51 protein-coding genes, 1 tRNA gene and 1 pseudogene (1 of these 53 running past the window's edge) are annotated in these 57,413 nt (G+C 70.6%); 17 read left to right on the forward strand and 36 right to left on the reverse strand.

Features of this window, described 5'->3' with window-relative positions; all coding sequences use genetic code 11:
• Positions 1-160 precede the first annotated feature (160 nt).
• Positions 161-1,369 (forward strand): MFS transporter, encoded by a 1,209-nt coding sequence (locus AB0P41_RS14215; RefSeq protein WP_365932142.1) that lies wholly within the window; start codon positions 161-163, stop codon positions 1,367-1,369.
• A gap of 30 nt (positions 1,370-1,399) precedes the next feature.
• Here AB0P41_RS14215 and AB0P41_RS14220 read toward each other — a convergent pair whose 3' ends face one another.
• Positions 1,400-1,690, reverse strand: a complete 291-nt coding sequence (locus tag AB0P41_RS14220) for a hypothetical protein (protein ID WP_365932144.1) — start codon at positions 1,688-1,690, stop codon at positions 1,400-1,402.
• 141 nt (positions 1,691-1,831) lie between these two features.
• Positions 1,832-1,913: transfer RNA gene (locus AB0P41_RS14225), tRNA-Tyr, on the reverse strand.
• 162 nt (positions 1,914-2,075) lie between these two features.
• On the opposite strand from AB0P41_RS14225, the gene AB0P41_RS14230 reads away from it, so the two are divergent.
• The gene (locus tag AB0P41_RS14230; RefSeq protein WP_356707734.1) at positions 2,076-2,564 is read left to right on the forward strand and encodes a YajQ family cyclic di-GMP-binding protein; all 489 of its coding nucleotides are present in this window, start codon (positions 2,076-2,078) and stop codon (positions 2,562-2,564) included.
• A 101-nt stretch (positions 2,565-2,665) separates the two neighbouring features.
• On the opposite strand, the gene AB0P41_RS14235 is transcribed toward AB0P41_RS14230, so the two are convergent.
• The 14 genes from AB0P41_RS14235 to AB0P41_RS14300 all read right to left on the reverse strand — a co-directional run bounded on the left by AB0P41_RS14235 (position 2,666) and on the right by AB0P41_RS14300 (position 15,181).
• Positions 2,666-2,938: a GlsB/YeaQ/YmgE family stress response membrane protein gene (locus AB0P41_RS14235; protein ID WP_053930260.1), complete on the reverse strand. Its 273-nt coding sequence runs from the start codon at positions 2,936-2,938 to the stop codon at positions 2,666-2,668.
• 78 nt (positions 2,939-3,016) lie between these two features.
• Entirely contained in the window at positions 3,017-3,409 is a 393-nt protein-coding gene (locus AB0P41_RS14240) for a YccF domain-containing protein (RefSeq protein ID WP_365932146.1), read from the reverse strand.
• Positions 3,406-4,275, reverse strand: a complete 870-nt coding sequence (htpX, locus tag AB0P41_RS14245) for a zinc metalloprotease HtpX (RefSeq protein ID WP_365932147.1) — start codon at positions 4,273-4,275, stop codon at positions 3,406-3,408. Before htpX ends, AB0P41_RS14240 begins: the two co-directional genes overlap by 4 nt.
• A gap of 219 nt (positions 4,276-4,494) precedes the next feature.
• Positions 4,495-4,959, reverse strand: a complete 465-nt coding sequence (mscL, locus tag AB0P41_RS14250) for a large conductance mechanosensitive channel protein MscL (RefSeq protein WP_356707737.1) — start codon at positions 4,957-4,959, stop codon at positions 4,495-4,497.
• 117 nt (positions 4,960-5,076) lie between these two features.
• Entirely contained in the window at positions 5,077-6,612 is a 1,536-nt protein-coding gene (locus tag AB0P41_RS14255) for an NADH-quinone oxidoreductase subunit N (protein ID WP_365932149.1), read from the reverse strand.
• Positions 6,609-8,156: an NADH-quinone oxidoreductase subunit M gene (locus tag AB0P41_RS14260; protein ID WP_365932534.1), complete on the reverse strand. Its 1,548-nt coding sequence runs from the start codon at positions 8,154-8,156 to the stop codon at positions 6,609-6,611. The genes AB0P41_RS14255 and AB0P41_RS14260 overlap by 4 nt, the downstream gene beginning before the upstream one ends.
• Before the next feature lie 27 nt (positions 8,157-8,183).
• Positions 8,184-10,184: an NADH-quinone oxidoreductase subunit L gene (locus tag AB0P41_RS14265; protein ID WP_365932150.1), complete on the reverse strand. Its 2,001-nt coding sequence runs from the start codon at positions 10,182-10,184 to the stop codon at positions 8,184-8,186.
• A complete protein-coding gene (nuoK, locus tag AB0P41_RS14270) occupies positions 10,181-10,615 on the reverse strand; it encodes an NADH-quinone oxidoreductase subunit NuoK (protein WP_365932152.1) in 435 nt (144 codons plus the stop codon). Before nuoK (AB0P41_RS14270) ends, AB0P41_RS14265 begins: the two co-directional genes overlap by 4 nt.
• The gene (locus AB0P41_RS14275; protein ID WP_365932153.1) at positions 10,615-11,310 is read right to left on the reverse strand and encodes an NADH-quinone oxidoreductase subunit J; all 696 of its coding nucleotides are present in this window, start codon (positions 11,308-11,310) and stop codon (positions 10,615-10,617) included. Before AB0P41_RS14275 ends, nuoK (AB0P41_RS14270) begins: the two co-directional genes overlap by 1 nt.
• The gene (locus AB0P41_RS14280; RefSeq protein ID WP_365932154.1) at positions 11,307-11,918 is read right to left on the reverse strand and encodes an NADH-quinone oxidoreductase subunit I; all 612 of its coding nucleotides are present in this window, start codon (positions 11,916-11,918) and stop codon (positions 11,307-11,309) included. Before AB0P41_RS14280 ends, AB0P41_RS14275 begins: the two co-directional genes overlap by 4 nt.
• Positions 11,918-12,886: a complex I subunit 1 family protein gene (locus AB0P41_RS14285; protein WP_356707743.1), complete on the reverse strand. Its 969-nt coding sequence runs from the start codon at positions 12,884-12,886 to the stop codon at positions 11,918-11,920. The genes AB0P41_RS14280 and AB0P41_RS14285 overlap by 1 nt, the downstream gene beginning before the upstream one ends.
• Complete coding sequence (locus AB0P41_RS14290) at positions 12,883-14,157, reverse strand: NADH-quinone oxidoreductase subunit C (protein ID WP_365932157.1); 1,275 nt, start codon at positions 14,155-14,157, stop codon at positions 12,883-12,885. The genes AB0P41_RS14285 and AB0P41_RS14290 overlap by 4 nt, the downstream gene beginning before the upstream one ends.
• A complete protein-coding gene (locus AB0P41_RS14295; protein ID WP_356707745.1) occupies positions 14,154-14,789 on the reverse strand; it encodes an NADH-quinone oxidoreductase subunit B family protein in 636 nt (211 codons plus the stop codon). Before AB0P41_RS14295 ends, AB0P41_RS14290 begins: the two co-directional genes overlap by 4 nt.
• The gene (locus AB0P41_RS14300; protein WP_099173887.1) at positions 14,780-15,181 is read right to left on the reverse strand and encodes an NADH-quinone oxidoreductase subunit A; all 402 of its coding nucleotides are present in this window, start codon (positions 15,179-15,181) and stop codon (positions 14,780-14,782) included. The genes AB0P41_RS14295 and AB0P41_RS14300 overlap by 10 nt, the downstream gene beginning before the upstream one ends.
• A 192-nt stretch (positions 15,182-15,373) precedes the next feature.
• On the opposite strand from AB0P41_RS14300, the gene AB0P41_RS14305 reads away from it, so the two are divergent.
• From AB0P41_RS14305 to AB0P41_RS14325, 5 genes are all read left to right on the forward strand, one after another.
• The gene (locus tag AB0P41_RS14305) at positions 15,374-16,573 is read left to right on the forward strand and encodes a sensor domain-containing protein (RefSeq protein WP_356707746.1); all 1,200 of its coding nucleotides are present in this window, start codon (positions 15,374-15,376) and stop codon (positions 16,571-16,573) included.
• A gap of 214 nt (positions 16,574-16,787) precedes the next feature.
• Complete coding sequence (locus tag AB0P41_RS14310; protein ID WP_365932160.1) at positions 16,788-18,140, forward strand: sensor domain-containing protein; 1,353 nt, start codon at positions 16,788-16,790, stop codon at positions 18,138-18,140.
• A 213-nt stretch (positions 18,141-18,353) separates the two neighbouring features.
• Positions 18,354-19,013 carry a response regulator transcription factor gene (locus tag AB0P41_RS14315; protein ID WP_356708098.1) on the forward strand — a complete coding sequence of 220 codons (660 nt, stop codon included), beginning with the start codon at positions 18,354-18,356 and terminating at the stop codon, positions 19,011-19,013.
• 270 nt (positions 19,014-19,283) lie between these two features.
• On the forward strand, positions 19,284-21,239 hold the full coding sequence (locus AB0P41_RS14320) for a 2-oxoacid:acceptor oxidoreductase subunit alpha (RefSeq protein ID WP_356707748.1): 1,956 nt from the start codon (positions 19,284-19,286) through the stop codon (positions 21,237-21,239).
• The gene (locus AB0P41_RS14325) at positions 21,232-22,290 is read left to right on the forward strand and encodes a 2-oxoacid:ferredoxin oxidoreductase subunit beta (RefSeq protein WP_356707749.1); all 1,059 of its coding nucleotides are present in this window, start codon (positions 21,232-21,234) and stop codon (positions 22,288-22,290) included. Before AB0P41_RS14320 ends, AB0P41_RS14325 begins: the two co-directional genes overlap by 8 nt.
• A 7-nt stretch (positions 22,291-22,297) precedes the next feature.
• On the opposite strand, the gene AB0P41_RS14330 is transcribed toward AB0P41_RS14325, so the two are convergent.
• Positions 22,298-22,720: a helix-turn-helix domain-containing protein gene (locus tag AB0P41_RS14330; protein WP_356707750.1), complete on the reverse strand. Its 423-nt coding sequence runs from the start codon at positions 22,718-22,720 to the stop codon at positions 22,298-22,300.
• 105 nt (positions 22,721-22,825) lie between these two features.
• On the opposite strand from AB0P41_RS14330, the gene AB0P41_RS14335 reads away from it, so the two are divergent.
• The 6 genes and pseudogenes from AB0P41_RS14335 to AB0P41_RS14360 all read left to right on the forward strand — a co-directional run bounded on the left by AB0P41_RS14335 (position 22,826) and on the right by AB0P41_RS14360 (position 28,540).
• Positions 22,826-23,686: an SDR family oxidoreductase gene (locus tag AB0P41_RS14335; RefSeq protein ID WP_365932164.1), complete on the forward strand. Its 861-nt coding sequence runs from the start codon at positions 22,826-22,828 to the stop codon at positions 23,684-23,686.
• Positions 23,687-23,803: 117 nt separating this feature from the next.
• Positions 23,804-24,793 (forward strand): EamA family transporter RarD, encoded by a 990-nt coding sequence (rarD, locus tag AB0P41_RS14340; RefSeq protein ID WP_365932166.1) that lies wholly within the window; start codon positions 23,804-23,806, stop codon positions 24,791-24,793.
• Positions 24,794-24,862: 69 nt separating this feature from the next.
• Complete coding sequence (locus AB0P41_RS14345) at positions 24,863-26,497, forward strand: FAD-dependent monooxygenase (RefSeq protein ID WP_365932168.1); 1,635 nt, start codon at positions 24,863-24,865, stop codon at positions 26,495-26,497.
• A gap of 12 nt (positions 26,498-26,509) precedes the next feature.
• Positions 26,510-27,057: pseudogene (locus AB0P41_RS14350) on the forward strand (hypothetical protein).
• A 4-nt stretch (positions 27,058-27,061) separates the two neighbouring features.
• Complete coding sequence (locus tag AB0P41_RS14355) at positions 27,062-27,871, forward strand: HAD family hydrolase (RefSeq protein WP_356707754.1); 810 nt, start codon at positions 27,062-27,064, stop codon at positions 27,869-27,871.
• A gap of 123 nt (positions 27,872-27,994) precedes the next feature.
• Positions 27,995-28,540 (forward strand): NAD(P)H-dependent oxidoreductase, encoded by a 546-nt coding sequence (locus tag AB0P41_RS14360; protein ID WP_356707755.1) that lies wholly within the window; start codon positions 27,995-27,997, stop codon positions 28,538-28,540.
• Here AB0P41_RS14360 and AB0P41_RS14365 read toward each other — a convergent pair.
• The 5 genes from AB0P41_RS14365 to AB0P41_RS14385 all read right to left on the reverse strand — a co-directional run bounded on the left by AB0P41_RS14365 (position 28,533) and on the right by AB0P41_RS14385 (position 33,832).
• Positions 28,533-29,177: a TetR/AcrR family transcriptional regulator gene (locus AB0P41_RS14365; RefSeq protein ID WP_365932171.1), complete on the reverse strand. Its 645-nt coding sequence runs from the start codon at positions 29,175-29,177 to the stop codon at positions 28,533-28,535. The two genes, AB0P41_RS14360 and AB0P41_RS14365, sit on opposite strands and share 8 nt — an antisense overlap.
• A 196-nt stretch (positions 29,178-29,373) precedes the next feature.
• Positions 29,374-30,261 (reverse strand): ABC transporter permease, encoded by an 888-nt coding sequence (locus AB0P41_RS14370; RefSeq protein WP_356707757.1) that lies wholly within the window; start codon positions 30,259-30,261, stop codon positions 29,374-29,376.
• Complete coding sequence (locus AB0P41_RS14375) at positions 30,248-31,237, reverse strand: ABC transporter ATP-binding protein (RefSeq protein ID WP_365932173.1); 990 nt, start codon at positions 31,235-31,237, stop codon at positions 30,248-30,250. Before AB0P41_RS14375 ends, AB0P41_RS14370 begins: the two co-directional genes overlap by 14 nt.
• A gap of 145 nt (positions 31,238-31,382) precedes the next feature.
• Positions 31,383-32,624 carry a DUF2092 domain-containing protein gene (locus tag AB0P41_RS14380; RefSeq protein ID WP_356707759.1) on the reverse strand — a complete coding sequence of 414 codons (1,242 nt, stop codon included), beginning with the start codon at positions 32,622-32,624 and terminating at the stop codon, positions 31,383-31,385.
• A 197-nt stretch (positions 32,625-32,821) separates the two neighbouring features.
• Complete coding sequence (locus AB0P41_RS14385) at positions 32,822-33,832, reverse strand: polyprenyl synthetase family protein (RefSeq protein ID WP_356707760.1); 1,011 nt, start codon at positions 33,830-33,832, stop codon at positions 32,822-32,824.
• 156 nt (positions 33,833-33,988) lie between these two features.
• On the opposite strand from AB0P41_RS14385, the gene AB0P41_RS14390 reads away from it, so the two are divergent.
• The 3 genes from AB0P41_RS14390 (at position 33,989) to fahA (ending at position 38,832) form a co-directional block, all read left to right on the forward strand.
• Positions 33,989-35,488 carry a peptide MFS transporter gene (locus AB0P41_RS14390; protein WP_365932176.1) on the forward strand — a complete coding sequence of 500 codons (1,500 nt, stop codon included), beginning with the start codon at positions 33,989-33,991 and terminating at the stop codon, positions 35,486-35,488.
• Positions 35,489-35,497: 9 nt separating this feature from the next.
• Positions 35,498-37,492, forward strand: coding sequence for a CocE/NonD family hydrolase (locus AB0P41_RS14395; protein WP_365932178.1), 1,995 nt, complete (start codon positions 35,498-35,500; stop codon positions 37,490-37,492).
• Positions 37,493-37,602: 110 nt separating this feature from the next.
• A complete protein-coding gene (gene fahA, locus AB0P41_RS14400; protein ID WP_356707763.1) occupies positions 37,603-38,832 on the forward strand; it encodes a fumarylacetoacetase in 1,230 nt (409 codons plus the stop codon).
• A 147-nt stretch (positions 38,833-38,979) separates the two neighbouring features.
• On the opposite strand, the gene AB0P41_RS14405 is transcribed toward fahA, so the two are convergent.
• A complete protein-coding gene (locus AB0P41_RS14405) occupies positions 38,980-39,579 on the reverse strand; it encodes a TetR/AcrR family transcriptional regulator (protein ID WP_365932180.1) in 600 nt (199 codons plus the stop codon).
• Positions 39,580-39,619: 40 nt separating this feature from the next.
• On the reverse strand, positions 39,620-40,414 hold the full coding sequence (locus AB0P41_RS14410) for an SDR family NAD(P)-dependent oxidoreductase (protein WP_356707765.1): 795 nt from the start codon (positions 40,412-40,414) through the stop codon (positions 39,620-39,622).
• 504 nt (positions 40,415-40,918) lie between these two features.
• Here AB0P41_RS14410 and AB0P41_RS14415 point away from each other — a divergent pair.
• On the forward strand, positions 40,919-41,527 hold the full coding sequence (locus AB0P41_RS14415) for a Uma2 family endonuclease (protein ID WP_365932182.1): 609 nt from the start codon (positions 40,919-40,921) through the stop codon (positions 41,525-41,527).
• Positions 41,528-41,543: 16 nt separating this feature from the next.
• Here the strand turns inward: AB0P41_RS14415 and recQ are convergent, their stop codons facing one another.
• From recQ to AB0P41_RS14475, 12 genes are all read right to left on the reverse strand, one after another.
• Positions 41,544-43,514: a DNA helicase RecQ gene (recQ, locus tag AB0P41_RS14420; RefSeq protein ID WP_365932183.1), complete on the reverse strand. Its 1,971-nt coding sequence runs from the start codon at positions 43,512-43,514 to the stop codon at positions 41,544-41,546.
• Positions 43,515-43,632: 118 nt separating this feature from the next.
• Entirely contained in the window at positions 43,633-45,297 is a 1,665-nt protein-coding gene (gene nuoN, locus AB0P41_RS14425) for an NADH-quinone oxidoreductase subunit NuoN (RefSeq protein ID WP_365932184.1), read from the reverse strand.
• Positions 45,294-46,904 (reverse strand): NADH-quinone oxidoreductase subunit M, encoded by a 1,611-nt coding sequence (locus AB0P41_RS14430; protein ID WP_365932185.1) that lies wholly within the window; start codon positions 46,902-46,904, stop codon positions 45,294-45,296. Before AB0P41_RS14430 ends, nuoN begins: the two co-directional genes overlap by 4 nt.
• A gap of 4 nt (positions 46,905-46,908) precedes the next feature.
• Positions 46,909-48,855, reverse strand: coding sequence for an NADH-quinone oxidoreductase subunit L (nuoL, locus tag AB0P41_RS14435; protein ID WP_356707770.1), 1,947 nt, complete (start codon positions 48,853-48,855; stop codon positions 46,909-46,911).
• Positions 48,856-48,867: 12 nt separating this feature from the next.
• Positions 48,868-49,167 carry an NADH-quinone oxidoreductase subunit NuoK gene (gene nuoK, locus AB0P41_RS14440; protein ID WP_014154680.1) on the reverse strand — a complete coding sequence of 100 codons (300 nt, stop codon included), beginning with the start codon at positions 49,165-49,167 and terminating at the stop codon, positions 48,868-48,870.
• Positions 49,164-50,036 carry an NADH-quinone oxidoreductase subunit J gene (locus AB0P41_RS14445; RefSeq protein WP_356707771.1) on the reverse strand — a complete coding sequence of 291 codons (873 nt, stop codon included), beginning with the start codon at positions 50,034-50,036 and terminating at the stop codon, positions 49,164-49,166. Before AB0P41_RS14445 ends, nuoK (AB0P41_RS14440) begins: the two co-directional genes overlap by 4 nt.
• Positions 50,033-50,629 (reverse strand): NADH-quinone oxidoreductase subunit NuoI, encoded by a 597-nt coding sequence (gene nuoI, locus AB0P41_RS14450; protein ID WP_104788155.1) that lies wholly within the window; start codon positions 50,627-50,629, stop codon positions 50,033-50,035. Before nuoI ends, AB0P41_RS14445 begins: the two co-directional genes overlap by 4 nt.
• Positions 50,622-52,025, reverse strand: a complete 1,404-nt coding sequence (gene nuoH, locus AB0P41_RS14455) for an NADH-quinone oxidoreductase subunit NuoH (RefSeq protein WP_356707772.1) — start codon at positions 52,023-52,025, stop codon at positions 50,622-50,624. The genes nuoI and nuoH overlap by 8 nt, the downstream gene beginning before the upstream one ends.
• Positions 52,022-54,529 carry an NADH-quinone oxidoreductase subunit G gene (locus AB0P41_RS14460; RefSeq protein ID WP_365932188.1) on the reverse strand — a complete coding sequence of 836 codons (2,508 nt, stop codon included), beginning with the start codon at positions 54,527-54,529 and terminating at the stop codon, positions 52,022-52,024. Before AB0P41_RS14460 ends, nuoH begins: the two co-directional genes overlap by 4 nt.
• The gene (gene nuoF, locus AB0P41_RS14465; protein ID WP_356707774.1) at positions 54,526-55,899 is read right to left on the reverse strand and encodes an NADH-quinone oxidoreductase subunit NuoF; all 1,374 of its coding nucleotides are present in this window, start codon (positions 55,897-55,899) and stop codon (positions 54,526-54,528) included. Before nuoF ends, AB0P41_RS14460 begins: the two co-directional genes overlap by 4 nt.
• Complete coding sequence (gene nuoE, locus AB0P41_RS14470; protein WP_356707775.1) at positions 55,899-56,714, reverse strand: NADH-quinone oxidoreductase subunit NuoE; 816 nt, start codon at positions 56,712-56,714, stop codon at positions 55,899-55,901. The genes nuoF and nuoE overlap by 1 nt, the downstream gene beginning before the upstream one ends.
• A gap of 29 nt (positions 56,715-56,743) precedes the next feature.
• On the reverse strand, positions 56,744-57,413 hold the 3' portion of the coding sequence (locus tag AB0P41_RS14475) for an NADH-quinone oxidoreductase subunit D (protein ID WP_365932191.1). Its footprint extends 665 nt past the window's final position; 670 of the gene's 1,335 nt are visible here — the last part of the coding sequence; its start codon lies beyond the right edge, outside the window; it ends in the stop codon at positions 56,744-56,746.

The raw sequence follows: 57,413 nt of genomic DNA on the forward strand, positions 1-57,413 counted from the left end.
AGCGGCCCAAGCCCGCCCTCACACGACGGGGCCAGCGCACATCAGATACATCAGCGCCCTGTCCCTCAAGCAGTACTTGTCAGACACGACCTAGGGCTTTCCTGGCGGGCTCGCGAGGCGTTGCGGCTCACCGGAGCGTCCGCGGGCTACCGTCGGGCGAATGAACGGTGGCCCGGACAGCCGAGGCTGGCTCCCCTGTTACGTCAGCGGGGCGGTGTTCGCCGTCTGCATGGCGGGAACGACACTGCCGACCCCGCTCTACAGCCTCTATCAGGACAGACTCGGGTTCTCCGAGCTGACGGTGACGGTCGTCTACGCCGTGTACGCCTTCGGTGTCATCGGGGTGCTGCTGCTCGCCGGAAACGCCTCCGACGCGGTGGGCAGACGGCCTGTGCTGCTGTGGGGCCTGGGCTGCGCGGCGGTGAGCGCCGTCAGCTTCCTCTGCGCCACCACCCTGGGCTGGCTCTTCGCGGGACGGCTCCTGTCGGGCCTGTCGGCGGGGCTGTTCACCGGGGCGGCCACCGCGTACGTCATGGAGCTGGCCCCCGGCAAGGGCTCCCCCAGAGCCTCGTTCGTGGCCACGGCCGCCAACATGGGCGGTCTGGGCTGCGGGCCGCTGCTGGCCGGACTCCTCGCGCAGTACGCCCCCTGGCCGCTGCACCTGCCGTTCATCGTGCACCTGGTGCTGGTGGCGGCTTCGGCGGCTCTGTTGCTCGGCCTGAAGGAGACCGTCGGCGAGCGGCGCCCACTGAGTACCGTCCGCCCGCAGCGCCCCGGACTGCCGCCCGAGGTCCGGAAGGTGTTCGGGCCCGCGGCTCTCGCCTCCTTCGTGGGGTTCGCCCTGTTCGGGGTGTTCACCTCGGTCAGCCCCGCGTTCCTCTCCGAGTTCCTGGACGTGGACAACCACGCCGTGAGCGGTCTGATCGTCGCGCTGGCCTTCTTCGCCTCGGTGGGAGGCCAGTCGGCGGTCGGCAGGATCGGGGAGCGGCGGTCACTGTCGCTGGGCTGCGCCGGCCTCCTGGGCGGCCTGGTGCTGCTCGCGGCAGCACTCCGGTGGCAGCTGCTGCCCCTGATCGTGCTGAGCGCGCTCCTCGGCGGCGCAGGCCAGGGGCTGGCATTCCGGGCGGCGCTGTCCCGGGTGGCGGCGGCATCGCCCGCGGGCAGCCGGGCGGCGGTGATCTCGACGCTGTTCGTCGTGGCGTACGCGGGCATCTCGCTGCCGGTGATCGGCGTGGGCATCCTCTCGGACCACATCGGGCTCCAGGACGCGGGGCTGGTCTTCATCGCGTGCATGGCCGTCCTGGTCACCTGCGCCGGTCTCTACCTCCTGCGGCGCCCCTCCCGCCCCGCCGCAGGGCAGAGCCCGTGAGCCCTGCTCCTGCCTGACGTTCCGGCGTCCTCAGCGGCTCTCGGCCCTGTCCGCCATCTCCTCGGGAGCGGCGCCCCGGGCACGGCGCCGGCCCACCAGGGTGCTTCCCCCGAGCACGAGCCCGATGGCGACGACCTTGGCGGCCTGGTAGTAACCGGCCCCCAGCTCCTCGGACGTACCGGGCAGCCGGAAGAAGACCCACACCGCGCCGAGACCGCCCACGGCGATCAGCCCGACGGCACCCCACGTCCCGAGGTCCGCCCACCAGGGCCCCGGGCCGTGAGCCCGCTCGTCCGTCTGCTGGACGTCCTTGTCGGTCAAGGTGAGTGCTCCCTCGGGCTGGCGTGGCAGTCAGCAGGGAGGACGCAGGCCCGGCACGGGCGGTTCACCGGCCCTACGGCACACACGAAAAAACCCCGCCCGACCTGGGTTCAATCAGGTCGGACGGGGTTTCCCGTCCTGTGGCGGCGCCAGGGTTCGAACCTGGGTAGGCTGAGCCGGCAGATTTACAGTCTGCTCCCTTTGGCCACTCGGGCACACCGCCTGGAACGACGCGTCGGATCCCGGATGGGGGTCCTTGGCGACGTCGTAAACGATACCTGATGCCCGGGGGTGCTCCGCCACCTGATTGATCAGCACCGGACGCGCGCGGGTGGCTAGGCTTTGTGCCGTACCCCAACGCATACGACGCAAGGAGCCACACGTCATGGCCGACTCCAGTTTCGACATCGTCTCGAAGGTCGAGCGGCAGGAGGTCGACAACGCCCTCAACCAAACCACCAAGGAGATCTCCCAGCGCTACGACTTCAAGGGGACGGGCGCGTCGATCTCCTGGTCCGGCGAGAAGATCCTGATGGAGGCGAACGGCGAGGAGCGGGTCAAGGCGATCCTCGACATCTTCCAGTCCAAGCTGATCAAGCGCGGGATCTCGCTGAAGTCGCTGGACGCGGGTGAGCCGCAGCTTTCCGGCAAGGAGTACAAGATCTTCGCCACGATCGAGGAGGGCATCTCCCAGGAGAACGCCAAGAAGGTGGCGAAGATCATTCGTGATGAGGGCCCGAAGGGCGTCAAGGCGCAGGTCCAGGGCGAGGAGCTGCGGGTCAGCTCCAAGAGCCGGGACGACCTGCAGGCGGTGCAGGCGCTGATCAAGGGCAAGGACCTCGACTTCGCGGTGCAGTTCGCCAACTACCGGTAGACGGTCCGCTTGCGCGTGCAGCGGGTCGTGGGCGGGGCGGGGCGTGCCGGTCGGCATGGCCCGCCCCGTAGCCGTGTCCGGAGGGGCCGGCGGGCGCCGGGTCAGCGGCGGTCGCGGGAGTTGCCGAAGAGCAGCCGGTAGGCGATCAGCAGGACAAGTGATCCGGCGATGGCAGCCACCCAGGTGGCCGTGTCGTAGAAGTCCGTGCTGATGGGGCGGTCGAGGAAGCGGGAAGACAGCCAGCCCCCGAGGAAGGCGCCCACGATGCCGATGAGGGTCGTGCCGATGATGCCGCCGGGGTCGCGGCCCGGCAGGAGAAACTTGGCTATTGCTCCGGCCAGCAGCCCGAGGATGATCCAGCTGATGATGCTCATGTTCGCGTACCTACCCGTCACTCGTTCCTGCAAGCCAGGACGCTTGCGGGGACGGGTGCGGTTGCCCGGGCCGTCCGGCTAGCGGGCGGCGAACGGCTGGTCCGTGGGGACGATCTCCTTGCCGAAGGGCATCAGCGAGACCGGGATGAGCTTGAAGTTCGCGATGCCCAGGGGGATGCCGATGATCGTGACGCACAGGGCGATGCCGGTGAAGATGTGGCCGAGGGCGAGCCACCAGCCGGCCAGGATCACCCAGAGGACGTTGCCGATGAGGGATCCGCCGCCCGCGTCGCGACGGTCGACCACGGTGCGGCCGAAGGGCCAGAGGGCGTAGACGCCGATACGGAACGCGGCCACGCCGAAGGGGATACCGATGATCGTGATGCAGAGCAGGAGCCCCGCGGCGAGGTAGCCGAGGAACATCCACAGTCCGCACAGGATCAGCCAAATGACGTTCAGGATTGCGTTCACGGTCGATACCCTGCCATCTGCTCGAGTCGGGCGATGCGTTCGGCCATGGGCGGGTGGGTGGAGAACATCTTGGACATGCCCTGGCCGGGACGGAACGGGTTCGCGATCATCATGTGACTCGCGGTCTCGATCCGTGGTTCGGGTGGGAGCGGAAGCTGCTTGGTCCCGGCGTCGAGCTTGCGCAGGGCGGACGCCAGGGCGAGCGGGTCCCCGGTGAGCTGGGCCCCGGACGCGTCGGCCTGGTACTCACGGGAGCGGCTCACGGCGAGCTGGATCACGGAGGCGGCGAGCGGGCCGAGGATCATGATCAGAAGCATCCCGAGGAAGCCGGGGCCGTCGTCGTCGTCGTCGTCGGACCTGCCGACGGGGATGAGCCATGCGAAGTTGACCAGGAACATGACCACAGAGGCGAGGGCGCCCGCGACCGACGAGATGAGGATGTCGCGGTTGTAGACGTGGCTGAGCTCGTGGCCGAGGACACCGCGCAGCTCGCGCTCGTCGAGGATCTGCAGGATCCCTTCGGTGCAGCACACGGCGGCGTTGCGCGGGTTGCGCCCGGTGGCGAAGGCGTTGGGTGCCTGCGTCGGGGAGATGTAGAGCCGGGGCATGGGCTGGCGGGCCGCCGTAGAGAGCTCGCGGACCGTGCGGTAGAGCCGCGGCGCCTCGAATTCGCTGACCGGGCGTGCCCGCATGGCGCGCAGGGCGAGCTTGTCGCTGTTCCAGTACGCGTAGGCGTTCGTGGCGAGCGCGACGAGGAGGGCCACGATCAGGCCGGTCCGTCCGAAGAAACTGCCGATGACGATGATGAGGGCCGAGAGGCCCCCGAGGAGTACAGCGGTTTTCAGCCCGTTGTGCCGGCGGTGCACGGTACGCCCTCCAAGTGGTGCAGCAGGGGAACCCTTGCTCGGTGGTGCTCCACTCCCCAGTGGAGCCTCCCGTACAGGTCAACGCGAGGCGACGGAAGCTAGTTCCCTTGTGCGAGGTGGCCGGGGGCACAGGCAGCAGGGGCGGATCCGGTCGGATCCGCCCCTGGGCCGTACGGGTGGGCGCGCCTGCGCGGGCCGGGGAGGGCCGGCGGCGGCAGGTCAGCGCTGGGCGGGGAGCCCTGCGAGCGCGCGGGCTTCAGCGTCCGGCTCGACCTCGCTGGTGCAGTGGGCGCAGCGGCTGGCGATGGAGGGGATCTCGCTGTAGCAGTGCGGGCAGTCGCGCAGCGCGGCCTTGATGTCGGCCTTCTTCTCCTCCTCCTTGGTCGTGAAGCGGTTCTGGACCTTGGCCATGGGCAGGACGACCAGGAAGTAGAGGACCGCGGCGGTGATGAGGAAGGCGATGGCGGCGCTGACGAAGAGGCCGTAGGGGAACGTCACTCCGTCGACGCTGTACGAGGCCTTGCTGAAGTCGCCGGTGCCGCGGGTGAACAGGCCGATGAGCGGCACGATGAACGCGTTGCTGAAGCCGGTGACCACCGCGGTGAAGGCCGCTCCCACGGCGAGGCCGATGGCCATGGAGATGACGTTCCCGCGAAGGATGAAGTCCTTGAACCCGTTCAGCACCGCTCTGACTCCTCTGTGCTCTTCCGTGTGTGCTCGTCCCGCGCGCTCCGGTACGTGACGCGTGCACGCATGACCATGCCCTGTGCGTGGCCGCACGGGCAAGCTGGTCGGATCCGGTCAGAAGAGGCTGAGGGTGGCGAAACGGAGGATGAGCTGGGGGGCGCCGGACAGTGTGATTCCGGCTACGGCGGTGAGGACGATCGCCAGGGTGAGCGGGGCGGGGACCTGGAGTCCGAGGGCCCTGGACGAGTCCTCGGATGCAGGGGCCGGCTCCGGGGTGCTGAACAGCGCGGCAGTCCACCGGAGGTAGTAGTACAGCGCGATCACCACGTTGACGGCCATGACGACGGCCAGCCAGCCGAGCCCGGCGTCGACGGCCGAGGAGAAGACGGTGACCTTGGCGAAGAGGCCGATGATGCCGGGCGGCAGGCCTGCCAGGCAGAGCAGGAAGAAGCCCATGGCGAGCGCGGCCAGGGGCCGGGTGGCGTACAGGCCCCGGTAGTCGCTCAGGCGGTTGCCGGGGCGGCTCCGGGCGACCAGGGCGGCCACCGCGAAGGCTCCGAGGTTCACCACGGCGTACATGAGGGCGTAGGCGACGGTCGAGCCGATCTGGGTGTCGCTGGAGTACGCGGCGGCGGCGATGGGGACGAGGAGGTAACCCGCCTGTCCGACGGACGACCAGGCGAGGAGGCGTACGGCGCTACGGGCGCGGGTGGCGGTCTGCCGGAGTGCGGCGACGTTGCCGACGGTCATGGTGAGCGCGGCGAGGACGGCCAGGGCGGGGCCCCAGACGTCGGCGTACGACGGGAAGGCGATCACCGTGACGAGGACGAGGCCGGAGAAGCCGACGGCCTTGCCGACGACGGAGAGGTAGGCGGCGATGGGGAGCGGTGCTCCCACATAGGTGTCGGGGACCCAGAAGTGGAACGGCGCCGCCGCCGTCTTGAAGGCGAATCCGACGAGTGTGAGGATGACGCCTGCCTCGGCGAGGGTGGAGAACCGGCCCGGTACGTCGTCGAGGCGGGCGGCGATCTCCGTGAGGTGCATCGTGCCGGTGGTCGCGTAGACGAAGCTGACGCCCAGGAGCATCACGGCGGTGGCGACGACGGAGGACAGGAAGAACTTCAGGGCCGCCTCGGAGGAACGGCGGTCGCCGCGCTTGATCCCGACGAGGGCGAACGCGGGCAGCGACGCGACTTCGAGGGCGACGACGAGGGTGGCGAGGTCCCGGGCGGCGGGGAGGAGCGCGGCTCCGGCCGCGGAGGACAGCAGCAGGAACCAGAACTCGCCCGCGGGGAGCTTACGGGTTTCGCCGATCGACAGCAGCGCGGTGAGCAGGGCTCCGCCGAGCACGAGTGCCTGGATGACGACCGCGAAGTGGTCGGCGGTGTAGCTGCACGCCTGGGTGCCGTCGGTGAGGCAGAAGGTGGAGCGGTCCCCGGCACGCAGCGGGACGAGCATGGCGAACGCGGCGACGAGCCCGGCCACGGCTCCGTAGCCGAGCAGCGGCTTGCGCCGTTCGCTGACGAAGAGATCGGCGACGAGGACGAGCAGGGCCACGGACGCCGCGATGACGGGAGGCGCGATCGCGAGCCAGTCGACGGACTGGACGAGGCTCGCCGCCCCGGTTGCGCTGCCGGCTGCCACGGTCACGACTTGCCTCCTGCGAGGAGCTTCTGCACGGCCGGGTCGGTGAGGCCGAGGAGGACGGCGGGCCAGAGGCCGGCGAGGACGGTCAGGGCGGCGAGCGGGGTCCAGGCGGCGACTTCGTAGCGCTGGATGTCGGCGACGGGCTGCTGCTCACGGTGCTCGCCCATGCAGACGCGGCGTACGACGATCAGCATGTACGCGGCCGTGAGCAGGGTGCCGAGGGCGCCGATGGACATGAAGGTGAGGAAGGCCGGGCGGCTGAGCCCTTCGGCGGGGTCGAAGGCGCCGAACAGGGTGAGCATCTCGCCCCAGAAGCCGGCGAGGCCCGGGAGTCCGAGCGAGGCGACGGCGGCGAAGGCGAGGAGGCCGCCGAGCCGGGGCGCGCGGCCGTAGAGAGCGGCTCCGGTGGCACCGGACAGAGTGTCGAGGTCCGCCGTGCCGTAGCGGTCCTTGACGGCGCCGACCAGGAAGAACAGCAGGCCGGTGATGAGGCCGTGGGCGATGTTCGCGAAGAGCGCGCCGTTCACGCCGGTGGGGGTCATGGTCGCGATGCCGAGGAGCACGAAGCCCATGTGGCCCACGGAGGAGTAGGCGATCAGGCGCTTGAGGTCGCCCTTGGCGCCGGGGCGCGCGAGGGCCAGGCAGGCGAGGGAACCGTAGATGATCCCGACGACGGCGAACGCCGCGAGGTACGGCGCGAAGGTCTGCATGCCGTCGGGGGTGGCGGGGAGCAGGATGCGGACGAAGCCGTATGTACCCATCTTCAGCAGTACGCCGGCGAGGAGCACGGAGCCGATGGTCGGGGCTGCGGTGTGGGCGTCGGGGAGCCAGCTGTGCAGGGGCCACATCGGGGTCTTCACGGCGAGCCCGACCCCGACGGCCAGTACGGCGATGACCTGCACGGGTGTGGTGAGGCCCCGGCCGTTGTCAGTGGCGAGTGCCACCATGTCGAAGGTGCCGCTCTTCAGTCCGATGAGGAGCAGCCCGAGCAGCATGATCACGGAACCGAGCAGCGTGTAGAGGATGAACTTCCAGGCGGCGGGCTGCTTCCGGTCGCCGCCCCAGCGGGCGATGAGGAAGTACATCGGGATGAGGACCATCTCGAAGGCCAGGAAGAACAGCAGCAGGTCGAGGACGGCGAAGGTCGCGAGGGTGCCGGACTCGAGGACGAGGACCAGGGCGACGAAGGCCTTCGGGGAGGGGCCTGCGGGGAGCTTGAAGTAGCTGTGGAGCGCGCAGAGGAAGGTCAGCAGCGCGGTCAGTACGAGTAGGGGGAGCGAGATGCCGTCGGTGCCGAGGTGGATCCGGACGTCCAGTGCCGGGATCCAGCTGATGTCCGTGGTGGCCTGCATCTTCGACGGGTGGTCGTGGTCGAAGCCGGCGGCCAGGACGAGCGTGGCGAGGAGTACGGCCCCGGTGACGGTCACGCCGTGGCGGAGGACGGCCTGGTCGGGGTTCCTGCCCTTGAGGCCGGGCGGTGCGGGCAGGAGTGCGGCGGCCGCGCCGAGGAGCGGGCCGGCGACGATGAACGCCAGAAGGAACTGCATCACGGATGCGCTGATATCGAACACGGCTCACGCCCCGGCGTAGACGTTGGCAAAGACGACGGCGGCGATCGCCAGGACAAGGGTTCCGGCGAGCAGCGCGCCGAGGTAGGTCTGCACGTTGCCGGTCTGGGCGCGGCGGACCGGGGTGCCGAGTGCGCGGGCGATGCTGCCCGAGCCGTGTACGTAGGTGTCCACGACCTCACGGTCCAGGAAGCGGACGAGCCGCGCGGCGCCGGCCACGGGGCGGACGAACAGCGCCGTGTACAGGGCGTCGAGATGGAATCCGGTGACCGCGTGGCGGTGCAGCGGGCCCAGCAGGAGCCGGCCGGGGTCCGACGGGTCCGGGGCGTCCGCGATCGTGCCGTACGCCGCGGTGTGCGAGGTGATCGCCTCGGCCTCCACGAGGGCGGGTTCGGCGTCGGGATGGGCGGCCACCGCGCCGACCGGGGGACGGTCGGCGAGCGCCGTGGTGTGGCGCCATGCCCCGTAGGTGACGAGTCCGCCGACGAGTCCGACGCCGGTGGAGAGGACGGCGGTCGTGAGGGACGGGGTGAGGCTGTGTCCGTCGAACCAGTCGGTGAGGACGCCGGCAGTGAGACCGAAGGCCATGGTGGGGACGGCGAGGACCCAGAGGACGGAGGTCATCGCGACGGGCTGCCTGCCGTGGTCGGGGGCCTCGGGGCCTCGGCCGCGGAAGGCGAGGAGCCACAGCCGGGTGGCGTAGGCGGCGGTGAGGACCGCGGCGGCGAGTCCGGCGACGAGGATCGTCCAGCCGGCCGCCGCGGGGGCGACGTCACGGTCGCCGAAGGCGGTGTGCTCGGCGGCGACGAGGACGGCTTCCTTGGAGAAGAAGCCGGCGAACGGCGGGATGGCGGCGAGCGCGAGGAGAGCGACGGTCATCGTCCAGTAGGCGTCGGGGATGCGCTTCGCCAGCCCGCCCATGCGGGACATGGCGGCGAGTGAGTTGGTACCGGCCGCGTGGATGACGACGCCCGCCGCGAGGAAGAGGACGGCTTTGAACGCACCGTGCGACAGGAGGTGGAAGACGGCGGCCCCGCGGTCGCCCACGGCGAGGGCGCCGGACATGTAGCCCAGCTGGCCGATGGTCGAGTAGGCGAGGACGCGCTTGATGTCGTCCTGTGCGAGTGCGGCGAGTCCGGAGCCGATCATCGTGACGGCCGCCATGACGGCCAGGACGACCAGGGCGGCGCCGGAGGCCGCGAAGACGGGGAGGAGCCGGGCCACGAAGTAGATGCCGGCGGCGACCATCGTCGCGGCGTGGATGAGTGCGGAGACGGGGGTGGGGCCGGCCATCGCGTCGGGCAGCCAGGTGTGCAGGGGAAACTGCGCGGACTTGCCCGCGACACCGGCGAGGAGCAGCAGGGCGATGAGGGTGGGGTGGTCGATTCCGCCGTTGGTGACGGCGGCCAGGATCCCCGTGATCCGGAAGGTGCCGGTGTCGGCGGCGAGTGCGAACAGGCCGATGAGGAAGGGCACGTCGCCGAGCTTGGTGACGAGGAAGGCCTTGAGGGAGGCGGCGCGCGCCTCGGGGGTCTCCCAGTAGTGGCCGACGAGGAAGTACGAGCAGATGCCCATGATCTCCCAGCCGACCAGGAGCACCATCAGGTCGCCGGAGTAGACGACGAGCAGCATCGCGGAGGTGAAGAGGGAGACGAGGGCCGCGTACGACGGGTAGCGGACGTCGTCCTTGAGATAGGCCGTCGAGTAGATCTGTACGCAGGTGGCCACGAGGCCGACGAGCACGGCTACGAGGACGGCGAAGCCGTCCAGGTGCAGGGCCAGGTCGATGGGGACCGAGCCGGTGGGGGTCAGCTGGGTCGCCGCGTCGATGGGCCGGCCGCCTCCCTGGCGGGCGGCGACGAGGACGGCGAGGACGGCGGCGGCGAGGGTCGGCAGCACGGCGAGGGGACGGACGAAGCCGGGTGCGGTCCGGCCCAGGAGCAGTCCCGCGGCGGCGCCCAGGAAGGGGAGGAGGGGGACGAGGACGGCGAGGGTCGTGGTGGTCACGCGGTGGCCTCTGCCTTCTTTGCCTTCCCTGCCGGAGCAGTGGCCTGGTCTGCGGTGGTGTCCCGGACGTCGCCGTCCGCGGCGTCCGCGTCATCCGCGTCGTCGGGGAGCGTCTCGGCGTCGTCGGTCTCCGCGGTGTCGCGGAGGCGGTCGACGTCCGAGCTGCCGCGGTTGCGGTGGACGGCCAGGACGATGGCGAGGCCGATGCCGATCTCGGCGGCGGCGATGGCGATCGTGAAGAGCGTGAGGGCCTGGCCGGCGTGGAGTGCGTCGCGGAGCCAGACGTCGAAGGCGACCAGGTTGAGGTTGACGGCGTTGAGCATGAGCTCGACGGACATCAGGACGAGGATCGCGTTGCGGCGGGCGAGGACGCCGTAGAGGCCGGTGCAGAAGAGGAGGACGGCGAGGACCGCGGGATAGGCGAGGTGCATCAGCTCTGGTCCTCCCGGTCGGTGGCGGGGCGGACCTGCTGGAGCGGACGGCTCTGCTGGTCCCGGCGGGCCTGCTTGTCCTGACGGGCCTGCTTGTCCCGGCGGGCCTGCTTGTCCCGGCGGGCCTGCTTGTCCCGGCGGGCCTGCTTGTCCTGGCGGGCCTTGCGGGACAGGACGATCGCGCCGACGAGGGCGGCGAGCAGCAGGACGGAGAGTGCTTCGAAGGGGAGCACCCAGTGCCGGAAGAGGAACTCTCCCGAGGCCTTGGTGGAGCCCTGGGCGGGACCGTCCAGATCGATCCAGGTCGTCCGGAAGGCGTCCACGACGACCCAGACGAGGGCGCCCGCAGCGGCGACGGAAGCGCCGAGGGCGACCCACCGGTTGCCCGAGTCGGCGTCCGGGGAGCGGCCGATGGGGGCCCTGGTGAGCATCAGTCCGAAGAGGAGGAGGACCACGATGGAACCGACGTAGATCAGCACCTGGACCCATGCGATGAACTCGGCGGTGAGGAGGAGGTACTCCACCGCTATGCCGCCGAGGGCGACGACGAGCCAGAGGGCCGCGTGCACGAGTTGCTTGGTCGTGACCGTGATGAGAGCCGCGCCGAGGGTGGTGAGTCCGACCAGGAGGAAGGCGATCTCGACGCCGGTGGGTGAGAGGAAACCGGGGTGGGCGGCCGTAGTGGCGAGGGTCATTCCTGGCCCTCCCCTTCCGGTGTCCGACCCGGCCGGGCCCGCTCGGCTTCCCGCGCCGCTCGGGCCTCCTCCGCCGCCTGGGTCTCCTGGGCCTGGAGCTTGTCGGCCGTCTTGCGGGCGGCGGCGATCTCCTTGGGCTCCTCGGCTCCTGGGTCGAGCGCGGGCGGCTCGGGGACGGTCCACATCCACTCGCGGAGCTTGTCCCGCTCGTGGGTGAGTTCGTGGATGTCCGTCTCCGCGTACTCGAACTCGGGTGACCAGAACAGCGCGTCGAAAGGACAGACCTCGATGCAGATACCGCAGTACATGCACAGGGCGAAGTCGATCGCGAAGCGGTCCAGGACGTTGCGGCTGCGCTCACGGCCGCCGGGGGCGGCCGGGGGCACCGTCTCCTTGTGTGAGTCGATGTAGATGCACCAGTCGGGGCATTCACGGGCGCAGAGCATGCAGACCGTGCAGTTCTCCTCGAACAGTCCGATGACGCCCCGGGTACGGGGCGGCAGTTCGGGCTGGACGTCCGGGTACTGCGCGGTGACCGTGCGCTTCGTCATGGTCCGCAGGGTGACGGCGAGACCCTTGGCCAGGCCTGAGCCGGGGATCGGGGGCACTAGTTGATCGCCACCTTCACGATGCCGGTGAGCGCGATCTGCGCGAGAGCGAGGGGGATGAGCGTGGTCCAGGCGAGCTTCTGCAACTGGTCCTCGCGCAGACGGGGGTAGGTGACCCGGAGCCAGATGACGACGAACGCGAGAACGCCGGTCTTGAGCAGGGTCCAGACCCAGCCGAGCCCGTCCGCGCCGAGCGGTCCGTGCCAGCCGCCGAGGAACAGGACGGTCGTCAGGCCGCAAAGGACGACGATCCCGGCGTACTCGGCGAGCAGGAACAGTGCGAAGCGGAGTCCCGTGTACTCGGTGTACGCCCCGAAGATGATCTCCGAGTCGGCGACCGGCATGTCGAAGGGCGGACGCTGGAGTTCGGCGAGCCCTGCCACGAAGAAGACGAGCGCCCCGACGATCTGCCAGGGCAGCCACCACCACTCGAAGGCGTTGAGGATGCCGGGGAGCGATACGGTGCCGGCGGCCATGGCCACGGAGGCGGCGGCGAGCAGCATGGGCAGTTCGTACGCGAGGAGCTGTGCGGCGGTGCGGAGACCGCCGAGGAGGGAGAACTTGTTGGCCGAGGCCCAGCCCGCCATCAGCGAGCCGAGCACACCGACACCCATGACGGCGAGCACGAAGAAGATGCCCGCGTCCACGACCTGGCCGACCGCGCCCTCGCTGGGTCCGATCGGGATGGCTACGAGAACCAGGAGGTAGGGGAGCAGGGCGACGGCGGGCGCCAGCTGGAAGATGCGGCGGTCCGCTGCGGCCGGTACGACGTCTTCCTTCTGCGCGAACTTCACCCCGTCCGCGACGAGCTGCGCCCAGCCGTGGAACCCGCCGGCGTACATCGGGCCGAGGCGGCCCTGCATGTGGGCCATCACCTTGTGTTCGGCCTGTCCGACGACCAGCGGGACGACCATGAACACGGCGAAGACGATGACGAGGCGGAGGGCGACGTCGAGTACGTCGTTCACGCGGTATCGCCTCCGGCGGGGGTGTCGGGGGGTTGGGGGGTCTCGGGGGTGTCCGGTGCCTCAGGAGTGTCCGGTGCATCGGGGGTCTGCTCGGCCGGAGGTTCGGGGGCGGCGGTGTCGGGGGCAGGGGTGTCGGGGGTGCCGCTGCGCGGGGCTTCTCCCCTACCCGCCCCTTCCCGAACCGGGGGCTCCGCCCCCGGGCCCCCGCTCCTCAAACGCCGGAGGGGCTGGGATTCACCGGGTTCGCCGGAGTCACGAGCCTCGCCGGACGGTTCATGACCCCGGAGCGCCTGGGATTCACCCGGTTCGCCGGACTCACGAGCCTCAGCGGAGTCACGAGCCTCGCCGGACGGTTCATGACCCCGGAGCGCCTGGGATTCACCCGGTTCGCCGGAGTCACGAGCCTCAGCGGAGTCACGAGCATCGCCGGACGGTTCGGCGAATGCCGGGCGGGCGTCGTGCCACGGTGCGTCCTTGGCTGTGCCCGGCGTCGGGGTCGCCGGTGGCTGCTGACTCGCCGAGCCCTGGGAGGCGCTGCGGCTACGGCGCGGGGGCGCCGCCGGCTGCGGGGGCTCGGCCGCGTCCGGCCGCTGGGCCGCCGAGCCCTCGCTCGCGCTGCGGGCCCGGCGCGCCGGGCGGTCCCCCGCCGCGCGGGCCCCTCGGGCGGGACGGGCCGGTGCGGGCGGGAGCTGTCCCTTGAGCGGGCCCCATTCGTTGGGGTCGGGCACCCCCGGGGGCAGCATGGTCCGCCGCTTGGGTCCGCCGTGTTCGGACTCTCCCGGCTCCTTCGCCCCCGGCCAGGCCTTGGCGACCCGGGCCGCCAGGACGAAGTCCTTCCGCAACGGGTGGCCCTCGAAGCTCTCGGGCAGCAGCAGCGGGACCAGATGGGGATGGTCCTCGAAGCCGATACCGAACATCTCGTGCGTCTCACGCTCGTGCCACGCGGCGCCCGCGTAGACGCCGACGGCGGTGGGCAGGGTGGCAGCGTCGTGCGGGACGGTCGTACGGACCAGCAGGCGCCGGACCGTGCCCCCGCCGAGGGCCGCGACATGGGCGCAGACACGGAAGCCGGTGCCCGGTTCGTCGACGGCGCTCAGCCAGTCGAAGTAGGTGCAGCCCAGCTCGTCGCGGGCCGTTTCGAGGGCGGCCGTCCAGGAGGCGGCCGGGACGTCGACGGTCAGCAGGTCGTACGCGTGCGCGGCGGTGGCGTCCGCGCCGAAGACTTCGGTGACGGCGTCGGGCAGCGTGCTGTAGAGGTCCGGGGCGCTCACTTCCCCTCCTCCCCCGGCGTCTTCGGGGCCTCGACGAGACCGCTGCGCAGGGCGGCGGCCGACGGGCGGGCCGTGTCCTCGGTGCTGTACCGCTCGGCCAGCGATTCGCGGGCGATCTTCTCCTGGAGCTTGAGGATGCCCTGCAGGAGCGCCTCGGGCCGGGGCGGGCAGCCGGGGACGTAGACGTCGACGGGGATGATCTGGTCGACGCCCTTCGTCACGGAGTACGAATCCCAGTACGGCCCGCCGCAGTTGGAGCAGGCGCCGAAGGAGATGACGTACTTCGGCTCGGGCATCTGCTCGTAGAGCCGCTTCACGGCTGGGGCCATCTTGTCCGTCACCGTGCCGGAGACGACCATCAGGTCGGCCTGCCGTGGGCCGGGCGCGAAGGGGATGACGCCGAGCCGGATGAAGTCGTGCCGCGCCATGGAGGCGGCGATGAATTCGATGGCGCAGCAGGCGAGTCCGAAGTTGAAGACCCACAGGCTGTAACGGCGGCCCCAGTTGAGGACCACCTTCATCGGTTCGGGCGCGAGCCGGGACAGCACCCCGAGCCTCTTCGGCTCGGGCAGCGGCGTCGGGTCGGGCAGCGACACGGGGGGTTCGGGGTTCGGCCGGCTCGTCACGCCCATTCGAGGACGCCCTTCTTCCATGCGTAGAGCAGTCCCACGGCCAGGAAACCGAGGAAGATGAACATCTCCACCAGCGTCGTCGCCCCGTATCCGGGGGCCGCGAAGACCGTCGCCCACGGGAACAGGAAGATCGAGTCGACGGCGAAGATCACGTACAGGAAGGCGTACACGTAATAGCGAACCTGGGTGTGGGCCCAGCCCTCTCCCACGGGGTCCACGCCGCACTCGTACGTGAGGAGTTTCTCCGGCGTCGGGACCACGGGCCTGAGCAGCCGGCCGGCCCCGAAGGCGACGGCGACGAACACCACGCCCACCAGGGCGAGCAGTCCGACCACTGAGTAGCTCTGGAAGTAGTCCGACGCGAGAACGGTCGGTCCCGGCACGTCCGCCACGTCCGCCCCTCGCTCCCTCAACCTGTTCGACGGTCTGTACGCACGGGAGTCTAGGCCCTGTTAAAGGGACGGTAAGCAGCCGCGTCGCGGAACAGGTGGGGCGGCGGACGCCACGCGAGGTGGGGTTATCCCTACTCGGCCTCACCCACGAACCCCATGGCGTGGGCGCGCCCGGCCCGGCACGCTGGTCGTATGACCATGAGCCCCTCCCTGCCGGACAACGACCGGCCGCCGCCCGCGCGCTTCGCCTTCGACCGGTGGACGTGGAAGGAGATCGCGCATCTCCTGGCCAATCTGCCGATGGCGATCATCGGGTTCGTCTACACCGTGTTCCTGGTCGCCGTGGGCGTGGGGCTCTCCGTCACCGTGATCGGGCTGCCGCTGCTCGCGCTGGGGCTGCGGGGCGCGCGCGGTCTCGGCCGGGCCGAGCGCGGCCGGGCGCGGAGGATGCTCGGGGTGCGGATCGAGGAGCCGAGCCCGTGGCTGCGTGGCCGTGACGGTCAGGGCTTCTTCAGCCGGCTCTGGTCGGGGCTGAAGGACCCGGTCGGCTGGCGGGCGTTGCTGTATTCGTTCATCCGGCTGCCGTGGGGCGTGGCGACGTTCGCCGTGACGCTGGTGAGCCTCTTCGTCCTCTGGCCGGTGCTCCCGTTCCTCGCGCGCGGGCTGGCGAACGCGGACCGGGCGATGGTGCGGGGGCTGCTCTCCCCCTCCGACGAGCTGGAACGCAGGATCGCCGAGCTGGAGTCGGACCGGGGTGTGGTCGTGGACACGGCCGCCGCCGACCTGCGCCGCATCGAACGCGACCTCCACGACGGCGCACAGGCCCGCCTCGTCGCCCTCGCCATGGGCCTGGGGCTGGCGAAGGAGAAGCTCACCGACGATCCCGAGGCCGCGGCCCGCATGGTCGACGAGGCCCACGGCGAGGTCAAGGTCGCCCTCCAGGAACTCCGCGACCTCGCCCGCGGCATCCACCCCGCCGTCCTCACCGACCGCGGACTCGACGCCGCGCTCTCCGCCATCGCCTCCCGCTGCACCGTCCCCGTGACCGTGTCGGTGGGGCTGACGGCCCGGCCGGCCGAGGCCATCGAGGGCATCGCCTACTTCACGGTCTCCGAACTCCTCCAGAACGTCAGCAAGCACAGCCGCGCCGGTCAGGCGTGGGTCGACGTGTGGCGGTCCGGTGACCGGCTGATGCTCCAGGTCCGGGACGACGGGACGGGCGGCGCCCGGCTCGACGGCGGTACGGGCATGTCGGGGCTGGCGGAGCGGCTGGGAGCGGTCGACGGGGTGTTCGTCCTGGACTCCCCCGAGGGCGGCCCGACCACGGTCACCGCTGAGCTGCCCTGGCGCGACCGCGTCGCCACCGGGGCCGAGCGGGCCGGTGCGACGTGAGACGGCGACAGCGGGCGCTCCCGTCCCGGGCACGGAACGGGGACGCCCCGTTTCAGGCACGGAACGGGGCGTCCCCGTGGTGGGGAAAACCCCCGGCCGGATACGGAGACGGCCCTCATGGTGAGGCGGCCCCCGGCACAGCATTCTTGAGATATCAGCCGTTGTATCGGTCTGCGGGGAGCTCCCGCTCAGAAGAAACGGACGGACGCCACTGATGGCCACGGCATACGGACCGGACACCCGGGACCAGTACAGGCCCGGCACCGGGTCGGGGGGATACCCGCCGGCGAAGCACTCCCTCCCCGCGGCGCTCCGCGCGCCCTTCGAGGCGCGTACGTGGCGCGAGCTGGCCTATCTGCTCCTGAGCCTGCCGATCAGCGTGGTGCTGTTCTCCTTCGCGGTGACGATGGTGTCGCTCGGACTCGGCATGCTGATCACCTTCCTCGGCATTCCGATACTCGCCGCCGGCCTCGTCATGTGCCGCGGCTTCGGTGTCATGGAGCGAGGCCGGGCGCGCGGGCTGCTGCGGCTGGACGTCGCGGACCCCGCACCGGTGCGCGGCAAGGGCGGTCTGATGTCCTGGGTCGGCGCGACGCTGAAGAGCGGGGTGTCATGGCGGCATCTGCTCTACGCGGTGCTGCACATGCCGTGGGCGGTGTTCGCGTTCACCGTGGCGGTGACCTTCTGGTTCTACGGCTGGGCGGCGTTCACCTATCCGCTGTGGCACTGGGTCTTCCCCACGTACGTGGGTGTCGACGGCATCCAGCTGTACGGGGACGGAACGCACCAGTTCTACCTCGACTCCTCCTTCGAGCTGGGGACCACCGCCGCGTTCGGCCTGGCTCTCGTCCTGGTCACGCCCTGGATCATCCGGGGTCTGGCGACCGTGGACCGGTTCATGGTCGCGGGTCTGCTCGGCCCTTCCCGGCTGGCCACCAGGGTCTCGGAGCTGGAGTCGGACCGGGGTGTGGTCGTGGACACGGCCGCCGCCGACCTGCGCCGCATCGAACGCGACCTCCACGACGGCGCACAGGCCCGCCTCGTCGCCCTCGCCATGGATCTGGGGCTCGCGAAGGAGAAGCTCACCGACGATCCCGAGGCCGCGGCCCGCATGGTCGACGAGGCCCACGGCGAGGTCAAGGTCGCCCTCCAGGAACTCCGCGACCTCGCCCGCGGCATCCACCCCGCCGTCCTCACCGACCGCGGACTCGACGCCGCGCTCTCCGCCATCGCCTCCCGCTGCACCGTCCCCGTGAAGGTCGTGGTGGACCTGGAGTCGCGGCCCGCGCAGGCCATCGAGGGCATCGCCTACTTCACGGTCTCCGAGCTCCTCCAGAACGTCAGCAAGCACGCCCGGGCCACCCGCGCCTCGGTCGACGTGTGGCGGGCTGCGGACCGGCTGATGCTCCAGGTCAGCGATGACGGGCGCGGCGGAGCCGGAGTGTCGACGGGCAGCGGTCTCGCCGGGCTGACGGAACGGCTGGACGCGGTGGACGGCATCCTCGTCGTCGACTCCCCCGCCGGCGGACCCACGACCGTCACGGCCGAGCTGCCCTGGCGGGGCTGAGGAGCCGGCTCCCACCCGCGCCGCAGTGCCCCGGTCCGCCATCGCGGCGGACCGGGGCACTGCGGCGCGTCCGGTGCCACCGGAACCGCTGGTACGGCCCGTCAGGGCGCCGGAGCTGGAATGCTGGACACGCACGGCGGCCGCGTGACCGCCGTGGGCACGTGAACACACGGAACGACCGACAGTGGGGGACAGAACGTCGTGGAGGAAAGAGTGCGGATCGTCATCGCCGAGGATTCGGTGCTGCTCCGGGAGGGGCTCACCCGGCTGCTGACCGATCTGGGGCACGACGTCGTCGCCGGGGTCGGGGACGCCGAGGCGCTGATCAAGACGGTGAGCGACCTCGCCGGGCAGGACGCCCTGCCGGACGTGGTGGTCGCCGATGTGCGGATGCCGCCGACCCACACCGACGAGGGCGTGCGGGCGGCGGTGCGGCTGCGCAAGGACTACCCGGACATCGGGGTGCTGGTGCTCTCGCAGTACGTCGAGGAGCAGTACGCCACCGAGCTGCTGGCCGGCAGCAGCCGCGGCGTGGGCTATCTGCTGAAGGACCGGGTCGCCGAGGTCAGGGAGTTCGTGGACGCGGTCGTGCGGGTGGCGCAGGGCGGGACGGCGCTGGACCCGGAGGTGGTGGCACAGCTGCTGGGCCGCAGCCGCAAGCAGGACGTGCTGGCGGGGCTCACGCCGCGCGAGCGGGAGGTCCTGGGTCTGATGGCGGAGGGGCGTACGAATTCAGCCGTCGCCCGGCAGCTGGTGGTCAGTGACGGAGCGGTCGAGAAGCACGTCAGCAACATCTTCCTGAAACTCGGCCTGGCGCCCAGTGACGGGGATCACCGGCGTGTTCTCGCTGTTCTCACTTATCTGAACTCATGACGACGCGATGATCTACTTGCGATGATCTGGATGATCCACCCGTAGCCGAGTGAGACCTCGGGACCAGGACGAAAGGATGAGCACCGGGGGCCTCGTCCAGTGATCGAAAGGTCCGGAAAAATATGGCAAAGCGTGACGCATTCATGTCTCAAAAACGCGTCCACCATATGACCGGTCCGAGGAAGGCGACCCTTACAGAAGTAGGGTGGGGCCTGGACCGCCGGCGGGCCGGCCGGTCCCGAGCCGCCGCCCCGAGGGAGGTCCAGTTCAGTGACCAGCCAGGTCAGTAGCCCAGCCGGAAAGTCCGATGAGGCCGACGAGGCTGTCGTCGGGGAGCAGCGAGCCCCGCGCATTGATCGCACGGGTGCCACCGAGAAGGAAATCCGCCGCCTTGACCGGGTGATCATCCGTTTCGCGGGTGACTCCGGTGACGGCATGCAGTTGACGGGCGACCGGTTCACGTCGGAGACCGCGTCGTTCGGGAACGACCTGTCGACGCTGCCCAACTTCCCGGCCGAGATCCGGGCACCCGCCGGGACGCTGCCGGGTGTGTCGTCGTTCCAGCTGCATTTCGCGGACCACGACATCCTGACCCCGGGCGACGCGCCGAATGTGCTGGTCGCGATGAATCCCGCCGCGCTGAAGGCGAATATCGCCGATGTGCCGCGCGGGGCCGACATCATCGTGAACACGGACGAGTTCACGAAACGCCCGATGGCGAAAGTCGGGTACGCGCAATCCCCCCTCGAGGACGGCTCGCTCGAGGCGTACAACGTCCATCCTGTGCCGTTGACGACCCTGACGATCGAGGCGCTGAAGGAGTTCGGGCTTTCCCGCAAGGAGGCCGAGCGGTCGAAGAACATGTTCGCGCTCGGGCTGTTGTCCTGGATGTACAACCGTCCGACCGAGGGGACGGAGACATTCCTCCGGTCGAAGTTCGCCAGGAAGCCGGAGATCGCCGAGGCGAATGTGGCGGCGTTCCGCGCCGGCTGGAATTTCGGTGAGACCACGGAGGATTTCGCGGTCTCGTACGAGGTCGCACCGGCGTCGCACGCCTTTCCCACGGGTACGTACCGCAATATCTCGGGGAACCTGGCATTGTCGTACGGGCTGATCGCGGCGGGCCGGCAGGCGGATCTGCCGGTGTATCTGGGCTCGTATCCGATCACCCCGGCGTCCGACATCCTGCACGAGCTCAGCAAGCACAAGAACTTCGGCGTACGGACGTTCCAGGCTGAGGACGAGATCGCCGGGATCGGGGCGGCGCTCGGCGCTTCGTTCGGCGGCTCGCTGGGTGTGACGACCACGTCGGGTCCGGGTGTGGCGCTGAAGTCGGAGACGATCGGTCTCGCGGTGTCGCTGGAGCTGCCGCTGCTGATCATCGACATCCAGCGGGGCGGGCCGTCCACCGGCCTGCCGACCAAGACCGAGCAGGCCGACCTGCTCCAGGCCATGTACGGGCGCAACGGTGAGGCACCGGTCCCGATCGTGGCGCCGAAGACCCCGGCGGACTGCTTCGACGCGGCGCTCGACGCCGCCCGGATCGCTCTGACGTACCGCACGCCGGTGTTCCTGCTCTCGGACGGGTATCTGGCGAACGGCTCCGAGCCGTGGCGGATCCCGGAGATCGACAGTCTCCCGGATCTGCGGACGCGGTTCGCGACCGGGCCGAACCACGAACTGGCCGACGGCACCGAGGTGTTCTGGCCCTACAAGCGGGACCCGGAGACCCTGGCCCGCCCCTGGGCGGTGCCGGGCACGCCGGGTCTGGAGCACCGGATCGGCGGGATCGAGAAGCAGGACGGCACGGGGAACATCTCCTACGATCCGGCCAACCACGACTTCATGGTCCGCACCCGCCAGGCGAAGGTCGACGGCATCGAGGTCCCCGACCTGGAGGTCGACGACCCGGCCGACGCCACGACCCTGGTCCTGGGCTGGGGTTCGACGTACGGCCCGATCACCGCGGCCGTACGCCGGCTCCGCGCGGCCGGGGAGACGATCGCGCAGGCCCATCTGCGCCATCTCAACCCCTTCCCGCGGAATCTCGGTGAGGTGCTGAGGCGTTACGACAAGGTCGTGGTCCCGGAGATGAACCTCGGGCAGCTCGCCCTGCTGCTGAGGGCCAGGTACCTCGTGGACGCCCGGAGTTACAACCAGGTCAACGGAATGCCCTTCAAGGCCGAGCAGCTCGCCACCGCCCTCAAGGAGGCCATCGATGCCTGACGCCAACGAACTCCTCCAGCTGGTCCCCAAGGCCGAGGGCAAGCAGTCCATGAAGGACTTCAAGTCCGACCAGGAGGTGCGCTGGTGCCCCGGGTGCGGTGACTACGCGGTCCTCGCGGCCGTGCAGGGCTTCATGCCCGAACTGGGGCTGGCCAGGGAGAACATCACGTTCGTCTCCGGCATCGGCTGCTCGTCCCGTTTCCCGTACTACATGAACACGTACGGGATGCACTCCATCCACGGCCGCGCCCCGTCCATCGCGACGGGCCTGGCCACCTCCCGCCGTGACCTGTCCGTCTGGGTCGTCACCGGCGACGGCGACGCGCTGTCCATCGGCGGGAACCACCTCATCCACGCCCTGCGCCGCAACGTCAACCTCAAGATCCTGCTGTTCAACAACCGGATCTACGGGCTGACCAAGGGGCAGTACAGCCCCACCTCCGAGGTCGGCAAGATCACCAAGTCGACGCCGATGGGCTCGCTCGACGCCCCCTTCAACCCGGTCTCCCTCGCGCTGGGCGCCGAGGCCTCGTTCGTCGCGCGCACCGTCGACTCCGACCGCAAGCACCTCACGAGTGTGCTGCGCGCGGCGGCCGACCACCCCGGCACCGCGTTGGTGGAGATCTACCAGAACTGCAACATCTTCAACGACGGCGCCTTCGAGGTGCTCAAGGACAGGGAACGGGCCGAGGAGGCGGTCATCCGCCTCGAACACGGCCAGCCGATCCGCTTCGGGGCCGAGGGGTCGAAGGGGGTCGTGCGCGACGCGCTCACGGGTGACCTGAGCGTCGTCGCGGTCACCGAGGAGAACCAGTCGCGGATCCTCGTCCACGACGCCCACAACCCCAGCCCCACGACCGCCTTCGCGCTGTCCCGGCTGGCCGACGCCGACACCCTGCACCACACACCGATCGGGGTGCTGCGCAGTGTGGAGCGCCCGGTCTACGACGCGCTCATGTCCGACCAGCTCGATGCCGCGATCGAGCAGCACGGCAAGGGTGACCTGAGCGCCCTGCTGGCGGGCAGCGACACCTGGACCGTGGTCGGCTGACCCGCCGTCACACCTGTCCGCCGGGGCCCGGAGCCGACTGGTTCCGGGCCTCGTCGTATGCCGCGCGGGCCGACTCGACCCCGTCCACCTGCCGCTCGGACCAGCGTGCCAGCGCCCAGACCTGGTCGGCGGCCTCCTTGCCGAGCGGGGTGAGCGAGTAGTCCACGCGGGGCGGGATCACCGGCTTCGCGTCCCGGTGCACGAAGCCGTCGCGCTCCAGCGTCTGGAGGGTCTGGGCCAGCATCTTCTCGCTGACGCCGCCGACCGTGCGGCGCAGTTCGCTGAACCGGTAGGAGCGCTCCAGCAGCGCGGCCAGCACGAGCACGCCCCACCGGCTGGTGATGTGTTCGAGGATCAGCCGGGAGGGGCAGTTCTGCTGGTTGACGTCCGCGCGCCGGCCGCCCACTTCGTCCAGGATGCTTACTGTCATACCAGTACCTTACTTCAAAGTGGGTACTTTCCCAGAGTTAGTACACCTCCTAGGGTGAGTTGCGTTCCACTCGCAGCAGGACCAGCAGCACCAGGAGAGAACCCCATGAGCATCGTCGTCACCGGAGCCACCGGCGCCCTCGGCCGCCTCGTCGTCGAGCGCCTGCTCGACACGGTCCCGGCCCACCAGGTCGTCGCGGTCGTCCGCGACAAGGAGAAGGCCGCCGCGCTCGCCGCCCGGGGCGTCGAGCTCCGCATCGCCGACTACGACCGCCCGGAGACCCTCGCCGACGCGTTCCGGGCCGGCGACCGCGTCCTGCTGGTCTCGGGCAGCGAGGTCGGCAGGCGGGTGCCCCAGCACACCGCGGTGATCGACGCCGCGAAGGCGGCCGGGGTCGCGCAGCTCGCGTACACCGGGGTGCTGGGCGGGCCCGCGGCCGACTTCCTGCTGGCCGAGGAACACAAGGTCACCGAGCAGCTGATCCTCGACTCCGGCCTCCCGTACACCTTCCTGCGCAACGGCTGGTACACCGAGAACTACACCGCGAATCTGGCACCCGTCCTGGAGCACGGCGCCGTCGTCGCCAACGCGGGCGACGGGCGCGTCGCCTCCGCCACCCGGGCCGACTACGCGGACGCGGCCGCCGCCGTACTCACCGGCGAGGGGCACCTGGGCGCGGCGTACGAGCTGAGCGGAGACGTGGCCTGGTCGCTGGACGAGTACGCCGCGACCGTCGCCGCGGCCACCGGCAAGGAGATCACGTACAACCGGGTTCCTGCCGCCGTGCACCAGGAGATCCTCGCCGGAGCCGGGGTGCCCGAGCCCTTCCCCGCGATCCTCGTCGACGTCGACGAGGCCATCGCACGCGGCCTGCTCGCCGGGACGAGCGGCGACCTGGCCCGCCTGATCGGCCGGCCGACCACTCCGCTGGCCGAGACGGTCGCCGCGGCGGTCGCCGCCGCCTGAACGGGCACACCCGCGCCTGTCATGACTGTTTCCCTGAGACGGCAATGACAGAGGGCTCTTCCAGCGCTACCGTCGTGCAGTCGGCCGTCCGCCGACGCAGGAGTGCCGGGAGGGCCCGTGAAGGGGAAGAACGAACAGCGGGCAGGCCTGCTGTACGGAATCGGCGCGTACGGGATGTGGGGCCTCGTGCCCCTCTTCTGGCCGCTGCTGGAACCGTCGGGGGCGGTGGAGATCCTCGCCCACCGGATGGTGTGGTCGCTGGGCGTCGTCGGCATCGCCCTGTTGTTCCTGCGCCGCTGGGCGTGGATCGGGGAGCTGCTCCGGCAGCCCCGGCGGCTGGGGCTCATCGCGATCGCCGCGACGGTGATCTCGGTCAACTGGGGCCTCTACATCTGGTCCGTGAACAACGGCCACGTCGTCGAGGCCTCGCTCGGCTACTTCATCAACCCGCTGGTCACCATCGCCATGGGCGTCCTGCTGCTCGGCGAGCGGCTGAGGCCGGTGCAGTGGACCGCGGTGGCGACCGGCTTCGCCGCGGTGCTCGTGCTGGCGGTCGGCTACGGGCAGCCGCCGTGGATCTCGCTGGTGCTGGCGTTCTCCTTCGCGACGTACGGCCTGGTGAAGAAGAAGGTCAACATGGGCGGCCTGGAGTCCCTGGCCGCCGAGACCGCCGTGCTGTTCGTGCCGGCGCTCGGGTTCCTGCTGTGGCTCGGGGCGAGCGGCGACGCGACGTTCCTGGCAGGGGGCGCGGGCCACGGAGCCCTGCTCGCCGCGACGGGGCTCATCACCGCGATCCCCCTGGTCTGCTTCGGCGCCGCCGCGATCCGGGTGCCGCTCTCCGTCCTGGGCCTGCTGCAGTATCTGGCGCCGGTGTTCCAGTTCGCGCTGGGCATCCTGTACTTCCACGAGGAGATGCCGCCCGAGCGGTGGGCCGGCTTCGCCCTGGTCTGGGTGGCCCTGATGCTGCTGACCTGGGACGCGCTGCGCACGGCACGCCGCACGCGGGCCGAGGCCCTGCGGCTGGCCGTACGGGCGGCAGAAGCCTCGGCGCCTGTCGGCACGGCTTCCGCTTCGGCGCCTGACGCGGACACCCCGGCCATAAAATAGTTACCGAGTTGCCTTTTTTACTCGGTTGCGTTTTCCTGTACGCCAGGACGACACGACCGAGGAGCAGGCATGACCGACGTACTGATCGTGGGCGCGGGCCCGACCGGACTGACGCTGGCCTGCGATCTGGCCAGGCGTGGCGTCGCGCTGCGCATCGTGGACAGGTCGCCGGAGCATCCCCGCAGTTCGCGGTCGAAGGGCCCCAACGCGCGCTCCCTGGAGGTGCTGGAGGACCTGGGGGTCGTCGAGGCGGTGCTGGCGGCGGGCTCACCGCCGCTCCCGATGCGCAAGTACCGCGACGGGGTGCCGGTCGCGGACACCGATCCGTACGCCGGCTCCTCGCCCACGCCGGACGCCCCGTACGACCGGGGCCGGCTGATCGCCCAGTGGCGGCTGGAGGAGATCCTGCGCGACCGCCTCGCCGGGTACGGCGTGGCGGTGGAGACCGGCACCGAGGTCGTGGGCCTCACCGACGACGGGTCCTCGGTGACCGTCACCCTCGCCGACGGCTCCACCGCCGGCGCGCGCTACGTGGTGGGCTGCGACGGCGCCCACAGCCGCGTACGGAAACTGCTCGGCGTCCCGTTCGACGGGGAGACGGACGAAGAACAGCTGATGGTCTGCGGCGACGTCGAGATCACCCCGGGCGTCCTGGACCGGGGCATCTGGCACCAGTGGTTCGACGAGGACGGAGCCGTCATGCTCTGCCCCGTCCCCGGCACACGGACCGGCTGGTGGTTCCAGTCGGGCCCGGAGCGTGACGCGGACGGCCGGCCCCTCGCCCCCTCCCCCGACGGTTTCAGGCGGCTCTTCGCCCGGCACACCCGGCTCCCGGCCGGCAGCATCACCGGGGCCACGCTGCTCTCGACGTACCGCGTCAACGTGCGCATGGCCGACCGCTACCGGGTGGGCCGGGTGCTCCTCGCCGGGGACGCCGCCCATGTGCACGCCATCGCGGGCGGGCTCGGCATGAACACCGGCATCCAGGACGCCTTCAACCTCGGCTGGAAGCTCGACCGGACACTGCGGAAACGGGGAGGGCCGGGGCTGCTGGACACCTACGAGGAGGAACGGCTGCCGGTCGCGGCCTGGACGCTGGCGCTGACCTCGGAGCGGCTGCGGGCCACGCTGGAGGCGATCAGGGAACCGGGCGGCGGGCTCGACACCGCGATCACCCCCTCGACGGCGGGGCTCGACCGCGGCTACCGATGGAGCTCCCTGGCCCGGCTCGGGAACGGTGGCGGGAACGGGGACGGGGACGAGGACGGCGTACGGTCGGGCGACCGCGCGCCGGACGCCCCCTGCGCCGAAGCCGCGACCGGTGCGCCCACCCGGCTGTTCCGCGTCTTCGCCGGTCCGCACATCACGGTGCTGGGCTTCGGGGCGGGCACGGAACGGACGCTGCGGGAGGCGGCCGGCACCCATGGCGAGGCGGTCCGGACCTCCCGGGTGTACGACGCCGGGGAACCAGGCCCCGGCACCGCCGCCCCGGACGCGCTGCACGACCGGGACGGGCTCGCCCGCGCGGCCTACGGCGTCGACGGTGACACCGTCGTCGTGATCCGGCCCGACAACCACGTGGCGCTGATCGCGGCCGCCCGCGACCGGGACGCGGTACGACGGTGTCTCGACGCGCTGGACGGGGTGCGGGAGCCGGATCCGATGAGTGTGGCAAGCATGGTGGACGGCACCCGCAAAGGCTGATTGAGTGCCCGGATGGGGACGATCCTGAAGGACATGAGGCACGTTCAGTGGCATGAGCTGCGCCATGCCCAGGGCTCCGCGTCCCAGGTCCCCGGGATGCTGTCACGGATCGCCTGGGGCGACAGCGAGTCGGCCGAGGACGCCCTGAGCGATCTGGGGCAGTGGATCGGCGCCCTGGCCGTGTTCGACGCGACGGCCGCCACGGTCCCGTTCCTCTGGGAGCTCGCCGCCATGGAGACCGTGAAGGACCGGGTTGGGGTGCTCGGCCTGCTGGGGACGATCCTCGCCCATGGCCACGCGCACCACCCGGAGTGGACGAGGGACGCGCATCTCGCTGTGCTGGCCGGGCGGACGACGGCCGAGCGGCTGGTCACGGACGGCGATCCGGCGGTGAGCGCGGCGGCCGCGGCCCTGCTGACCGCGTGCGCCGGGCACGGCTGCCCGGCCTGCCCGCCGCGGTGAGCGGGCCCCGGAACGCGCCGGATCGGGCCGCCACCGACCGAGCCGACCGTCCCCGCAGGTCAGCGGCGTACGGCGGGAAGGCGATCTCTCTAGGCTGACCCCATGGTCACGCCACCCGCCGCATACACCCTTGTCGCCACGGATCTGGACGGCACACTGCTGCGTTCCGACGACACCGTGAGCGCCCGTTCCCGTGCGGCTCTCGCCCGCGCCGCCTCGGCCGGCGCACGGCATCTGATCGTCACGGGCCGGCCGGTGCCCGGCATACGCGCCCTGCTCGGGGACCTCGGCTACGACGGGCTCGCGGTCTGCGGGCAGGGCGCACAGGTGTACGACGCCGGGTCGGCCCGCATGCTGAACTCGGTGACGCTGGACCGGGAGCTGGCCGACACCGCGCTCGGCAAGATCGAGGCCGAGGTGGGGCAGGTGTTCGCCGCGGTGGACCAGGACGGCGCCGACGGCAGGACCCTGATCGAGCCGGGCTACCGCATGCCGCACCCCTCGCTCCCGGCGCAGCGCGCAGGGCACCGGTCGGAGCTGTGGGCGGCGCCCGTCATCAAGGTCCTGATCCGCCACCCGGAGCTGACGGACGACGAGCTGGCCGCCGCCGCCCGAGGAGCGGTGGGTGATCTGGCGTCCGTCACGATGGCGGGCCCCGGCACGGTGGAGCTGGCCCCCTTCGGCGTGGACAAGGGCACGGGAGTCACCCTGGCCGCCGGGCTGCTGGGCCTCGACCCCGTCGGCGCGGTGGCGTTCGGCGACATGCCCAACGACCTGCCGATGTTCCGCCTCGCCGGCCACCGGGTGGCGATGGCCGACGCGCACGCGGAGCTGCGGGCCGCCGCCGACGAGATCACGCTCTCGAACGAGGAGGACGGCGTCGCGGTGGTCCTGGAGCGGCTGTTCGGCTGAGGACATGCGCCCTCCCGGGACCTCGCGACACCCGGCGGCCGAAAAGCACCTCCCATAACTTCATGCACATGCATATGATGCGTACGCCGGTAAAAGCCGCATGCAATCACTTGGGGGCATGGCATGACCACGCGCGACTTCCTCTTCCTGCTCGGCAGCAGCCGCACCGGCGGCAACACCGAGACGCTGGCCCGGCTCGCAGCCGAGCAGCTCCCGGCCGGCACCGGACAGCGGTGGCTCGACCTGCGGGACCTCCCGCTGCCCGACTTCGAGGACCGGCGGCACGCGGACGGCCACCCCGTCCCGGCGGGCAACTCCGCGACCTTGCTGGAGGCGACGCTCGCCGCCACCGACGTGGTCATCGCCTCACCGCTGTACTGGTACTCCGTGTCCACCTCCACCAAGCGCTACCTCGACCACTGGTCGGGCTGGCTGGAGGCCCCCGGCGTCGAATTCCAGCGGCGGATGGCCGGGAAGACGCTGTGGGGGGTCACCGCGCTCGCGGACGACGACCCGGCGGTCGCCGAACCGCTCGCGGGCACCCTGCGCAATTCGGCGCGGTACCTCGGCATGCGGTGGGGCGGGGTGCTGCTGGGCAACGGCAGCAGGCCCGGTGACGTGCTGACCGACACCGACGCCGCGGCCCGGGCGAAGGTCTTCTTCAGCTGACGCCCCCCGTCCCGGGGGCGCCCCCACCACCGGGGGCGTCCCCGGCCCCGCCGGCGGGGCCTGACAGGGACCGCAGGACATGGGCCACCAGCGTGGCGACCGTCGCCTCGTCCTGCGGCGGCTTCCGCAGCACATGGCGGTAGTAGACGGGCCCGTAGAGCAACTCCACCGCGAACGGCAGATCCGCGCCGGCGGGTATCTGCCCCTGCTCCTGGGCGCGCCTCAGGCGCCCGACGGCGGCCTCGAAGCGGGGGTCGACCAGCTGTTCGCGCACGGCCAGCGCGAGGCCGTCGTCGTGGTGCATCTCGGACAGGATCCCGGAGTAGGCCGGGCCGTACGGCGGCGTGGAGATCAGTCTCACCAGACCGTTGATGTGCGTCCGGAGGTCGGCCTCGATGTCGCCCGTCTCCACGAACGGTGTGGCGCCGGCGAGCACCTGGGCGAAGGCCTCCAGCATCACCGCGACCTTCGACGGCCACCAGCGGTAGATCGTCTTCTTGCTCACGCCGGCGCGGGCCGCGATGGCCTCGACGGTGACCCGGCCGTACCCCTTCTCCGTACACAGCTCCAGGGCGGCGTCCAGCGTCGCCCGTCGTGACCTCTCGCTGCGGCGCAGGGAACTCGGCGATGTGATCATTCGGTGAGCATAGGGGGATTCCGCCCACCGCTTGTTGACAGGTCGTCGCCAAAAGTCGAACAATGACCAAGCTGGAAACGGAACGTACCGTGTCGTGACGTTCCGTGCAGTACACCGTTCGTGCCGTTCGTGCCGCGACGAGCCGATCGGGGGACGGCTCGACCGGCCGACGGTACGGACGGCCCGTGCCGGGCCCTCAGACGGTGACGTCCTTCGTGGTGAAGCGCGCCCAGGCCGCGGAGCCGAACACCGCCGCGTACACCGCCTGCAGACCCAGGTTCCTGACCATCTCGTCCCAGTAGACCGGGTCACGCAGCAGGTCCGTGAAGGACAGCCAGTAGTGCGGGAAGAGATACGGATGGATCGCGTGCAGCTGCGGCATGGTGTCCAGGATCTGCACGGTGACCAGCACCCCGACCGTGGCCGCCATCGCCGCGATCCCGCTGTTGGTGAGCGTCGAGACGAAGAGACCCAGCGCCGCGAAACCGACGAGTGACACCGCGACCGCCACCGCGATCAGTCCGGCCCGCAGGAGTCCCTCGCCGAAGCCGATCCGGGTGCCCGAGATCGTCGTGACCTCCCCGACGGGGAAGAGGAGCGCCCCGGCCGCGAGCGCCGACGCCGCCACGACCAGGGTGGCGACCAGGCAGAACACCAGCACGGACGCGTACTTGGCGAGGAGCAGCCGGGTGCGGCCCGCCGGAGCCACCAGCAGATAGCGCAGGGTGCCGCCGCTCGCCTCGCCCGCGACGGAGTCCCCCGCGACGACGCCGACGGCCATCGGCAGGAAGACGGGCAGCGTCGCGGAGAGGGCCGCGAAGACCAGGAACAGTCCGTTGTGGGTGATCTGGGAGAGGAAGGCGGGCCCTCCCCCGCCGCCGGGCCCGCCCCGGGATCCGTCCCCCGTCTCGATGCGGACGGCGATCCCGATGAGGACGGGGACGGCCGCCAGTACCCCGAGCAGGGCCAGGGTGCGCCACCGGCGGAGCGTGGTGGTCACTTCGGAGCGGAGGATCCCGAAGGTCCACAGCGCACGGCGCGCCGCGGGGGGCGCCGGCGGCGCCGTGAGTTCAGCCTGCGACATCAAATCCCTCTCCGGTGAGCGCGACGAAGGCGTCCTCCAGCGAGGCCCGTTCGACGCCGAAGCCGCGTACACGGACGCCGCCGCGCACCAGGGCCGCGTTGAGGTCCGCGAGTTCCACCTCGCCGGGCGGCGCGTCGGCGTTCACCCGGTCCCCGTCGGTCACGATCCCCGTCGCCCCCTGTTCCGCGAGGATCCTGGCCGCGTCACCGGGGTCGGGCGTGGTCACGGCTAGCCGGCCCCGGACGCCCGCGGCGAGCGTGGCGACCGGGCCCTGGACGAGGAGCCGGCCGCGGGCCATCACCGCGGCGTGGGTGCAGACCTGCTCGATCTCGTCGAGCAGGTGGGACGAGAGGAAGACGGTGGTGCCCTCGCCCGCCAGCTCCCGCACCAGGGAGCGGATCTCGCGCATGCCCTGCGGGTCGAGGCCGTTGGTCGGTTCGTCCAGCACGAGCAGTCTGCGCGGCTGGAGGAGGGCGGCGGCCAGCCCGAGCCGCTGCTTCATCCCGAGTGAGTACGCCTTGGCCTTCTTGCCGGCCGCGGCGGCCAGCCCGACCCGCTCCAGGGCGTTCCCCACGCGCACGCGCCGGGTGCGTGGATCGGCGGCCGGGTCGGCGGAGTCGAAGCGTACGAGATTGTCGCGGCCCGTCAGGAAGCCGTACAGCGCGGGCCCTTCGATGAGCGCGCCGACGTGCGGGAGCACCGACCGGGCGGCCGCCGGCATGGGGCGGCCCAGGACCTGTGCGGTGCCGGAGGTCGGGTCGATGAGCCCCATGAGCATCCGGATCGTGGTGGTCTTGCCGGAGCCGTTGGGCCCCAGGAAGCCGAAGACGCTTCCGGCGGGGACGGCGAGGTCGAGCCCGTCGACGGCCAACTGCCCGCCGCGGTAGCGCTTGGTGAGCCCCCGCGTCTCGATCACCGCGCCGCCGGGCTCCCGCCCCGCGTCCGGTCCGGCCGTGACGGCCGCCGTGTCGGTCATGCGCCTTCCCGGTCCTGTCCCGCCGTGTCCGGCTCCCCGCGCCCCGTGCCCGCCTGCGGCCCGTCGCACGGACCGCCCCGCCGTACGGAGCGTACGACGGGGCGGGGTGTACGGAGCGTACGACGGGGCGGGCGTACGGTGCCTCCTACTTCGCGGTGTCGGCCGCCTTGACCAGCGCGTCCTTGGTGACCGCGCCGACGTAGACCTTGCCGTCGTCCGTCATCAGCGCGTTGACCAGGCGCGTCTCGAAGACCGTGCCCGAGCCGAAGTCGCCGGTGACCTTGTCGCCGAGCGCGTCGAGGAACTGCTGAGCCTGCGCGGGTACGTCACCCGAGCCCTGGGCGGGCAGGCCCGCCCCGCCCGGCAGCTCGATCTCGGCGACGGCGTTCCAGCCCTCGCCGATGACGTCGAGGCCCTTGAAGTCCTCCAGCGCGCCAAGGTCCTTGTGCACCTTGTCCGCCGCCGCGCCCTGCTTCTCCGCCCCGGCCTCCAGCTCGTCGGCCTCGGTCACCTTCGCGCCCTTGGGCGGGGTGAAGGAGAAGGAGGAGGCGTCGGGCTTCCCGAAGTCGACCTCCGTGAAGCCGGCGTCGACCGCCGCCTTGCCGCCGCTGCTCGGGGCCAGCGTAAACTTCAGCGGTACGCCGGTCGAGGCGTCGACCGCGACGGTGACGGAGCCGATCGTCGAACCGGACTGCTTCGGCTTGATCACGAGCTTGTAGGCGTCGCGCCCCGCCACCTGCGCCGTGCCGTCGACGGTGACGGACGTGGTGTCGTCCGCGGCGGCGAGCGCCTCCTCGGCGAGCTCCTTCGGTGTGGCCGGCACACCCTCGGGTGCCTTGTGCTCCCCGGCCTTGCCGCCCTCGCGCCCGGTCCCGTCGGACTCCGCGTGGTAGACCTCGTTGCTCTCGCTGTCGTATCCCCAGATGTCGTCCCCGTTGTGGACGAGGCTGTACTCGGAGCCCTCGCCGAGGATCGAGAGACGCTGCTTGTCGGGGCCGTCGGCCGCGACCCGGAGCGTGTGGGTCCCGGAGGCGAGCTCCATCAGCTTGGCGTCGGGGGACGCGCTCGACCCGCCCGGTCCGGATGCGGTGTCCGGCGCGAAGGAGCCCGCGAGCCCGCCGAGCGACGGGATGCCGAGGTCGGTGCTGACCTTCACCGTGCCGGACAGCTGTTCCTGGTCCGATGAGGCGATCTTCTCGATGAGTTCCTGCGCGGTGATCTTCGGGAGCTCCGGGTCTCCCGAGTCCGCGAGTGCCGGGACGAGTCCGATCGTCGCCGCCGCCACTCCCGCCACCGCGAACGGGACGATGTAGCGCGCCGCCTTCCGGCGGCCCACGACAGTGCCCGTGGCCTCGCCGTTGGTCTCTGCGCTGTCGTTCGGTGCCATGTGTGCTCTACCTCCGTGGTCGGCGGCTGCCATCCCGTTGCACGTTTCCACTCCCCGCCGCCATTCTCACCCGATGTGGTCAGGAGTGGTTGTTCTCCATCTGACCAAATCGGGCGGCGACAAGCGTCAGCCCCCGGGAGCAACTCCGCGTACCTCTCGGGGATGACCCGGTGCGGGCACCCCTAAGGGGCCCCGGGTCATCCCGCGCGGTGCACCACGGCGTCGCACAGTTCTTCGAGCGCGGCCTTCGCGTAGCACTCGGGCAGGGGGGCCAGGGTCGCCCGCGCCTCCTCGGCGTAGCGGACGGTGTCCCGCCGCGCCTGTTCGAGGGCCGGGTGGGCACGGAGCCTGCGCAGCGCCTCCGCGAGCGTGGCGTCGTCGGCGAGGTCGCCGTCGAGCAGCTCCACGAGCTCCTTGTCCTCCGGACGGCCCTCGGCCGCCGCCCTGGCGCGCAGGTGGAGGACCGGCAGGGTGGGGATGCCCTCACGCAGGTCGGTACCGGGCGTCTTGCCCGACTCGTGGGAGTCGGATGCGATGTCCAGGACGTCGTCGGCGAGCTGGAAAGCGATGCCGAGGCGTTCGCCGTACTGGGTGAGGATGTCCACGACCGACTCGTCGGCCCCGGCCATCAGGGCGCCGAACCGGCCGGACACGGCGACCAGCGAGCCGGTCTTGCCGCCCAGCACGTCCATGTAGTGGTCGACGGGGTCGCGTCCGTCGCGCGGGCCCGCGGTCTCCAGGATCTGACCGGTGACCAGGCGTTCGAACGCCTCCGCCTGGATACGGACGGCCTCCGGCCCGAGGTCGGCCAGGATGTGCGAGGCGCGGGCGAAGAGGAAGTCGCCCGTCAGGACGGCGACGGAGTTGCCCCAGCGGGTGTTGGCGCTGTCCACCCCGCGGCGCACGTCCGCCTCGTCCATCACGTCGTCGTGGTACAGCGTCGCCAGGTGCGTCAGTTCGACGACCACGGCCGACGGGACGACGCCCGGCGCGTCGGGGTCACCGAACTGGGACGCGAGCATCACCAGCAGTGGCCGGAAACGCTTGCCCCCCGCGCTGACGAGGTGCTGCGCGGCCTCCGTGATGAAGGGGACCTCGCTTTTGGTGGCATCGAGCAGCCCCGCCTCGACAGCGGCCAAACCGGCCTGGACATCGGCCTCAAGAGCCTGGTCCCGCACGCTCAGTCCGAACGGCCCGACGACGGTCACGAGGGGATCTCCTGTCTGCTGACGATCACACGGAATGTCGATGTGTCGTTGTCCTCACTCAAGTCAGCGTATCCGGTCCCCTTTGGATCACCGTGGGCGCCTTCCCGCCACCGCCGGTATGTTCGGCATCAGCTCATACGATCAGGAGTTGTCGCTTTGTCCCACGCCCCGACCGGTACCGAACCGGCCCAGCCACCACCCGGAGACGATCACGCCTTCTTCGGCCAGCCACGGGGCCTGATGACCCTGTCCGGACTGGAGGTCTGGGAGCGTTTCTCATTTCTGGGGATGCAGGCGATCCTGGTCCTCTTCTTCGCCGACACGGTCGCGAACGACGGCATGGGCATGGACCCGGGCACCGCCGCGTCCGTGTCCGCCGCCTACGGCACTCTCGTGTACCTCGTCTCCGTCGCCGGCGGCTGGCTGGCCGACCGGATCCTCGGTTCGTACCGCGCCGTCCTGTACGGCGGCGTCCTCATCGCCTGCGGCCACTACGCCATGGCCGTGCCGACCGCCACGATGACCTGGGTGGGCCTCGGCCTGATCAGCGCGGGAACGGGGCTGCTCAAGCCCAATGTCGCCTCGATGGTCGGCAAGCTCTACCGCACGGAGGACCAGCGCCGCGACGCCGGCTTCGCGCTCTACTACATGGGCATCAACATCGGCGCCTTCGCCGGCCCCCTGATCACCGGGTGGCTCGGCGAGCACGCGGGCTGGCACTGGGGCTTCTCGGCCGCCGCCGTCGGCATGACGCTCGGCCTGATCCAGTACGTCGCCGGCCGGCGTCACCTGGCCGGGCGAAAGCACGCCGCGGAGTACGCCCTGGCGCCCGGCCCGATGCGCCGCGCCGTGCTGACGATCGTGGCCGGCGTCGTGGTGGCCGCGCTGGTGGCGACCGCCCTGGCGCTGGCCGGCTGGCTCACGATGGACCGGTTCGTCGACGTGCTCACCCTCGTCTCGGTGATCGCGCCCGTCGTGTACTTCGCCGTGATGTTCAGGAGCCCCCGGGTCACCCCGGAGGAGCGCGGCAGGCTCCGGCCGTACGTCGTGCTGTTCCTGGCCTCCGTGGTCTTCAACTTCATCCTCTTCCAGGCGTACTCGACGATGATGCTGCTCGCCTCGACGAACGCCCGTACGGAGATCTTCGGCTTCCACTTCCCGGCGAGCTGGTACGCCTCCGCGCTGGGCGCCTTCGAGGTGGCGCTGGCGCCCGTGGTGGCAGCCGTCTGGGCCCGGATGGGACCGCGCCAGCCGCACGCGTCCAACAAGATCGCGATCGGGGTGATCCTCGGCGGGCTGTCCTTCCTCCTGATGGTCATCCCCACCTCGGGTCACGCCGACGACGCGTACAAGATGGCCGCCTGGTGGATCGTCGGCTCCTATCTGCTGCTCGGCCTCGGCGACATCCTGCTGGAGACCTCCGGCATGTCCGCCACCACCAAGCTCGCCCCCAAGGCGTTCGCCAGCCAGACGATGGCGCTGTGGTTCCTCTCGCTGGCCCTCGCCAACGGCATCCAGGCACAGATCGTGAAGCTCTACGGCGAGGTCTCCAACCCCGCCTACTTCGGTGTCAATGGCGCTATCGCGGTGGCGGCCGGTGTGGCCGTCATCGCCGCCGCTCCCTGGCTCAAGCGCACCATGCACCCCGTCCACTGAGGTACCGCCATGCAGATCCGCACCGATTTCCCGTACGAGACCACCCACGAGGACCTCTACATCCCCCTCGCGGACGGCACCCAGCTGTACGCCAGGATCTGGCGGCCGGTCACCGACGAACCGGTGCCCGCGCTGCTGGAGTACCTGCCCTACCGGCTGAGCGACTGGACGGCGCCGCGCGACTGGCAGCGTCACCCCTGGTACGCGGGCCACGGCTACGCCTCCGTACGGGTCGATGTCCGCGGGCACGGCAACAGCGAGGGCATGCCGGGCGACGAGTACGACGCGCAGGAGCTCGCCGACGGGGTCGCGGTCGTGCACTGGCTGGCTCAGCAGGAGTGGTGCTCGGGGCGGGTCGGCATGTTCGGCATCTCCTGGGGCGGCTTCAACTCGCTCCAGATCGCCGCGCTCGCACCGGAGCCCCTGAAGGCGGTCGTCACCGTCTGCTCGGCCGACGACCGCTACGACAACGACGTCCACTACATGGGCGGCTCCGTCCTCGGGGTGGACATGCACGCCTGGGCCTCCACCATGCTGGCCTTCGTCTCCCGGCCCCCGGACCCGGCGGACGTCGGTGACGACTGGCGGGACATGTGGCTGCGGCGGCTCGAGAAGGTGGAGCCGTTCATCCACACCTGGCTCGCGCACCAGACACGCGACGACTACTGGAAGCACGGCAGCGTCTGCGAGGACTACGGCGCGATCCAGGCGAAGGTCCTCGCGGTGGGCGGCTGGCACGACCCGTACCGCGACACCGTCCTGAGGCTCGTCGAGCACCTGGATCCCGGGCAGGTACGCGGGCTGATCGGCCCCTGGTCGCACCAGTACCCGGACCGGGGGCTCCCTCCGGGGCCCGCGATCGGCTTCCTCCAGGAGACGCTGCGATGGTGGGACCAGCACCTCAAGGACCAGGACACGGGGGTGATGAACGAGCCCCTCCTGAGGTCCTGGATCAGCGGCTCGCACCCTCCCGCCACGGTGTACGAGACGCTGCCCGGCCGCTGGGTCGGCGACGCGACCTGGCCGTCCGCGAACGTCGCCCCGGTGACGTACGCCCTGGAGGGCGGGGCGCAGACCGTCCGCTCACCGCAGCAGACCGGGCTCGACGCCGGCCGCTTCTTCCCGTTCGGCAACGACGCCGACCTGCCGCCCGACCAGCGGGACGAGGACGCCAAGTCGGTGTGCTTCGAGTTCCCCGTCGAGGACGCCCCGATCGAGATCCTCGGCCGTCCGCGGGTGACGCTCCTGGTCCGGATGGACGTACCGCGCGGCCAGGTGATCGCCCGGCTCTGCGACGTGGCCCCGGACGGCGCCTCCACCCTGGTGACCCGCGGGGCCCTCAACCTGGCCACCCGTCACGGGCGCGACCGCGCGGAGGACTGGCCCGTCGGGGAGACCGAGTACGTGACCTTCGAGCTGAACGGCATCGGGCACACCTTCCCGCCCGGCCACCGGATCAGGGTCGCCCTCTCCTCCTCGTACTGGCCGTGGATCTGGCCCCAGGCCGGTTCGGCGGGCTTCACGCTCGAGGCGGAGGGCAGCCTCGTCGAGCTCCCGGTGCGCCGGCACACCGAGGACCCGGGCATCACCTTCGGCGAGCCGGAGCAGTCGGAGCCGCTCGGCGTCGTGTACCCGGTCACACTCGACGAGCAGCGCCCGGAGCGTCTGGTGGTCCGGGACGTCGCCAAGGGAGAGTGGCGCCTGGAGGTCGATCCGCGTTACGGCGGCACGCGTGTCTACCCCGACGGGCTGGAGTTCACCGAGGACGCCCTGGAGACGTACACGATCCAGGAGGACGACCCGCTGTCGGCGCGGGCCCGTTCGGACTGGACGATCCGGCTGCACCGGCCCGAGATGGCCTGGGACGTGCGGATCGAGACGCGTTCGGAGACGAGCGCGGACGCGGACGACTTCATCACGTCCAACGAGGTCGTGTGCAGGGACGGTGACGAGATCGTCTTCCACCGGACCTGGGAGAAGAGGATCCCCCGCACGGCGGGCTGACCAGGGTTATCGCGTAACTTTCCGGGCATTACGCCTACTTGAGGCGCTGCCGCCCGCCGAAGGCGGCCACGTACCGTGTTCCTCAAGCGACTGGAAAGGGGCAGCGACAGATGCCCGAGCAGAGCAGCCCGCTCGACCTGGCCGAGGGCGATCCCTTCGGTCCGCACAACCTTCCGTACGGCGTGTTCTCCACCCCTGGACACCCCGAGGACCGAAGGGTCGGAGTCCGTGTGGGGAAACACGTGCTGGACGCCGGGGCGGCGGCGCACGCACTGGGTTCGCCGTACGCCCGGCTGCTGGCGCAGCCGAGCCTGATGCCGCTGCTGGCGGCGGGGCGCACCGCGTGGCGGGACGTGCGGCGGGCCCTCACGGCGTGGGTGACGGTCCCGTCCCACCGCCCGGACCTGGAACCACTGCTGTACCCGCTCGACTCGGTGACCCTGCACCTGCCGTACGAGGTCGCGGACTACGTCGACTTCTACGCCAGCGAGCACCACGCCACCAACGTGGGCCGGATCTTCCGTCCCGACGGCGCGGCCCTCACCCCCAACTGGAAGCATCTGCCGATCGGTTACCACGGGCGGGCCGGCACGGTCGTCGTCTCCGGCACGGACGTGGTGCGCCCCTCCGGGCAGCGCAAGGCACCGGCCGACCCCGCCCCCGTCTTCGGCCCCTCGGTGAAACTGGACATCGAGGCCGAGGTCGGCTTCGTCGTCGGTGTCCCCTCGGAGCAGGGCTCCCCCGTGGCGCTGGGTGACTTCCGCGAGCACGTCTTCGGGCTCTCCCTGCTCAACGACTGGTCGGCGCGTGACATCCAGGCCTGGGAGTACGTGCCGCTGGGCCCCTTCCTCGGCAAGTCCTTCGCGACGTCCGTGTCGGCGTGGGTGACCCCGCTGGAGGCCCTGGACGCGGCCCGCACGGCGCCGCCGGCCCGTGACGCCGAGCTGCTCCCCTATCTGGAGGACGCGGACGACGAGGAGCCGGGCGGCTTCGACATCCGGATCTCGGTGGAGATCAACGGACAGACCGTCTCCGAGCCCCCGTTCGCCTCCATGTACTGGACGGCGGCCCAGCAGCTGGCGCAGATGACGGTGAACGGCGCGTCGCTGCGCACGGGCGACCTGTACGGATCGGGCACCGTCAGCGGGGCGGAGCCGGAGCAGCGCGGCTCCCTGCTCGAACTGACCTGGAACGGCCGCGATCCGCTGGACCTGGCCGACGGCAAGCGGACGTTCCTGGAGGACGGCGACACGGTCACCCTGACTGCCTGGGCGCCCGGTCCGCACGGCACGCGGGTGGGGCTCGGCGAGGTCACCGGACGGATCACGGCCGCGCCGTGAGCAAGGCCGGCCCGGCGCCGGGGACACGGCCGGGGCCGGCCGCGAGGTGGGTACGCCCTGTGTCCGCGCCCCGGCCCGGCCGGGCCCTGGACGGCGGCCGGGCACGGCGGGGCCGTCGAACCCGCCCCTGTCGGCGCACCGTCCGGGTCAGCGACGATGTACGGCGTCGAGCGCTTCGGTGAAGTAGACGGCGAGCGGCCGGTCCGCGTCGGCCCGGGTCCAGGCCTCTCCGGCGACGTCGAGACACGTGATCACACTCGCCACGACGGCTGCGGCACGCAGGTCGGCCGTCCCCTCGGGCGGGCCGAGACGCCGCCGGACCTCGGGAACGAGGTCGGACTGCCAGCGCAGGTGCTTCTCGATGCTGCGGGCTCGCAGGGACGGGCTGCCGTACATCATCCGCGCGACCGCGAGCGTGCGCTCCTCGTCCGCCTCCGCGTCTCCGACGGCCAGGATCGCGGAGCGCAGCGCAGTCCAGAGATCCTCGTCATCGGGATGCTTCGCGAGTTCGGCTCCCACCCGCGCGCCTTCATCGGCGAGGCCGCCGAGGACGACGTCCTCCTTCGTCCCGAAGTAGCGGAAGAACGAGCGCCGGGACACACCCGCCACCGCGACGATCTCGTCGATCGTGGTCTGCTCGAATCCCTTCCGGAGGAACAGGTCCATGGCGACCTGGATGATCTCCGCCTGGACTGAACGACGGGTCCGGTCCCACAGCCGCTCCACCGAACCCGCGCTCTCCGTCATGCGACCAGCATAGCCACGCGTCACCACGGCCTTTCGGTGCTCATCGGCGCTGCGCCATGGCGCGAGTCGTCATCCGCCCGATGGTTCGTGTCATCCGACGGCGACCGAGCAGACGCGAGGCTCCAGCGGCGACACGGTTCCCGCCCCCGACGATGACGCTCGGCTTCGGATCGCGGCGGTCGAGTGCGCCCAGCGCGGTCCGGACGACCGCCGACGCCGTCATCCGCCGGGCGTTTCCGCTCGCGCTCTCCCCGGCCACGTCGAAGAACTCCGTCTGCGTCGCCCCCGGCGAGACGGCGAAGACCTTCACTCCCGATCCCAGCTCCTCGTACCAGAGCGCCTCGGTGAAACTGAGCACGAACGCCTTGGACGCGCCGTAGACGGCCATGGTGGGGCTGGCGTTGTACGCGGCCATGCTCGCGATGTTGATCAGGAAACCCTCTCCCCGCTCGCGAAGGCGCGGAAGGAAGGCATGACTGATCTCCACGACTGCGAGGACATCGAGCGCGATCTCGGCCTTCAGCCGATCGAGCTGCTCGTCGCGGAAGAACCCGTGGTTGGCGAAACCCGCGTTGTTGACCACCCCCGCGACATCGATCCCGAGCCGGTCGGTCTCGGCACGCAGCGCTTGTCCCGCCCCCGGCTCCGTCAGATCCATCGGCAGTGCCGTGGCGCGAGCACCGTGGCCGGAGAGCTCCGAGGCCAGCGCCTCAAGACGCTCGGCACGGCGTGCGACGAGCACGGTGTCATGACCGCGCGCCGCGAGCTGTCGTGCGAACTCCGCGCCGATGCCCGCACTCGCCCCGGTCACGACCACCGCTCCAGAGGTGTTCATAGCTTTCCCGCCTTCTCCGCCGACATCGCATGCCAACCTGGCATCGAGTGCCAGGATGGCATACGGCACACCTCGGTGCACCCCGCGGCCGGAGAAACGCTCCGTCGTCCCCAGGAGGAAGCGGCAATGACCAGAGCGACCTGCCCGCCCGGACCCCGGCGGAGAGACAGAGGCCGTCAGGCCCTGTTACCGATCACGTCGGCAGCGGTCGCGTGGACCCGGGCGCTGTTCACGCCCACATCCACGTTCGCCGCACCCGCCGGCACCCAGGTGGCGGGCGCCTCACCGAAGGGCGGGCAGCGGTTCGTCCGTGCGAGAGCATGATCGACGTGCGTCTGCCCGGCAGGACGGTCGAGAGCGCCACTCCGGTCGGTGCCACAGAAGAGCTTCGGAAGGGGCGGTGGTCAACGACGCGTGAGTCGTGCACACGTGCGGGTGGGCCTGATCGGGTTGTCGGCGGATACGCTGGACGGGCCCGCGAGACTCCTTCGTATGGGAGCACTGATGAGCATCGAACCCGAGGCCCCCGAGCCGCGGTGGGCGGTCCCGCCCGTGGGCGGCTGGACCGCCGATGACCTGGACACACTCCCGAATCTGCCTCCGCACACGGAGCTGATCGACGGGAGCCTTGTCTTCGTGAGTCCGCAGACCGTTTTCCATGAGCGTGCGATCGACTACCTGAAGTGGCAGTTGCAGTCGCTCGCACCGCTCGACCTGGAAGTCTTTCGCGAGTTCACCATCGACGTCGACTTCCAGAACCGGCCGGAACCCGATGTCGTCGTCGTACGCGCGGACGCGGTCGAGAGCCTGCGGCAGACACGGTTCCCCGCGAGCAGTGTGCTGCTGGCGATCGAGGTCGTGTCCGACGAGTCCGTCACCCGTGACCGGGAGACCAAACCTGTGAAGTACGCGCGGGCGAGGATCCCGCACTACTGGCGAGTGGAGAACCAGGGCGGTCGGGCGGTCGTCTACGTCTTCGAGTTGGAGCCCGCGACCGGCGCGTACACATCCACCGGGATCTTCCACGACCGGATGAAGGTCTCCACGCCCTTCCCGGTGGAACTCGACCTGGCCGCGATCGTTTCCCGCCGCCGGGCGGCCGACCCCGGATAACGCGCGCCGTCCGGGCTCACTCGAACTCGGGCGGTTCCTCGTCCCAGCCGTACTCCGGGTCCGTGTCCTGGACGGTGGGCCGGGCCGCCGGCACGGGTGCGGGAGCCGCTTCCTCCCGGGGTGCGCCGGACGGTGCCGCCTCCCCCAGGCCCGCCAGCACCTCCAGCACACCCTCGCCGTACGTCGCGAGCTTCTTCTCACCGAGCCCGCTGACCCCGCCCAGCTCCGCCAGGGACCCGGGGCGCAGCGCGGCGATCTCCCTCAGCGTCGCGTCGTGGAAGATCACGTACGCCGGGAGGCCCAGGTCCTTCGCCTGGGCACCGCGCCAGGCGCGCAGCGCCTCGAAGACCGGGACGGCCTCGGCGGGAAGGTCGGCCACGGCCGCCGCCGACTTCGCCTTGCGCTCGCCCGAGCCGCCGGTCCGCGTCGTGGGCTTCTTCGGCTCCTTGCGCAGCAGCACCTCGCGCTCCCGGCCGAGCACGGAACCGCTCTCCTCGGTCAGCACCAGCGTGCCGTACTCGCCCTCGACGGCGAGGAGCCCCTGCGCGAGGAGCTGGCGCACCACGCCCCGCCACTCCGCCTCGGCCAGCTCCTCGCCGATACCGAAGACCGAGAGCTGGTCGTGGTCGAACTGGATGACCTTCGCCGTGCGGCGGCCCAGCAGGATGTCGATGATCTGGCCGGCCCCGAACTTCTGGTTCCGCTCCCGCTTCAGCCGGACCACGGTGGACAGCAGCTTCTGGGCGACCACGGTGCCGTCCCAGGTCTCCGGCGGCGTCAGACAGGTGTCGCAGTTGCCGCAGCTCTCGGCACCGGGCTCCTGGCCGAAGTACGTCAGGAGCTGGGCCCGGCGGCACTGGACGGTCTCGCAGAGCGCCAGCATCGAGTCCAGGTGCGCGGCCGCGCGCCGCCGGAATGCCTCGTCGCCCTCGCCGCCCTGGATCAGCTTGCGCTGCTGGACGACGTCCTGGAGGCCGTACGCCATCCAGGCCGTGGACGGTGCCCCGTCACGGCCGGCGCGGCCGGTCTCCTGGTAATACCCCTCGACGGACTTGGGCAGATCGAGGTGGGCGACGAAACGCACGTCGGGCTTGTCGATGCCCATGCCGAAGGCGATGGTCGCCACGACGACCAGGCCCTCCTCGCGCAGGAAGCGCGACTGGTGGGTGGCGCGCGTGCCGGCGTCCAGGCCCGCGTGGTAGGGCACGGCCTCGATGCCGTTGCGGCAGAGGTACTCGGCGGTCTTCTCCGTGGAGTTGCGCGAGAGGCAGTAGACGATCCCGGCGTCCCCGGCGTGCTCCTCCTTCAGGAAGGTCAGCAGCTGCTTCTTCGGGTCGGACTTCCCCACGACGCGGTACTGGATGTTCGGCCGGTCGAAGCTGGCCACGAAGTGCCTGGCGTCGGGCATGCCGAGGCGCTGGGTGATCTCCCGGTGCGTGGCATCGGTCGCCGTGGCCGTCAGCGCGATACGGGGTACGTCGGGCCAGCGCTCGCCCAGCACGGACAGGGCCAGGTAGTCGGGGCGGAAGTCGTGGCCCCACTGGGCGACGCAGTGGGCCTCGTCGATGGCGAAGACGGAGATCTCGCCGCGGGCCAGCAGCGCGAGCGTCGAATCGAGGCGCAGCCGCTCGGGGGCCAGATACAGCACGTCGAGCTCACCGGCGACGAACTGGGCCTCCATCGAGCGGCGCTCGTCGAAGTCCTGCGTGGAGTTCATGAAGCCCGCGCGGACCCCCAGCGCGCGCAGGGCGTCCACCTGGTCCTGCATGAGCGCGATCAGCGGGGAGATGACGACGCCGGTGCCGGGCCTGACCAGGGCGGGGATCTGGTAGCAGAGGGACTTGCCGCCGCCGGTGGGCATGAGCACCACCGCGTCGCCGCCCTCGACGACATGCTCGATCACCGCGCCCTGCTCGCCGCGGAACGCCTCGTAACCGAACACCCGGTGCAGCGTCTGCTGTGCAGCGCTCTCGGTCGTCACACTCATGGTCGCGCCCGTCCGTCCGTCTTCACCCGTCACCGGCAACCATAGGCGCCGCCTACGACAACGCCGGACGGCCTTGACTTTCCAAGGCCGTCCGGCGTCACAGCACGTCCGCGGTCCGCTACCGCACGAACACTCCCGCCTGGCTCGCCAGATCGAGGAAGTACTGCGGGGCGAGGCCGAGGACCAGGGTCACGGCGACTCCGACGGCGATCGTGGTCATCGTCAGCGGGGACGGCACGGCGACCGTGGGGCCGTCCGCCTTCGGCTCGCTGAAGAACATCAGGACGATGACCCGGATGTAGAAGAACGCGGCGATGGCCGACGAGATCACACCGATCACGACGAGGCCGCCCGCGCCGCCGTCCGCCGCCGCCTTGAAGACGGCGAACTTGCCGGAGAAGCCCGAGGTGAGCGGGATACCGGCGAAGGACAGCAGGAAGACGGCGAAGACCGCCGCGGTCAGCGGCGAGCGACGGCCGAGACCGGCCCACTTCGACAGATGGGTCGCCTCGCCGCCCGCGTCCCGCACCAGGGTGACGACGGCGAAGGCGCCGACGGTCACGAAGGAGTACACCCCGAGGTAGAAGAGGACCGAGGAGACGCCCTCCGGGCTGGCCGCGATGACACCGGCGAGGATGAAGCCCGCGTGTGCGATCGAGGAGTAGGCCAGGAGCCGCTTGATGTCGGTCTGGGTGATCGCGACGATCGCCCCGCCCAGCATCGTGACGATAGCGACGCCCCACATGACGGGACGCAGGTCCCAGGTGAGGCCGGGCAGCACCACGTACAGCAGGCGGAGCAGTGCGCCGAACGCGGCGACCTTGGTGGCGGCCGCCATGAAGCCGGTGACCGGGGTCGGTGCTCCCTGGTAGACGTCCGGGGTCCACATGTGGAACGGGACCGCGCCGACCTTGAAGAGCATGCCCATGAGGATCATCGCGCCGCCGATCAGCAGCAGCGCGTCGTTGCCCATGGTGGAGGCGAGCGCCGGGTCGATCTGCTGGACGCTGCCGTCCACGACGTTCGCGATGCCGGCGTACGAGACGGTGCCCGCGTAGCCGTAGAGCAGGGCGATCCCGAAGAGCAGGAAGGCCGAGGAGAAGGCGCCGAGCAGGAAGTACTTCACGGCGGCTTCCTGCGACATCAGCCGCTTGCGGCGGGCGACGGCGCAGAGGAGGTAGAGCGGGAGGGAGAAGACCTCGAGCGCCACGAAGAGTGTCAGCAGGTCGTTGGCCGCCGGGAAGACCAGCATGCCCGCCACGGAGAAGAGGGCCAGCGGGAAGACCTCGGTGGTGGTGAAGCCGGCCTTGACCGCGGCCTTCTCCCCGTCGCTGCCGGGGACCGAGCCGGCCTGGGCGGCGAAGGAGTCCACCTTGTTGCCGTGCGAGGCCGGATCGAGGCGCCGCTCGGCGAACGTGAAGACGGAGACCACGGCGACCAGCAGAATGGTGCCCTGGAGGAACAGGGCGGGTCCGTCGATGGCGACGGCGCCCATCGCGGCGATGTGTGCGTTCTTCGTGGCGTACCCGTCGGCCGCTAGTCCCACCACCGCGGCGAACGCGGCGGCGATCGCGAAGACCGTCAGGAGCACCTGGGTGGTGTAGCGGGCCCGTCGCGGGACGAACGCCTCGACCAGGATGCCGATGACGGCGGCACCGACCACGATCAGGACGGGTGCCAGCTGGGCGTACTCGATGGTCGGCGCGGTGAACTTGTCGCCCGGGGCAGCCGATGTCACCTCGCCCGCCGTCGTCCACAGGCTGTGGACAGCTGTTGCGCTCACTTGGCGGCCTCCACCTCGGGCTGGGGGTCCTTCTTCTGTACGTCGTGCATGGTGTGCTGGACCGCCGGGTTGACGACCTCGGTGAGCGGCTTCGGGAAGACACCCAGGAAGATCAGCAGCGCGATCAGCGGGAGGGCCACCGCCAGCTCACGGACCCTGAGGTCGGGCATGCCCCCGATCCCCTCCCTGACCGGTCCCGTCATCGTCCGTTGGTAGAGGACGAGCACGTAGAGCGCGGCGAGCACGATGCCGACGGTGGCGATGATGCCCGCCACCGGATACGCGCTGAACGCTCCGACCAGGACCAGGAACTCACTGACGAACGGCGCGAGGCCGGGCAGCGAGAGCGTGGCCAGGCCGCCGATGAGGAAGGTGCCCGCCAGGACGGGCGCCACCTTCTGCACCCCGCCGTAGTCGGCGATGAGGCGGGAACCCCGCCGGGTGATCAGGAATCCGGCGACCAGCATCAGCGCGGCCGTCGAGAGACCGTGGTTGACCATGTAGAGCGTGGCGCCCGACTGGCCCTGGCTGGTCATTGCGAAGATGCCGAGCACGATGAAGCCGAAGTGCGAGATCGACGCGTAGGCGATGAGCCGCTTGATGTCCCGCTGGCCGACGGCGAGCAGGGCGCCGTAGACGATGGAGATCAGCGCCAGGACGATGATCACCGGCGTCGCCCACTTGCTGGCCTCCGGGAACAGCTGGAGGCAGAAGCGGAGCATCGCGAAGGTGCCGACCTTGTCGACGACCGCGGTGATCAGGACGGCCACCGGCGTGGTCGCCTCCCCCATGGCGTTGGGCAGCCAGGTGTGCAGCGGCCACAGGGGTGCCTTCACCGCGAAGGCGAAGAAGAACCCGAGGAACAGCCACCGCTCCGTGGAGGTCGCCATGTCCAGCGAGCCGTTGGCCCGGGCCTCGGCGATCTCGGAGAGCGAGAAGCTCCCCGCGACGACGTAGAGCCCGATGACGGCGGCCAGCATGATGAGCCCGCCGGCCAGGTTGTAGAGGAGGAACTTCACCGCCGCGTAGCTGCGCTGCGCCGCGGCGTTCTCGTCGCTGCCCGAGTGCGCCCGGTCCCCGAAGCCGCCGATGAGGAAGTACATCGGGATGAGCATGGCTTCGAAGAGGATGTAGAAGAGGAAGACGTCGGTGGCCACGAAGGAGAGGATCACCATCGCTTCCACCATCAGGATCAGTGCGAAGAAACCCTGGGTGGGGCGCCATCGATAGGGCTTCGTCTCGTTGGGGCCTCCCCTGCTCGAACGAAGTTGAGAGCTTGGGGACGGATCGGCGTCGTGCCAGCCCGCGAGGACGACGAAGGGGATCAGCAGCGCGGTGAGCGCGAGGAGCGCCACCCCGATGCCGTCGACGCCCAGTTCGTACCGGACGCCGAAGTCCTTGATCCAGGCGTGCGATTCGGTGAGCTGGTAGCGGTCACCGCCCGGTTCGAAGCGGGCGAACACGATTCCGGCCAGCACGAGCGTCGCCAGCGAGACGAGCAGGGCGAGCCACTTCGCCGCGGTGCGCCGGGCGGCCGGGACGGCGGCGGTGGCGATCGCGCCGATCGCCGGGAGCGCCGCCGTCGCTGTCAGGAGGGGAAAGGACATGGGATCAGACCGCCCTCATCAGCAGGGTCGCGGCGATGAGGACCGCCGCACCGCCGAACATCGAGACCGCGTAGGAGCGGGCATAGCCGTTCTGCAGTTTGCGCAGCCGGCCGGACAGCCCGCCCATCGAGGCGGCCGTGCCGTTGACGACACCGTCGACCAGGGTGTGGTCGACGTACACCAGGGAGCGGGTGAGGTGTTCGCCGCCGCGGACCAGGACCACGTGGTTGAAGTCGTCCTGGAGGAGGTCCCGGCGGGCCGCCCTGGTGAGCAGGGAGCCGCGGGGGGCCACGGCGGGTACGGGCTTGCGCCCGTACATGGCCCAGGCGATCGCGACGCCGATGACTAGCACCACCATGGTGGCGGCGGTGACGGTGGTCGCGCTGACCGGGGCGTGCCCGTGGTCGTGTCCGGTGACGGGCTCCAGCCAGTGCATGAACCGGTCGCCGATGGAGAAGAACCCTCCGGCGAAGACCGACCCGAAGGCCAGCACGATCATCGGGATCGTCATCGACTTCGGTGACTCGTGCGGGTGCGGCTCGGCGTGGGCGCCGCGGGTTTCGGCGGCGGGCTCCACATCGGGCTCGGCGGGCGAGGGTGTGGCGGCACGGTGCCAGCGCTCCTCCCCGAAGAACGTCAGCAGCATCACGCGCGTCATGTAGAACGCGGTGATCGCGGCGCCCAGCAGGGTGACGGAGCCGAGGATCCAGCCCTCGGTGCCGCCCTTGGCGAAGGCCGCCTCGATGATCATGTCCTTGGAGAAGAAGCCGGACAGACCGGGGAAGCCGATGATCGCGAGATAGCCGAGACCGAAGGTGACGAAGGTGACCGGCATGTACTTCCGCAGGCCGCCGTACTTCCGCATGTCCACCTCGTCGTTCATGCCGTGCATGACCGAACCGGCGCCGAGGAAGAGCCCGGCCTTGAAGAAGCCGTGCGTCACCAGGTGCATGATCGCGAAGACGTAGCCGATGGGGCCGAGGCCCGCGGCGAGGATCATGTAGCCGATCTGCGACATCGTCGACCCGGCGAGGGCCTTCTTGATGTCGTCCTTCGCGCAACCGACGATCGCACCGAAGAGGAGCGTGACGGCTCCGACGACCACGACGACCATCTGCGCGTCGGGCGCCGCGTTGAAGATCGCGCCGGAGCGGACGATGAGGTAGACGCCCGCGGTCACCATGGTGGCGGCGTGGATGAGGGCCGAGACCGGGGTCGGGCCCTCCATCGCGTCACCGAGCCAGGACTGCAGCGGCACCTGGGCCGACTTGCCGCAGGCGGCGAGGAGCAGCATCAGGCCGATCGCGGTGAGCTTGCCCTCGCTCGTGTCACCGGTCGCCTCGAGCACCGGCCCGAAGGCGAACGTACCGAAGGTGGTGAACATCAGCATGATCGCGATGGACAGGCCCATGTCGCCGACCCGGTTGACCAGGAATGCCTTCTTGGCGGCGGTGGCCGCGCTGGGCTTGTGCTGCCAGAAGCCGATGAGCAGGTACGACGCCAGACCGACGCCCTCCCACCCGACGTACAGCAGGAGGTAGTTGTCGGCGATGACCAGGATGAGCATCGCCGCGAGGAAGAGATTCAGATAGCCGAAGAAGCGGCGGCGGCGCTCGTCGTGCTCCATGTAGCCGATGGAGTAGATGTGGATCAGCGTGCCCACACCCGTGATCAGCAGGACGAACGTCATCGACAGCTGATCGAGCTGGAAGGCCACGTCGGCCTGGAACCCCTCGACGGGGATCCAGCTGAACAGCTTCTGGTGCAGGGCGCGGTCCTCGGCGCCCTTGCCGAGCATGTCGGTGAAGAGCACGACACCGATGACGAACGACGCGGCGGCCAGCACCGTGCCGATCCAGTGTCCGGCCCGGTCCAGCCGGCGGCCGCCGCAGAGCAGGACCACCGCTCCGAGCAGGGGCGCCGCGACCAGCAGCGCAATCAGGTTTTCCACGATTCCGACCCCTTACAGCTTCATCAGGCTGGCGTCGTCGACCGAGGCCGAGTGGCGGGAGCGGAACAGCGACACGATGATCGCGAGCCCGATGACGACCTCCGCGGCGGCGACGACCATCGTGAAGAAGGCGATGATCTGGCCGTCGAGGTTGCCGTGCATCCGGGAGAACGCGACGAGCGTGAGGTTGCAGGCGTTGAGCATCAGCTCGACGCACATGAACACCACGATCGCGTTCCGCCTGATCAGCACGCCGGAGGCGCCGATCGTGAACAAAAGGGCCGCGAGGTAGAGGTAGTTGACGGGATTCACTTGGAGACCTCCTCCTCTTCTTCCGCCTGGTCACGGGATGGTCCGGCGGCTCCGGCCGGCCCGCGGGCACGGCCGAGCCGCTCCCCGGAGCGCTGTTCCAGCGCCTTGAGGTCCGCGAGCGACTTCTCGGACACATCGCGGATCTGACCGCGCTGCCTGAGTGTCCCCATGACGGTGAGCTCGGACGGGGTGCCGTCCGGGAGCAGTCCCGCGATGTCCACGGCGTTGTGCCGGGCGTAGACGCCGGGGGCCGGCAGCGGCGGCACATGGCTGCTGCGCACCCGCTCCTGGGAGAGCTCGCGCTGCGTCTTGGCGCGTTCGGTGCGCTCGCGGTGCGTGAGCAGCATCGCGCCGACGGTCGCCGTGATCAGCAGGGCGCCGGTGATCTCGAACGCGAAGACGTACTTGGTGAAGATGAGGTTGGCGAGGCCCTCGACGTTTCCGCCGTGCCGGGCGTTCGCCGCTCCCAGACCGTTGAAGGACGAGAGGGACGCCTGCCCGATGCCGGCGATCAGCAGGATGCCGAAACCGAGTCCGCAGGCGGCGGCCAGCCAGCGCTGCCCCTTGAGTGTCTCCTTCAGCGAGTCCGCCGCCGTGACGCCGACGAGCATGACCACGAAGAGGAACAGCATCATGATGGCGCCGGTGTAGACGACGACCTGGACGATGCCCAGGAAGTAGGCGCCGTTGGCGAGGTAGAAGACCGCCAGCACGATCATGGTGCCGGCGAGCGAGAGCGCGCTGTGCACGGCCTTCTTCATGAGAACGGTGGAGAGGGCACCGACGACGGCGACGGTGCCGAGGATCCAGAACTGGACGGCCTCGCCGGTCGAGGTGGCGGTGGCCGCCGCGGCCAGGGTGGAGGTCATGCGTCCACCTCCTTGTCCGCTTCTCCCTTGGAGACGGCGACCTGGCGCTCCGTGCCGGGAGCGGCCTCGGTCACCAGACCGCGGTAGTAGTCCTGTTCGTCCATGCCGGGGAAGATCGCGTGCGGGCTGTCGACCATGCCGTCCTCGAGCCCCGCGAGCAGCTCGTCCTTGGTGTAGATGAGGCTCTCGCGGGTGGTGTTGGCGAGCTCGAAGTCGTTGGTCATGGTCAGTGCCCGGGTGGGGCACGCCTCGATGCAGAGCCCGCACAGGATGCAGCGTGCGTAGTTGATCTGGTAGACGCGGCCGTAGCGCTCGCCCGGGGAGTAGCGCTCCTCGTCCGTGTTGTCCGCGCCCTCGACGTAGATCGCGTCCGCCGGACACGCCCAGGCGCAGAGCTCGCAGCCGACGCACTTCTCCAGCCCGTCCGGGTGGCGGTTGAGCTGGTGCCGGCCGTGGAAGCGCGGCGCTGTCACCTTCTGCGTTTCCGGGTACTGCTCGGTGAGCCGCTTCTTGAACATGGCCTTGAAGGTCACGCCGAAGCCGGCCACAGGATTCTGGAACTTCTCCCCTGAGGGTTCTGATGACTCAGACACCGTCAGCCTCCCTTCCGTCACTCGCACGTTCGTCACTCTGAGTATCCGGCCCGCCACTGACAACGAGCTCCCGCTCGCGTCGCGGCGTGCGACGCGGCACCGGCGGCAGGGACTGCCCTGGTAGCGGCGGCACGGGATATCCGCCCGCCATCGGGTCGAACGCCGGCTCCGGCCCGGCCGCCTCCTCGGCGGCCCTGGCCTTCCGGTCGCGGAACGTGTCGGCGACGAAGGAGATCAGCAGGACCGCGATCACGGCTCCGGCGACGTACAGCAGGATCTTCGAGTAGTCGTAGCCCTCGTTGTTCAGCGCCCTCACGGTGGCGACCAGCATCAGCCAGACCACGGAGACCGGGATCAGGACCTTCCAGCCGAGCTTCATCAGCTGGTCGTAGCGGACGCGTGGCAGCGTGCCGCGCAGCCAGATGAAGAAGAAGAGGAGCAGCTGCACCTTGATGACGAACCAGAGCATCGGCCACCAGCCGTGGTTCGCTCCCTCCCAGAAGGTGCTGACCGGGTACGGAGCCCGCCAGCCACCCAGGAAGAGGGTCACGGAGACCGCGGAGACGGTGACCATGTTGACGTACTCGGCGAGCATGAACATCGCGAACTTGATCGAGGAGTACTCGGTGTTGAAGCCGCCGACCAGGTCGCCCTCGGACTCCGGCATGTCGAACGGGGCGCGGTTGGTCTCACCGACCATCGTGACGATGTAGATGATGAAGGAGACAGGCAGCAGCAGGATGAACCAGCGGTCCTCCTGCGCCGCCACGATCTCCGACGTCGACATCGAGCCCGAGTAGAGGAACACCGAGGCGAACGCGGCGCCCATCGCGATCTCGTAGCTGATCATCTGGGCGCAGGAGCGCAGACCGCCGAGCAGCGGGTACGTCGATCCGGAGGACCAGCCGGCGAGCACGATGCCGTAGATGCCGACGGAGGCGACCGCGAGGATGTACAGCATCGCGATCGGCAGGTCGGTCAGCTGCATCGTCGTACGGTGGCCGAAGATCGAGACCTCGTTGCCGGCCGGGCCGAACGGGATGACCGCGATCGCCATGAACGCCGGTGCGGCGGCGACGACCGGGGCCAGGATGTAGACGACCTTGTCGGCCCGCTTGACGACGACGTCTTCCTTGAGCATCAGCTTGATGCCGTCGGCGAGCGACTGGAGCATGCCCCAGGGGCCGTGCCGGTTGGGGCCGATGCGCAGCTGCATCCAGGCGACGACCTTGCGCTCCCACACGATGGAGAACAGCACGGTCACCATCAGGAACGCGAAGCAGAAGACCGCCTTGACGACGACGAGCCACCAGGGGTCCGTGCCGAACATCGAGAGGTCCTCGGCGGCGAGGACGGTGCCATGCGGTGCCGCGGCGAGTCGGTCGAGGCCGGTCACTCTCCTACCTCCGTAGTCACGACGTGGGAGCCCGGGGCTGCCGGACCGATCCGGACGAGTCCGCCCGGCTGGGCGCCGGTGTCGGCCGGGACGCCCCGGCCGACGGAGTTGAGCGGTACCCACACCACCCGGTCCGGCATCTCGGTCACCGCCAGCGTGAGTTCGGTGGTTCCCGCGGGTCCGGTGACGGCCAGCAGATCGCCGTCCTTCACCCCCGACTCGGCGGCGGTGGCCGGGGAGAGCCGGGCGACGGCCGCGTGCCGGGTGCCGGTCAGCGCCTCGTCGCCCTCCTGGAGCCGGCCCCGGTCGAGCAGCATCCGGTGGCCCGCGAGGACCGCCTCGCCGTCGCCGGGCCGGGGCACCGGACGGGACGTCGCCCGCGGGTCGTCGGCGTGACCGCCCCGCCGGCCGCCGAGGCGGTCGAGTTCGCGGCGGGCCGCCCTCAGATCGGGCAGTCCGAGCCGTACGTCCAGGGCGTCGGCCAGCATGTGCAGCACCCGCGCGTCGGTCGGGCAGAGCGTCCTCGGCAGCTGCTCGGGCTTCAGCGCGGCCTCGAACATCCGCGCCCTGCCCTCCCAGTTGAGGAAGGTGCCGGGCTTCTCCGCGACGGCCGCGACCGGGAGCACCACGTCGGCGCGCTCGGTCACCGCGCCGGGCCGCAGCTCCAGCGAGACGAGGAAGCCGACCCCGTCCAGCGCCTCGATCGCGCGGGCCGGGTCGGGCAGGTCCTCGGGGTCGACCCCCGCGACCAGCAGCGCGCCCAGCTCGCCGGTGGCCGCTGCCTCCACGATCTGGCCGGTGTCACGGCCGAAGCGGGCGGGGAGTTCGGCGACGCCCCAGACGGACGCCACCTCCTCCCTGGCCCTGGGGTCGGTCGCGGGACGGCCGCCGGGCAGCAGGGACGGGAGCGCGCCCGCCTCCAGCGCGCCGCGTTCCCCGGCCCGGCGCGGGATCCACACCAGTGCGGCCCCGGTCGCGGTGGCGGTGCGCAGGGCTGCGGTCAGTCCGCCGGGCACCGCGGCGAGCCGCTCGCCCACCACGATCACGGCGCCTTCGCCGCGCAACGCCTCGGCCGCGGCGGCGCCTTCGGCCTCCAGGCCGACCCCGCCCGCGAGGGCGTCCAGCCATTCGGTCTCGGTGCCCGGAGCGGCGGGGAGCAGGGTGCCGCCCGCCTTCTCCAGGCCCCGGCTGGCGTGCGAGGCGAGCGCGAACGTCCGCTGCCCGTGCTTACGGAAGGCCTTGCGGAGCCGGAGGAAGACTCCGGGCGCCTCCTCCTCGGACTCGAAGCCCGCGAGCAGGACGGCCGGTGCCTTCTCCAGCGCGGTGTAGGTGACCCCGCTGCCGTCCAGGTCCCGGCCGCGCCCGGCCACCCGTGCGGCGAGGAAGTCCGCTTCCTCGCCGCTGTGGACCCGGGCCCGGAAGTCGATGTCGTTGGTGTCCAGGGCGACCCGCGCGAACTTGCTGTACGCGTAGGCGTCCTCGACGGTCAGCCGCCCTCCGGTGAGCACGCCGGTCCTGCCGCGCGCACCCGAGAGTCCGGCCGCCGCTGCTTCCAGCGCCTCCGGCCAGCTCGCCGGCTCCAGCACCCCCTCCGCGTTGCGTACGAGCGGAGTGGTGAGCCGGTCACGCTGCTGGGCGTAGCGGAAGCCGAAGCGGCCCTTGTCGCAGAGCCACTCCTCGTTGACCTCGGGGTCGTTGGCGGCGAGCCGCCGCATGACCTTGCCGCGCCGGTGGTCGGTCCGGGTGGCGCAGCCGCCGGCGCAGTGCTCGCACACCGAGGGCGTCGACACCAGGTCGAAGGGCCGGGAACGGAAGCGGTACGCCGCCGAGGTCAGCGCCCCGACCGGGCAGATCTGGATGGTGTTCCCGGAGAAGTACGACTCGAAGGGGTCGCCCTCGCCCGTGCCGACCTGCTGGAGCGCGCCGCGCTCGATCAGCTCGATCATCGGGTCGCCCGCCACCTGGTTGGAGAACCGGGTGCAGCGTGCGCAGAGCACGCACCGCTCGCGGTCCAGCAGCACCTGGGTGGAGATGGGGACGGGCTTCTCGAAGGTGCGCTTCTTCCCGTCGAAGCGGGAGTCGGCGCCGCCGTGCGACATCGCCTGGTTCTGCAGGGGGCACTCGCCGCCCTTGTCGCAGACCGGACAGTCCAGCGGGTGGTTGATGAGCAGGAGCTCCATCACCCCCTTCTGGGCCTTCTCCGCCACGGGCGAGGTGATCTGCGACTTCACGACCATGCCGTCGGTGCACGTGATGGTGCAGGAGGCCATCGGCTTGCGCTGGCCCTCGACCTCGACGATGCACTGCCGGCAGGCGCCGGCCGGATCGAGGAGCGGGTGGTCGCAGAAGCGCGGGATCTCGATGCCGAGGAGCTCGGCGGCACGGATGACCAGCGTGCCCTTGGGGACGCTGATCTCGATGCCGTCGATCGTGAGCGTGACGAGGTCCTCGGGCGGAACGGCCGCCTCGCCGCCCCCGGAGGGCGCACTCGTGGTGACTGTCATGCGTTCACCCCCCGGTGAGCGTTCTTGTCGTCTCTGTCGTCGGCCCAGAGGGTCGACCTGGCCGGGTCGAAGGGGCATCCCTTGCCGGTGATGTGCTGCTCGTACTCCTCGCGGAAGTACTTCAGCGAGGAGAAGATCGGCGAGGCGGCGCCGTCGCCGAGGGCGCAGAACGACTTGCCGTTGATGTTGTCGGCGATGTCGTTGAGCTTGTCGAGGTCGGCCATCTGGCCCTTGCCCGCCTCGATGTCGCGGAGCAGCTGGACCAGCCAGTACGTCCCCTCGCGGCACGGGGTGCACTTGCCGCAGGACTCATGGGCGTAGAACTCGGTCCAGCGGGTGACGGCGCGCACCACGCAGGTGGTCTCGTCGAAGCACTGCAGCGCCTTGGTGCCGAGCATGGATCCGGCGGCGCCGACGCCCTCGTAGTCCAGCGGGACGTCGAGGTGCTCCTCGGTGAACATCGGGGTGGAGGAACCGCCCGGGGTCCAGAACTTCAGGCGGTGCCCGGCCCGGATGCCGCCGCTCATGTCGAGCAGCTGCCGCAGGGTGATGCCGAGCGGGGCCTCGTACTGCCCGGGGCTGGTGACGTGTCCGCTGAGCGAGTACAGCGTGAAGCCCGGGGACTTCTCGCTGCCCATCGACTTGAACCAGTCCTTGCCCTTGTTCAGGATCGCGGGAACCGAGGCGATGGACTCGACGTTGTTCACGACGGTGGGGCAGGCGTACAGACCGGCGACCGCGGGGAAGGGGGGCCGCAGCCGGGGCTGGCCACGCCGTCCTTCGAGCGAGTCGAGCAGCGCGGTCTCCTCCCCGCAGATGTAAGCGCCGGCACCCGCGTGCACGGTGAGTTCCAGGTCGAGCCCGGAACCCAGGATGTCCGTCCCGAGGTAGCCCGCCTCGTACGCCTCGCGCACGGCCTCGTGCAGCCGCCGCAGCACGGGGACGACCTCGCCGCGCAGATAGATGAAGGCGTGCGAGGAGCGGATCGCGTAGCAGGCGATCACGATGCCCTCGATGAGGCTGTGCGGGTTGGCGAAGAGGAGCGGGATGTCCTTGCAGGTCCCGGGCTCCGACTCGTCGGCGTTGACCACGAGGTAGTGCGGCTTGCCGTCGCCCTGCGGGATGAACTGCCACTTCATCCCGGTGGGGAAGCCCGCGCCCCCGCGTCCGCGCAGACCGGAGTCCTTGACGTACGCGATGAGGTCGTCGGGTTCCATGGCCAGGGCCTTGCGCAGCCCCTCGTAACCGTCGTGGCGGCGGTAGGTGTCCAGCGTCCAGGACTCCGGCTCGTCCCAGAAGGAGGAGAGGACGGGCACCAGGAGCTTCTCCGGGCTGGTCCCGTTCTTGTCGATCTCGGCTGCCAAGGTCATCACTCCCCCTCCTCGGCGGCGGGCCCGGCCGGGTTGTCCGGGTCGGAGGCCGAGGTCTGCTGCGGCGCGTCGTGAGAGCTGAGGTGCTCGGCGCCCTTCTGCGGCGGTGTGTCCCGGGGCGTCTCGCCCCGCTGGCCGACCACGCGCGCGTGAGCGGCCTCGCCCCTGGCGAGCTTCAGCCCGACCAGGGAGGCGGCCCCCGCCCCGCCGCTCGCCTCGACGGCGCCGGGGCGTTCGTCGGGGAAGCCGGCCAGGATCCGGGCGGTCTCCTTGTACGTGCAGAGGGGGGCGCCCCGGGTGGGCTCGACGGTGCGGCCGGCGATCAGGTCGTCGACGAGCCGGGTGGCGCTCTCCGGCGTCTGGTTGTCGAAGAACTCCCAGTTGACCATCACGACGGGCGCGAAGTCGCAGGCCGCGTTGCACTCGATGTGTTCGAGGGTGACCTTGCCGTCCTCGGTCGTCTCGTCGTTGCCGACACCCAGGTGGTCCTTGAGCCGGTCGAAGATGGCGTCGCCGCCCATGACCGCGCACAGGGTGTTGGTGCAGACGCCGACCTGGTACTCACCGCTCGGCCGGCGGCGGTACATCGTGTAGAAGGTGGCGACCGCGGTGACCTCGGCGGTGGTGAGGCCGAGCTGGTCGGCGCAGAAGGCCATGCCCGTACGGGATACGTACCCCTCCTCGGACTGCACCAGGTGCAGCAGGGGCAGCAGCGCGGAGCGGCTGCCGGGGTAGCGGGCGATCACCTCCTTCGCGTCCGCTTCGAGCCGGGCGAGCACCTCGGCCGGGTAGGCGGGGGCGGGGAGCTGCGGCATCCCCAGGCTGACTTCTTGGTTGGACGCGGTCACCGGTCGACGCCTCCCATCACGGGGTCGATGGACGCGACGGCGACGATGACGTCGGCGACCTGGCCGCCCTCGCACATCGCCGCCATGGCCTGCAGATTGGTGAAGGACGGGTCGCGGAAGTGGACCCGGAAGGGGCGCGTGCCACCGTCCGAGACGACGTGTACGCCCAGTTCGCCCTTGGGGGACTCTATGGCGGTGTACGTCTGCCCGGCCGGGACCCGGAAGCCCTCGGTCACCAGCTTGAAGTGGTGGATCAGGGCCTCCATGGAGGTGCCCATGATCTTCTTGATGTGGTCGAGCGAGTTGCCGAGACCGTCGGGTCCCAGCGCGAGCTGCGCGGGCCAGGCGATCTTCTTGTCGGCGACCATGACCGGTCCGGGCTCCAGCCGTTCCAGGCACTGCTCGACGATCCTCAGCGACTGGCGCATCTCCTCCAGCCGGATGAGGAAGCGGCCGTAGGCGTCGCAGGTGTCCGCGGTGGGCACGTCGAAGTCGTACGTCTCGTACCCGCAGTACGGATCGGTCTTGCGCAGGTCGTGCGGGAGTCCGGCGGACCTGAGGACCGGGCCGGTGGCGCCGAGCGCCATGCAGCCGGTGAGGTCGAGATACCCGACGTCCTGCATACGGGCCTTGAAGATGGGGTTGCCGGTGGCGAGCTTGTCGTAC

This window comes from Streptomyces sp. NPDC079167 (assembly GCF_040686735.1).
In the GTDB taxonomy this organism is placed as follows: Bacteria; Actinomycetota; Actinomycetes; order Streptomycetales; family Streptomycetaceae; genus Streptomyces.

Coding starts and splice junctions, on each gene's coding strand:
- AB0P41_RS14215 (WP_365932142.1), top strand. CDS start 161: ATGAACGGTGGCCCGGACAGCCGAGGCTGGCTCCCCTGTTACGTCAGC.
- AB0P41_RS14230 (WP_356707734.1), top strand. CDS start 2,076: ATGGCCGACTCCAGTTTCGACATCGTCTCGAAGGTCGAGCGGCAGGAG.
- AB0P41_RS14235 (WP_053930260.1), bottom strand. CDS start 2,938: ATGAGCATCATCAGCTGGATCATCCTCGGGCTGCTGGCCGGAGCAATA.
- AB0P41_RS14260 (WP_365932534.1), bottom strand. CDS start 8,156: ATGCAGTTCCTTCTGGCGTTCATCGTCGCCGGCCCGCTCCTCGGCGCG.
- nuoK (WP_365932152.1), bottom strand. CDS start 10,615: ATGCACCTCGCCTATCCCGCGGTCCTCGCCGTCCTCCTCTTCTGCACC.
- AB0P41_RS14275 (WP_365932153.1), bottom strand. CDS start 11,310: ATGACCCTCGCCACTACGGCCGCCCACCCCGGTTTCCTCTCACCCACC.
- AB0P41_RS14295 (WP_356707745.1), bottom strand. CDS start 14,789: ATGGGCGTGACGAGCCGGCCGAACCCCGAACCCCCCGTGTCGCTGCCC.
- AB0P41_RS14305 (WP_356707746.1), top strand. CDS start 15,374: ATGACCATGAGCCCCTCCCTGCCGGACAACGACCGGCCGCCGCCCGCG.
- AB0P41_RS14310 (WP_365932160.1), top strand. CDS start 16,788: ATGGCCACGGCATACGGACCGGACACCCGGGACCAGTACAGGCCCGGC.
- AB0P41_RS14325 (WP_356707749.1), top strand. CDS start 21,232: ATGCCTGACGCCAACGAACTCCTCCAGCTGGTCCCCAAGGCCGAGGGC.
- AB0P41_RS14330 (WP_356707750.1), bottom strand. CDS start 22,720: ATGACAGTAAGCATCCTGGACGAAGTGGGCGGCCGGCGCGCGGACGTC.
- AB0P41_RS14335 (WP_365932164.1), top strand. CDS start 22,826: ATGAGCATCGTCGTCACCGGAGCCACCGGCGCCCTCGGCCGCCTCGTC.
- AB0P41_RS14345 (WP_365932168.1), top strand. CDS start 24,863: ATGACCGACGTACTGATCGTGGGCGCGGGCCCGACCGGACTGACGCTG.
- AB0P41_RS14355 (WP_356707754.1), top strand. CDS start 27,062: ATGGTCACGCCACCCGCCGCATACACCCTTGTCGCCACGGATCTGGAC.
- AB0P41_RS14360 (WP_356707755.1), top strand. CDS start 27,995: ATGACCACGCGCGACTTCCTCTTCCTGCTCGGCAGCAGCCGCACCGGC.
- AB0P41_RS14365 (WP_365932171.1), bottom strand. CDS start 29,177: ATGATCACATCGCCGAGTTCCCTGCGCCGCAGCGAGAGGTCACGACGG.
- AB0P41_RS14370 (WP_356707757.1), bottom strand. CDS start 30,261: ATGTCGCAGGCTGAACTCACGGCGCCGCCGGCGCCCCCCGCGGCGCGC.
- AB0P41_RS14375 (WP_365932173.1), bottom strand. CDS start 31,237: ATGACCGACACGGCGGCCGTCACGGCCGGACCGGACGCGGGGCGGGAG.
- AB0P41_RS14380 (WP_356707759.1), bottom strand. CDS start 32,624: ATGGCACCGAACGACAGCGCAGAGACCAACGGCGAGGCCACGGGCACT.
- AB0P41_RS14395 (WP_365932178.1), top strand. CDS start 35,498: ATGCAGATCCGCACCGATTTCCCGTACGAGACCACCCACGAGGACCTC.
- fahA (WP_356707763.1), top strand. CDS start 37,603: ATGCCCGAGCAGAGCAGCCCGCTCGACCTGGCCGAGGGCGATCCCTTC.
- AB0P41_RS14405 (WP_365932180.1), bottom strand. CDS start 39,579: ATGACGGAGAGCGCGGGTTCGGTGGAGCGGCTGTGGGACCGGACCCGT.
- AB0P41_RS14410 (WP_356707765.1), bottom strand. CDS start 40,414: ATGAACACCTCTGGAGCGGTGGTCGTGACCGGGGCGAGTGCGGGCATC.
- AB0P41_RS14415 (WP_365932182.1), top strand. CDS start 40,919: ATGAGCATCGAACCCGAGGCCCCCGAGCCGCGGTGGGCGGTCCCGCCC.
- recQ (WP_365932183.1), bottom strand. CDS start 43,514: ATGAGTGTGACGACCGAGAGCGCTGCACAGCAGACGCTGCACCGGGTG.
- AB0P41_RS14430 (WP_365932185.1), bottom strand. CDS start 46,904: ATGTCCTTTCCCCTCCTGACAGCGACGGCGGCGCTCCCGGCGATCGGC.
- AB0P41_RS14445 (WP_356707771.1), bottom strand. CDS start 50,036: ATGACCTCCACCCTGGCCGCGGCGGCCACCGCCACCTCGACCGGCGAG.
- AB0P41_RS14460 (WP_365932188.1), bottom strand. CDS start 54,529: ATGACAGTCACCACGAGTGCGCCCTCCGGGGGCGGCGAGGCGGCCGTT.
- nuoF (WP_356707774.1), bottom strand. CDS start 55,899: ATGACCTTGGCAGCCGAGATCGACAAGAACGGGACCAGCCCGGAGAAG.
- nuoE (WP_356707775.1), bottom strand. CDS start 56,714: ATGCCGCAGCTCCCCGCCCCCGCCTACCCGGCCGAGGTGCTCGCCCGG.